Origin of the sequence: Enterococcus sp. DIV0774 (assembly GCF_050539095.1) — a bacterium.
GTDB lineage: Bacteria > Bacillota > Bacilli > Lactobacillales > Enterococcaceae > Enterococcus > Enterococcus faecalis.
Genome location: NZ_CP172923.1, coordinates 215001 through 272465, shown reverse-complemented (window position 1 = coordinate 272465; position 57465 = coordinate 215001). Strand labels below are relative to the sequence as shown.

The 57465-nt window shown below is 38.4% G+C and carries 54 protein-coding genes, 25 tRNA genes and 2 rRNA genes (2 of these 81 running past the window's edge); 15 read left to right on the top strand and 66 right to left on the bottom strand.

The window, feature by feature from the left end:
• From IGL86_RS01440 to IGL86_RS01420, 5 genes are all read right to left on the bottom strand, one after another.
• Positions 1–152, bottom strand: partial view of an amidohydrolase family protein gene (locus IGL86_RS01440; protein ID WP_033625315.1) — the beginning only. Its footprint begins 1060 nt before the window's first position; only the first 152 of its 1212 coding nucleotides appear in the window; the start codon lies at positions 150–152; its stop codon lies beyond the left edge, outside the window.
• A 51-nt stretch (positions 153–203) separates the two neighbouring features.
• On the bottom strand, positions 204–1007 hold the full coding sequence (locus IGL86_RS01435) for an ankyrin repeat domain-containing protein (protein ID WP_002373191.1): 804 nt from the start codon (positions 1005–1007) through the stop codon (positions 204–206).
• 173 nt (positions 1008–1180) lie between these two features.
• Complete coding sequence (locus IGL86_RS01430) at positions 1181–2227, bottom strand: DUF4822 domain-containing protein (RefSeq protein WP_016618113.1); 1047 nt, start codon at positions 2225–2227, stop codon at positions 1181–1183.
• Positions 2228–2446: 219 nt separating this feature from the next.
• Entirely contained in the window at positions 2447–3412 is a 966-nt protein-coding gene (locus tag IGL86_RS01425) for a DUF4822 domain-containing protein (RefSeq protein WP_033625316.1), read from the bottom strand.
• A gap of 184 nt (positions 3413–3596) precedes the next feature.
• Positions 3597–4574: a DUF4822 domain-containing protein gene (locus tag IGL86_RS01420; RefSeq protein WP_430605624.1), complete on the bottom strand. Its 978-nt coding sequence runs from the start codon at positions 4572–4574 to the stop codon at positions 3597–3599.
• Between the two features lie 324 nt (positions 4575–4898).
• On the opposite strand from IGL86_RS01420, the gene IGL86_RS01415 reads away from it, so the two are divergent.
• Both IGL86_RS01415 and IGL86_RS01410 read left to right on the top strand, forming a co-directional pair.
• Complete coding sequence (locus IGL86_RS01415) at positions 4899–6242, top strand: sensor histidine kinase (protein WP_025190482.1); 1344 nt, start codon at positions 4899–4901, stop codon at positions 6240–6242.
• Positions 6239–6931: a response regulator transcription factor gene (locus tag IGL86_RS01410; RefSeq protein ID WP_002355236.1), complete on the top strand. Its 693-nt coding sequence runs from the start codon at positions 6239–6241 to the stop codon at positions 6929–6931. Before IGL86_RS01415 ends, IGL86_RS01410 begins: the two co-directional genes overlap by 4 nt.
• A 51-nt stretch (positions 6932–6982) precedes the next feature.
• On the opposite strand, the gene IGL86_RS01405 is transcribed toward IGL86_RS01410, so the two are convergent.
• The 3 genes from IGL86_RS01405 to IGL86_RS01395 all read right to left on the bottom strand — a co-directional run bounded on the left by IGL86_RS01405 (position 6983) and on the right by IGL86_RS01395 (position 10862).
• A complete protein-coding gene (locus IGL86_RS01405) occupies positions 6983–8128 on the bottom strand; it encodes a cysteine desulfurase family protein (RefSeq protein ID WP_002355234.1) in 1146 nt (381 codons plus the stop codon).
• A gap of 125 nt (positions 8129–8253) precedes the next feature.
• Positions 8254–9990 (bottom strand): septation ring formation regulator EzrA, encoded by a 1737-nt coding sequence (ezrA, locus tag IGL86_RS01400; protein ID WP_002355233.1) that lies wholly within the window; start codon positions 9988–9990, stop codon positions 8254–8256.
• 185 nt (positions 9991–10175) lie between these two features.
• Complete coding sequence (locus IGL86_RS01395) at positions 10176–10862, bottom strand: HAD family hydrolase (RefSeq protein ID WP_002355232.1); 687 nt, start codon at positions 10860–10862, stop codon at positions 10176–10178.
• 186 nt (positions 10863–11048) lie between these two features.
• Between IGL86_RS01395 and IGL86_RS01390 the strand changes: the two genes are divergently transcribed.
• Entirely contained in the window at positions 11049–12401 is a 1353-nt protein-coding gene (locus IGL86_RS01390; protein WP_010707879.1) for an aspartate kinase, read from the top strand.
• A gap of 22 nt (positions 12402–12423) precedes the next feature.
• Here IGL86_RS01390 and IGL86_RS01385 read toward each other — a convergent pair whose 3' ends face one another.
• The 3 genes from IGL86_RS01385 to IGL86_RS01375 are packed head-to-tail and all read right to left on the bottom strand — an operon-like array spanning position 12424 to position 14594.
• Positions 12424–12960 (bottom strand): haloacid dehalogenase, encoded by a 537-nt coding sequence (locus IGL86_RS01385; RefSeq protein WP_002358362.1) that lies wholly within the window; start codon positions 12958–12960, stop codon positions 12424–12426.
• A 16-nt stretch (positions 12961–12976) separates the two neighbouring features.
• The gene (locus IGL86_RS01380) at positions 12977–13810 is read right to left on the bottom strand and encodes a DUF72 domain-containing protein (protein WP_002375779.1); all 834 of its coding nucleotides are present in this window, start codon (positions 13808–13810) and stop codon (positions 12977–12979) included.
• 49 nt (positions 13811–13859) lie between these two features.
• Positions 13860–14594 (bottom strand): acyl-ACP thioesterase domain-containing protein, encoded by a 735-nt coding sequence (locus tag IGL86_RS01375; protein WP_002355227.1) that lies wholly within the window; start codon positions 14592–14594, stop codon positions 13860–13862.
• Between the two features lie 275 nt (positions 14595–14869).
• On the opposite strand from IGL86_RS01375, the gene IGL86_RS01370 reads away from it, so the two are divergent.
• A complete protein-coding gene (locus IGL86_RS01370; protein WP_002355225.1) occupies positions 14870–15454 on the top strand; it encodes a lytic polysaccharide monooxygenase in 585 nt (194 codons plus the stop codon).
• A gap of 42 nt (positions 15455–15496) precedes the next feature.
• The gene (locus IGL86_RS01365) at positions 15497–16543 is read left to right on the top strand and encodes a chitinase (RefSeq protein WP_033625317.1); all 1047 of its coding nucleotides are present in this window, start codon (positions 15497–15499) and stop codon (positions 16541–16543) included.
• Positions 16544–16638: 95 nt separating this feature from the next.
• Here IGL86_RS01365 and IGL86_RS01360 read toward each other — a convergent pair whose 3' ends face one another.
• Both IGL86_RS01360 and IGL86_RS01355 read right to left on the bottom strand, forming a co-directional pair.
• Positions 16639–16950, bottom strand: coding sequence for a DMT family transporter (locus IGL86_RS01360; RefSeq protein WP_002355223.1), 312 nt, complete (start codon positions 16948–16950; stop codon positions 16639–16641).
• On the bottom strand, positions 16947–17303 hold the full coding sequence (locus tag IGL86_RS01355) for a DMT family transporter (protein ID WP_002386054.1): 357 nt from the start codon (positions 17301–17303) through the stop codon (positions 16947–16949). The genes IGL86_RS01360 and IGL86_RS01355 overlap by 4 nt, the downstream gene beginning before the upstream one ends.
• Positions 17304–17568: 265 nt before the next feature.
• On the opposite strand from IGL86_RS01355, the gene IGL86_RS01350 reads away from it, so the two are divergent.
• Both IGL86_RS01350 and IGL86_RS01345 read left to right on the top strand, forming a co-directional pair.
• A complete protein-coding gene (locus tag IGL86_RS01350; protein WP_002355221.1) occupies positions 17569–18543 on the top strand; it encodes a ring-cleaving dioxygenase in 975 nt (324 codons plus the stop codon).
• A 21-nt stretch (positions 18544–18564) separates the two neighbouring features.
• On the top strand, positions 18565–19185 hold the full coding sequence (locus IGL86_RS01345; protein ID WP_002395578.1) for a flavin reductase family protein: 621 nt from the start codon (positions 18565–18567) through the stop codon (positions 19183–19185).
• A gap of 42 nt (positions 19186–19227) precedes the next feature.
• On the opposite strand, the gene IGL86_RS01340 is transcribed toward IGL86_RS01345, so the two are convergent.
• The gene (locus IGL86_RS01340) at positions 19228–20556 is read right to left on the bottom strand and encodes an aminopeptidase C (RefSeq protein WP_002364984.1); all 1329 of its coding nucleotides are present in this window, start codon (positions 20554–20556) and stop codon (positions 19228–19230) included.
• Between the two features lie 149 nt (positions 20557–20705).
• On the opposite strand from IGL86_RS01340, the gene IGL86_RS01335 reads away from it, so the two are divergent.
• Both IGL86_RS01335 and IGL86_RS01330 read left to right on the top strand, forming a co-directional pair.
• A complete protein-coding gene (locus tag IGL86_RS01335; protein WP_002358356.1) occupies positions 20706–21095 on the top strand; it encodes a GntR family transcriptional regulator in 390 nt (129 codons plus the stop codon).
• Positions 21095–22465, top strand: coding sequence for a DUF5808 domain-containing protein (locus tag IGL86_RS01330; RefSeq protein ID WP_430605623.1), 1371 nt, complete (start codon positions 21095–21097; stop codon positions 22463–22465). The genes IGL86_RS01335 and IGL86_RS01330 overlap by 1 nt, the downstream gene beginning before the upstream one ends.
• A gap of 44 nt (positions 22466–22509) precedes the next feature.
• On the opposite strand, the gene IGL86_RS01325 is transcribed toward IGL86_RS01330, so the two are convergent.
• From IGL86_RS01325 to IGL86_RS01300, 6 genes are all read right to left on the bottom strand, one after another.
• Entirely contained in the window at positions 22510–22716 is a 207-nt protein-coding gene (locus IGL86_RS01325) for a heavy-metal-associated domain-containing protein (protein WP_002355215.1), read from the bottom strand.
• Between the two features lie 21 nt (positions 22717–22737).
• Positions 22738–25224, bottom strand: a complete 2487-nt coding sequence (locus IGL86_RS01320) for a heavy metal translocating P-type ATPase (protein ID WP_033625318.1) — start codon at positions 25222–25224, stop codon at positions 22738–22740.
• A 15-nt stretch (positions 25225–25239) separates the two neighbouring features.
• On the bottom strand, positions 25240–25680 hold the full coding sequence (locus IGL86_RS01315) for a CopY/TcrY family copper transport repressor (RefSeq protein ID WP_002379040.1): 441 nt from the start codon (positions 25678–25680) through the stop codon (positions 25240–25242).
• Positions 25681–25807: 127 nt separating this feature from the next.
• The gene (locus tag IGL86_RS01310) at positions 25808–26971 is read right to left on the bottom strand and encodes a cation:proton antiporter (protein ID WP_002355211.1); all 1164 of its coding nucleotides are present in this window, start codon (positions 26969–26971) and stop codon (positions 25808–25810) included.
• 20 nt (positions 26972–26991) lie between these two features.
• Positions 26992–28359 carry a TrkH family potassium uptake protein gene (locus IGL86_RS01305; RefSeq protein ID WP_002366061.1) on the bottom strand — a complete coding sequence of 456 codons (1368 nt, stop codon included), beginning with the start codon at positions 28357–28359 and terminating at the stop codon, positions 26992–26994.
• A 131-nt stretch (positions 28360–28490) separates the two neighbouring features.
• Positions 28491–29033, bottom strand: coding sequence for a dihydrofolate reductase family protein (locus IGL86_RS01300; RefSeq protein WP_010713603.1), 543 nt, complete (start codon positions 29031–29033; stop codon positions 28491–28493).
• Between the two features lie 246 nt (positions 29034–29279).
• Between IGL86_RS01300 and genR the strand changes: the two genes are divergently transcribed.
• The 3 genes from genR (at position 29280) to genA (ending at position 33006) form a co-directional block, all read left to right on the top strand.
• Entirely contained in the window at positions 29280–30041 is a 762-nt protein-coding gene (gene genR, locus IGL86_RS01295) for a MurR/RpiR family transcriptional regulator (RefSeq protein ID WP_002355208.1), read from the top strand.
• Positions 30042–30214: 173 nt separating this feature from the next.
• Positions 30215–31549, top strand: coding sequence for a PTS sugar transporter subunit IIC (genB, locus tag IGL86_RS01290; protein WP_016617428.1), 1335 nt, complete (start codon positions 30215–30217; stop codon positions 31547–31549).
• Between the two features lie 26 nt (positions 31550–31575).
• On the top strand, positions 31576–33006 hold the full coding sequence (gene genA, locus IGL86_RS01285) for a 6-phospho-beta-glucosidase GenA (RefSeq protein ID WP_033625319.1): 1431 nt from the start codon (positions 31576–31578) through the stop codon (positions 33004–33006).
• Between the two features lie 36 nt (positions 33007–33042).
• Here the strand turns inward: genA and IGL86_RS01280 are convergent, their stop codons facing one another.
• The 4 genes from IGL86_RS01280 to efp form a co-directional block, all read right to left on the bottom strand.
• Positions 33043–34179 (bottom strand): cystathionine gamma-synthase, encoded by a 1137-nt coding sequence (locus IGL86_RS01280; RefSeq protein WP_010823393.1) that lies wholly within the window; start codon positions 34177–34179, stop codon positions 33043–33045.
• A gap of 13 nt (positions 34180–34192) precedes the next feature.
• On the bottom strand, positions 34193–35110 hold the full coding sequence (locus tag IGL86_RS01275; protein WP_002361143.1) for a PLP-dependent cysteine synthase family protein: 918 nt from the start codon (positions 35108–35110) through the stop codon (positions 34193–34195).
• A gap of 89 nt (positions 35111–35199) precedes the next feature.
• Entirely contained in the window at positions 35200–35337 is a 138-nt protein-coding gene (locus IGL86_RS01270; protein WP_002366057.1) for a hypothetical protein, read from the bottom strand.
• A gap of 170 nt (positions 35338–35507) precedes the next feature.
• Entirely contained in the window at positions 35508–36068 is a 561-nt protein-coding gene (gene efp / locus IGL86_RS01265) for an elongation factor P (RefSeq protein WP_002355202.1), read from the bottom strand.
• Between the two features lie 354 nt (positions 36069–36422).
• Between efp and IGL86_RS01260 the strand changes: the two genes are divergently transcribed.
• A complete protein-coding gene (locus tag IGL86_RS01260) occupies positions 36423–37070 on the top strand; it encodes a FusB/FusC family EF-G-binding protein (RefSeq protein ID WP_002355200.1) in 648 nt (215 codons plus the stop codon).
• A 184-nt stretch (positions 37071–37254) separates the two neighbouring features.
• Here the strand turns inward: IGL86_RS01260 and IGL86_RS01255 are convergent, their stop codons facing one another.
• The 4 genes from IGL86_RS01255 to fabF form a co-directional block, all read right to left on the bottom strand.
• Positions 37255–38223, bottom strand: coding sequence for a dihydroorotate oxidase (locus IGL86_RS01255; RefSeq protein WP_002386045.1), 969 nt, complete (start codon positions 38221–38223; stop codon positions 37255–37257).
• Positions 38224–38300: 77 nt separating this feature from the next.
• The gene (locus IGL86_RS01250; RefSeq protein ID WP_033625557.1) at positions 38301–39188 is read right to left on the bottom strand and encodes a hypothetical protein; all 888 of its coding nucleotides are present in this window, start codon (positions 39186–39188) and stop codon (positions 38301–38303) included.
• 90 nt (positions 39189–39278) lie between these two features.
• The gene (gene fabZ, locus IGL86_RS01245) at positions 39279–39713 is read right to left on the bottom strand and encodes a 3-hydroxyacyl-ACP dehydratase FabZ (protein ID WP_002355197.1); all 435 of its coding nucleotides are present in this window, start codon (positions 39711–39713) and stop codon (positions 39279–39281) included.
• Position 39714: 1 nt separating this feature from the next.
• Positions 39715–40953, bottom strand: a complete 1239-nt coding sequence (fabF, locus tag IGL86_RS01240; RefSeq protein ID WP_002358339.1) for a beta-ketoacyl-ACP synthase II — start codon at positions 40951–40953, stop codon at positions 39715–39717.
• A gap of 297 nt (positions 40954–41250) precedes the next feature.
• On the opposite strand from fabF, the gene fabI reads away from it, so the two are divergent.
• Positions 41251–42003 (top strand): enoyl-ACP reductase FabI, encoded by a 753-nt coding sequence (gene fabI / locus IGL86_RS01235; protein WP_002358338.1) that lies wholly within the window; start codon positions 41251–41253, stop codon positions 42001–42003.
• Between the two features lie 98 nt (positions 42004–42101).
• Here the strand turns inward: fabI and IGL86_RS01230 are convergent, their stop codons facing one another.
• The 5 genes from IGL86_RS01230 to IGL86_RS01210 form a co-directional block, all read right to left on the bottom strand.
• Positions 42102–42515 (bottom strand): DUF4809 family protein, encoded by a 414-nt coding sequence (locus IGL86_RS01230; protein ID WP_002377895.1) that lies wholly within the window; start codon positions 42513–42515, stop codon positions 42102–42104.
• Between the two features lie 29 nt (positions 42516–42544).
• Positions 42545–43480 (bottom strand): cation diffusion facilitator family transporter, encoded by a 936-nt coding sequence (locus tag IGL86_RS01225; protein WP_002355191.1) that lies wholly within the window; start codon positions 43478–43480, stop codon positions 42545–42547.
• 142 nt (positions 43481–43622) lie between these two features.
• Positions 43623–44297 (bottom strand): HD domain-containing protein, encoded by a 675-nt coding sequence (locus IGL86_RS01220; protein ID WP_010713610.1) that lies wholly within the window; start codon positions 44295–44297, stop codon positions 43623–43625.
• Between the two features lie 12 nt (positions 44298–44309).
• Positions 44310–44822, bottom strand: a complete 513-nt coding sequence (locus IGL86_RS01215) for a DNA-3-methyladenine glycosylase I (protein WP_002355189.1) — start codon at positions 44820–44822, stop codon at positions 44310–44312.
• A 12-nt stretch (positions 44823–44834) separates the two neighbouring features.
• Positions 44835–45326 carry a methylated-DNA--[protein]-cysteine S-methyltransferase gene (locus tag IGL86_RS01210; RefSeq protein ID WP_033625558.1) on the bottom strand — a complete coding sequence of 164 codons (492 nt, stop codon included), beginning with the start codon at positions 45324–45326 and terminating at the stop codon, positions 44835–44837.
• Between the two features lie 111 nt (positions 45327–45437).
• Between IGL86_RS01210 and IGL86_RS01205 the strand changes: the two genes are divergently transcribed.
• Complete coding sequence (locus tag IGL86_RS01205) at positions 45438–46031, top strand: bifunctional transcriptional activator/DNA repair enzyme AdaA (RefSeq protein ID WP_016617431.1); 594 nt, start codon at positions 45438–45440, stop codon at positions 46029–46031.
• Positions 46032–46048: 17 nt separating this feature from the next.
• On the opposite strand, the gene IGL86_RS01200 is transcribed toward IGL86_RS01205, so the two are convergent.
• The 33 genes from IGL86_RS01200 to IGL86_RS01040 form a co-directional block, all read right to left on the bottom strand.
• Positions 46049–46792 (bottom strand): alpha/beta hydrolase, encoded by a 744-nt coding sequence (locus tag IGL86_RS01200; RefSeq protein WP_033625559.1) that lies wholly within the window; start codon positions 46790–46792, stop codon positions 46049–46051.
• Between the two features lie 1082 nt (positions 46793–47874).
• A complete protein-coding gene (locus IGL86_RS01195; protein ID WP_002355185.1) occupies positions 47875–48693 on the bottom strand; it encodes a histidine phosphatase family protein in 819 nt (272 codons plus the stop codon).
• Between the two features lie 20 nt (positions 48694–48713).
• On the bottom strand, positions 48714–50180 hold the full coding sequence (locus IGL86_RS01190; RefSeq protein ID WP_033625560.1) for a glycoside hydrolase family 1 protein: 1467 nt from the start codon (positions 50178–50180) through the stop codon (positions 48714–48716).
• Between the two features lie 122 nt (positions 50181–50302).
• Positions 50303–51733: a 6-phospho-beta-glucosidase gene (locus IGL86_RS01185; protein WP_002355183.1), complete on the bottom strand. Its 1431-nt coding sequence runs from the start codon at positions 51731–51733 to the stop codon at positions 50303–50305.
• 23 nt (positions 51734–51756) lie between these two features.
• The gene (locus IGL86_RS01180) at positions 51757–53655 is read right to left on the bottom strand and encodes a beta-glucoside-specific PTS transporter subunit IIABC (RefSeq protein ID WP_002373155.1); all 1899 of its coding nucleotides are present in this window, start codon (positions 53653–53655) and stop codon (positions 51757–51759) included.
• A 73-nt stretch (positions 53656–53728) separates the two neighbouring features.
• Positions 53729–54571 (bottom strand): BglG family transcription antiterminator LicT, encoded by an 843-nt coding sequence (gene licT / locus IGL86_RS01175; protein ID WP_002355181.1) that lies wholly within the window; start codon positions 54569–54571, stop codon positions 53729–53731.
• A 242-nt stretch (positions 54572–54813) separates the two neighbouring features.
• Positions 54814–54885, bottom strand: a tRNA-Glu gene (locus tag IGL86_RS01170).
• A 15-nt stretch (positions 54886–54900) separates the two neighbouring features.
• Positions 54901–54988 (bottom strand) — tRNA-Ser (locus IGL86_RS01165).
• A 10-nt stretch (positions 54989–54998) separates the two neighbouring features.
• Positions 54999–55072 (bottom strand) — tRNA-Ile (locus tag IGL86_RS01160).
• Between the two features lie 13 nt (positions 55073–55085).
• Positions 55086–55156: transfer RNA gene (locus IGL86_RS01155), tRNA-Gly, on the bottom strand.
• Positions 55157–55170: 14 nt separating this feature from the next.
• A tRNA-Phe gene (locus IGL86_RS01150) sits at positions 55171–55243 on the bottom strand.
• Positions 55244–55248: 5 nt separating this feature from the next.
• Positions 55249–55322: transfer RNA gene (locus IGL86_RS01145), tRNA-Asp, on the bottom strand.
• A 48-nt stretch (positions 55323–55370) separates the two neighbouring features.
• A tRNA-Met gene (locus IGL86_RS01140) sits at positions 55371–55444 on the bottom strand.
• 33 nt (positions 55445–55477) lie between these two features.
• A tRNA-Ser gene (locus IGL86_RS01135) sits at positions 55478–55567 on the bottom strand.
• Positions 55568–55579: 12 nt separating this feature from the next.
• Positions 55580–55651 (bottom strand) — tRNA-Glu (locus IGL86_RS01130).
• 14 nt (positions 55652–55665) lie between these two features.
• Positions 55666–55739, bottom strand: a tRNA-Ile gene (locus IGL86_RS01125).
• A gap of 9 nt (positions 55740–55748) precedes the next feature.
• Positions 55749–55819, bottom strand: a tRNA-Gly gene (locus tag IGL86_RS01120).
• A 1-nt stretch (position 55820) separates the two neighbouring features.
• Positions 55821–55897 (bottom strand) — tRNA-Asp (locus IGL86_RS01115).
• A gap of 38 nt (positions 55898–55935) precedes the next feature.
• Positions 55936–56009 (bottom strand) — tRNA-Met (locus tag IGL86_RS01110).
• 33 nt (positions 56010–56042) lie between these two features.
• A tRNA-Ser gene (locus IGL86_RS01105) sits at positions 56043–56132 on the bottom strand.
• Positions 56133–56165: 33 nt separating this feature from the next.
• Positions 56166–56239 (bottom strand) — tRNA-Ile (locus IGL86_RS01100).
• A gap of 20 nt (positions 56240–56259) precedes the next feature.
• A tRNA-Met gene (locus IGL86_RS01095) sits at positions 56260–56333 on the bottom strand.
• Between the two features lie 23 nt (positions 56334–56356).
• Positions 56357–56429, bottom strand: a tRNA-Ala gene (locus tag IGL86_RS01090).
• A gap of 13 nt (positions 56430–56442) precedes the next feature.
• Positions 56443–56516, bottom strand: a tRNA-Pro gene (locus IGL86_RS01085).
• A gap of 11 nt (positions 56517–56527) precedes the next feature.
• A tRNA-Arg gene (locus IGL86_RS01080) sits at positions 56528–56601 on the bottom strand.
• A 14-nt stretch (positions 56602–56615) separates the two neighbouring features.
• A tRNA-Leu gene (locus IGL86_RS01075) sits at positions 56616–56701 on the bottom strand.
• Positions 56702–56716: 15 nt separating this feature from the next.
• Positions 56717–56788: transfer RNA gene (locus tag IGL86_RS01070), tRNA-Gly, on the bottom strand.
• Between the two features lie 4 nt (positions 56789–56792).
• Positions 56793–56868, bottom strand: a tRNA-Thr gene (locus IGL86_RS01065).
• Between the two features lie 6 nt (positions 56869–56874).
• Positions 56875–56956: transfer RNA gene (locus IGL86_RS01060), tRNA-Leu, on the bottom strand.
• Positions 56957–56972: 16 nt separating this feature from the next.
• A tRNA-Lys gene (locus IGL86_RS01055) sits at positions 56973–57045 on the bottom strand.
• Positions 57046–57051: 6 nt separating this feature from the next.
• A tRNA-Val gene (locus tag IGL86_RS01050) sits at positions 57052–57124 on the bottom strand.
• A gap of 14 nt (positions 57125–57138) precedes the next feature.
• Positions 57139–57254, bottom strand: a 5S ribosomal RNA gene (gene rrf, locus IGL86_RS01045).
• A 96-nt stretch (positions 57255–57350) separates the two neighbouring features.
• Positions 57351–57465, bottom strand: a 23S ribosomal RNA gene (locus tag IGL86_RS01040); it runs 2798 nt beyond the window's last position.

The window sequence follows — 57465 nt, the reverse complement described above, 5'->3', positions numbered from 1 at the left end:
GGTTCTTCTACCAATTCTTCATTGGGGATGATTTTCGTAAATACTCCATCTGTTACTTCAATTGCCACTTCTTTGGTTACTGTCCCAGATAACCAGTCACCTTCTTTTTGATACCCTGTTTCAATTCGAACATTTTTTAACCAATAATTCATGCTTTCCTTCACTCCTACCTGTATTTATTCCTTCCCGAAAGGACACAATACTTAGTTGTACTGTGCTAAAATTTTACTAATTTCCGTATAACCTTTTTGATTGGCATAGTCCATTGCTGTTCGACCAGAATTGTCTTTAATGGATTGATCCGCACCATTTTCCATTAACAATTTTACAATATCTTGGTATAGTTGGTTCCCTTCACGTAACCCCACTGCCTCAATCAACGCGGTATAGCCAAAGTCATTTTGGAAATCTATGTCTTCTCGTCCATCTTCTAACAAGAGCTTCACATTGTCAATATGTCCTTTTTCAGCTGCCGGAATTAACGCATTGCCACCGTAACGGTTATGCTTATTTAAATCTGGTGTCGCATTTTTTAACATATATGCTAAAATCTCCGTACGTCCTTGCGCTCCCGCATAAAGATAGGGACTATCACTAATGCTATTTTGCAGATTAATATCGGCACCCCGATCAATCAACGCTTTTGCAATCTCAATGTCATTATTGTGCACAGCGATATTGAGCGGTGTGTTGCCTTCTGTGTCGACTTCATCCACTTGATAAGTAGTATCTTGTAAAATTTCCTTGACCTTCTTCGTATCTCGTTGATTGGCTGCTTCTAAAAGCGCACCCACTTCATAGGTCTTCATCGGTTCTTTCACTTCCTCTTTTGATGTTGTTTGAGCTACCGAACGGGTTGTACTGGTGCTTTCAGTTTTTGCACTACTTTGAGTAGTCACCGTTTGACTATTTTTTGACGCTGCGGAGGGTGTTTCTCCTCCTTGACACGCAGCAAGTAATGGAATGGTCACGACACTTAATAGCCCCATTAAAATTTTTTTGTTCATTGTGCTCAACTTCCTTTCCTCGAGAGAAATATGAGATTTTTCTCCAGTGGTTCTAATCTAACGAATCTTTTTTTATTTGTCGATTAAAACGCTTTCTCTGTTTTTCTATTTTAAAAAGAGAGAAACCAAAAGAAGTCGAAACTTTTTTTGGTTTCCATTCGTATGTTTTGTTCTTAAAAGGTAAATTCAGGATCAAAAGTTCCTTGGTATGGTTCATGTTCCACATAGACTTGGATATCGTTTCCTTCGTTATCTTTACCCATTCGTGTGTACGTAAAACGATTATCATTCAATTCTGTTAATTCTAAGACAGCGCCATAGCGATTGGTTCCAATGGACACATGGGCACGGAATTTATTTTGATTTCCTACTTTAAAGTAGCCATAGTCGCCACGGGTTTCACCCGTTTGTAAATTGAAAAATTCATATTTGCTGCTGTCTTGGTCAAATTTCGCTAAGCTAATGAAGTTTTGATTAGCCGATGTTACATCATTGCCATCTTTATCCACTACTTTCGTGCCGTTCCATAAGCGCTCAGGCGTACCATACAACCAAGATGTTTTTCCAAGAATCTCATCACCAGGTCGATTAATATCGATTGCCCCTGTTTGCTCTGTCATCGCACGTCGGCCATTCGTAAATTCCAGTGTTCTCGGACGATTATTTGGGAAAGGTTGCGGATATCCATAGACAGGACCAGAGGTTGCTTTATTTTCTACAAAAACTTCCACATCATTTCCTGCTTTGTCTTTCCCTGTTTGTGTATACGTAAAAGTATCTTGGTACAACATTCTTGACCGGTAAACACCTTGATAATTCTTTGTTTCAGAAATAATTACTAAGTAGCTCTTATCAGATAAGCCAGCGGTCATAAAGAAGGTCCCTTCATCACCTGTGGATTTCCCAGTTTCTTTGTCAAAAAACTCATAAAAACTAGTGGTTGCATCAAACTTAATTGCATGTAATAAATCCTGATTTTCAGCGGTTAAATCGGTCCCATTTTTATCATAGACACGTTGACCTGCCCAATCTTTTTCCGATAACATTTCATCTTGCCGAATACCAACCGAGCGTAAATACTCAGGTAAATTCCCTAAATTATTGGGATTGTCTACGCTTTGAGGAACGTATGCTTCTGCCGTCAAAGCCCCTCCTGCTCCACCAACTAATAACGCACTTAAAGCCAACAATGTAATTGTACCAACGATTTTTTTCTTCATAAGCTACTACTCCCTTTCCCTCTTGATAATTTAAGGATAGCAAGTAGTTATTAACTCCACCTGTCCATAATATGAACAAATTATTAAATAATAATTATTATAATTATCTTAATAATAATATTTAATTGTAACTAATAACAATTTATTTATAGAAGAAGAGAAAACAAAAGAACGTTGGGGGACGTTCTTTTGTTAAATGAGAGAGAAGACAAGAGACTTTTAGAAAGTAAAGGCTGGATGATATGTGCCTTGGTAAGATTCATGTTCTACAAACACTTGAATATCATTACCAGCATTATCTTTACCCATTCGAGTATACGTAAATCGATCATTGTTTAGTTCCGTTAATTCTAGCGCCGCACCGTAACGATTCGACCCAATAGATACATGGGCCCGAATCTTGTTATTGTCCACCACTTGGAAGTACCCAAAATCGCCGCGGGTTTCACCTGTTTGTAAATTGAAAAATTCATATTTACTTGTGTTTGGATCAAATTTCGCTAAACTAATGAAATTTTGATTGGCCGCTGTCACATCATTACCGTTTTTATCTACGACTTTTGTGCCATTCCACAAGGTTGTTCCTAAAATTTTATCCCCTGATTTATTTGTCACAATTTTGCCAGTTTGATTGGTTAATGCTTCACGTCCATTTGTAAAAGCTAATTTTTTCCCATGATAAGGGATGTGTTCCACGTAAACTTCAACATCATTCCCCAGTTTATCTTTCCCTAAACGCTTGTAAGTAAATTTGTCTTTACTCACTTCGGTTAAATCCACTACGGCTTGATAATTTTGTGTCCGCGAAATTAAAATTCGTTTTGTGCCATCACCTGTCACAAAAAATGTTCCTTCGTCACCACGGGTTTCCCCAGTGTTTTTGTCGAAAAACTCGTAAAACCCGGTTTCACCATCATATTTTGCTAACCCAATAAAATTAGCATTTTCTGCCGTTAAATCATTACCAGCAGCATCATAAACACGGGTTCCTTGCCAGTCCGTGCCAGATAAAATCTTAGTCGCCTTATCACCTCTTGTTTGGCCATTGTTTTGATGTTTGCCTAAATTTGCTGTAGCACTATTTGGATTGGTTGCATGACCTGCAAATGCTGGACTTGCATAACCTGCTATAAGTAACGTACTTAATGTTACTAAAGTAATCGAACTTAATACTTTCTTTTTCATAAAGCATCGCTCCTTTTCTTTGATAAACCAATCTTAACAAACGATTCTAAACTACCACTGTCAGAAAAATGAACAATTTATAAACGATTAAAAACAACTATAAACTATTTTTTTGTTAAAAATGAAGCGGTCAAAAGAATCCTTTACTTCCCTTTGACCGCTTCATCCACTCGTGATTGACTAATTAGAACGTGAAGTCTAGCGTAAAGTCGCCTTCATACGGTTCATGTTCCACAAAAACTTTAATTTCTTTGCCGTTATTGTCTTTACCCATTCGTGTATACGTAAAACGTTTATCATTTAATTCTGTTAATTCTAATGCAGCTCCATATTTATTGTCACCAATTGAAACGTGAGCACGGATTTTGTTATTATCAATTACTTGGAAGTAACCAAAATCTCCACGTGTTTTACCCGTTTCTAAATCAAAGAATTCATATTTACTTGTTTTATTATCAAATTTCGCTAAACTAATAAACATTTTATTTGCTTCAGTAACATCGTTACCGTCTTCATCTAAAACTTTCGTGCCATTCCATAATGTGGCCCCTAAAATGTCATCCCCAGGTTCATTGGTAACAATTTTGCCAGTTTCTGTTTCTAAATCTTTACGACCGTTCGTAAAGGTTAACTTTTTATCAGAATAAGGGACATGCTCTACAAAGACTTCTACATCTTTCCCATCTTTATCTTTCCCCATTCGCTTATAGGTAAATTTATCTTTCGTTACTTCCGTTAAATCAACCACTGCTTGATAGTTTTGTGTATCCGAAATTAAGATACGCTTTTCGCCATCATCTGTCACAAAGAATGTGCCTTCATCGCCACGGGTTTCACCTGTTTCTTTGTCGAAAAATTCATAAAAACCTGTTTCACCATCATATTTTGCTAAACCAATAAAATTAGCATTTTCTGCTGTTAAATCATTATTATTTTTGTCGTAAACTTTTGTGCCTTGCCAATCAGTACTGGATAAAATTTCTGTTAATTCTTGTCCTTTTGATTGCTCTTTAGCTGCTTCTGCTGAACTAGAGACTGCAGTGCTTGAGCTAGCTGCACTTGATTTATCTGTTGCAGAGTTGGCTCCGCCAGCACAGCCTGCGATCAACAACGTACTAAAGGTTAATAAGGTAATCGTACTAAAAACTTTTTTCTTTTTCATAGTTGGTAATCCCCTTTTTTCTTTTTGATATACCTAGAATAGCAAAGCCTTATAAACTCCTACTTGCCGAAAAATGAACAAATTATAAACAAATGAAAAAAAGTTAATAACAATACTAGCTTTTTTTTGTTTACTTGTAATACACTATAAGTAAGAAATAGATTAAAACCACTAGGAGGGACGCTTTTGACCATTAAACGCCGCTTTTTTATTTCTTATATTAGTGCCATCATTATTACTTTAGCCTCTGTTTTAGCTGTTTTATCCTTAGCTTCTTACATCACATTAGGAACTGTCCCCAGTTTGCCCCAAGCTTACCGAATGATGAATAAGCAACGACCATTGACCGCTAACGAAGAAGAAAGTTATTTAGCCTTAGATCAATTGTTAAAAAAGTCACCGAAATTACTAGATACGCCTTTAAGTAAAGAATTAAAGGAAACGATTCAAACAATTGAGGCAAAAGGATTAAGTGTGATTATTCGAAAGAATGCACGGTTTCCTTATTATTCGGATAATTTAGTAGAAAAATCTTTGTCTGTACATATTCCAAACTACGAAATGAATAATATTATGCCAACTGGCACACTGGATAATGCAGGGCGTCTATATCATTATGTCAAATCCGATTTTCATTATTTAGATGGTTCTAACGGGAGCTTTATTGTCTTGAAACGCGAAAGCAGCCTTTTTGAATTCTTCACACGCTGGATTATCTGGATGATTTTGTTAATTATCCTTGTAGCAATTGCGGCAGCTTGGCTCATTAATAAGCGCTTAACCAAAACCACTATCGAGCCATTAGAAGCATTAGAAAAAGCGACTAAAACATTGGGTAAGGATGCCCAAAAAGAAAATCCATTTACACCAACTAGCCACCAAACCGTCTCAACAGAAGTCAAACAGCTCCAACTTAGTTTTGAACAAATGTGGCAAGATTTAGAAGAAGCCAATGCGGAACGCGAAAAATATGAAGATAATCGAAAAGAATTAATTGCCAATATTTCTCATGACTTAAAAACACCAATTACTTCTATCATTGGTTACGTTGAAGGCTTGATGGATGGTGTTGCCAATACCGAAGAAAAAAAACAGCGCTATTTAACGGTCATTCATGAAAAAAGTTTAGGCCTCAATGATTTAATTGAAGAATTATTTTTGTATTCTAAATTAGACCTAGACCGTGCTGTCTTTACAATGGAAAAGACCAATTTCACTCGTTTTATTGCACATATTCTTGAAGAATACCGTTTGGAACAAGAACTCGTGATTACTTCTGTACTTCCCACCGAAGCTTTATACGTTCAAATGGATCCCACGCAGATGAATCGCGTGATTACCAATCTAATTCAAAATAGCATTAAATTTGCGGATCCCACTAAAGAACAACTAGCCTTTACGATTTCTTTAACGCATAATCAAACAGACTTAGTTTTAACCATTACAGATAACGGCATTGGTATCGATAAAAAAGAATTACCTTATTTATTCGAACGCTTCTATCGTGTAGACAAATCTCGAACCCCAACAGTTAAAGGAAGCGGCTTGGGATTAAGTATTGTCAAACAAATTATTGACTATCATCAGGGAACAATCACTGTCACAAGTAAAAAAGGAGACGGCACCAACGTGATAATTACGTTGCCGTTGTTGGAGGATGAAAAATGAAACCACATGTATTAATTATTGAAGATGATCCAAGCATTGCTGATTTGCAAAAAGATTATTTAGAAATTAACGATATGACTGTCACAATTGAACATGATGGAAAAAAAGGATTGGAAGCAGCTTTAAATGAGCCCTTTGATTTAATTATTTTAGATGTGATGCTGCCAACTATGGATGGTTTTGAAATCTGTCGTGCAATTCGGAAAAAAAAGCAAACGCCGATCATGATTGTTTCGGCTAAAAAAGAAGATATTGATAAAATTCGTGGGCTTGGCTTAGGTGCGGATGATTATATAATCAAGCCGTTTAGTCCCAATGAATTAGTCGCTCGAGCAAAAGCCCATATGAACCGTTATCAATTGTTAAGCAAAGCAGAACAACCACCACAATTACTAAAAATCAATGAAATCGCTGTCGACACTGCCGCCCACAAAGTGTTTGTTTTAGAAAATGAAGTTATTTTTACAAGCAAAGAATACAAATTGTTGGTTTTCTTGATGGAACATCCTAACCGTGTGTGGAATAAAGAAGAACTTTTTGAAAGTGTCTGGGGGTTTGATGCCTTAGATACTGAGGTTTCGACTGTCGTTGTTCACATTAAACGGATTCGGGAAAAATTAAAAAAAGCCAATCTTTCTGACTCTCCAATTGAAACACTCTGGGGAAGTGGCTACCGCTTCAATCGATAAAGAGAGCAAAAATAAGTCGGAGCCTATTTCTAGGCTCCGACTTATTTTTTATTAATTTACACGAGAAAATTTTTGATAAAGTTGGTTGAAAACAATCATAAATTGTTCAATTTCTGCCATTGTATTGCTTTCATCTAAACTAATGCGCACAGCGGAAGTCGCTAATTCCCCTGGCACATGCATGGCATACAAGGTGCTACTAGCCATTTTTTTTCGGCTAGAACAAGCACTCGTAGTCGAAATATAAATCTGTTTTTCTTCCAATGCATGGACTAGCACTTCGCCACGAATCCCTTTCAAAGCAAAACATAAAATGTGTGGCGCAAAATGTTCATTATCTTGTGAAAAAACAGTCACATTTTGAAATTCTTCTAGCGCCTTTAATAAATAACTCCGTAATGTCGCCACATGTTGCGGCCGTTGTTGTTCGTTCTCTAAATGCAAACGTAACGCTTTGGCCATTGCCACAATTGCTGGTACGTTTTCTGTCCCACTGCGTTGGTTGTTTTCTTGCCCGCCTCCTGTTAAAAGCGGCGCTAAACGTTTTCCTTGTTTCCAATACATAAAACCGATGCCTCGTGGTCCATGAAATTTATGTGCAGAAAACGTTGCAAAATCCACCCGATCCGTTAACCACTCTGAGTAATTAACTTTCCCAATTGCTTGAACCGCGTCTACATGAAAATGAATTTTAGGAAACTCCGCTAAAACCTCGCTGATTTCTTTAATTGGTTGAATCGTTCCCACTTCATTGTTGACTGCCATAACAGAAACCAAAATCGTTTCTTTTCTAATTAATTTCTGTAATTCCTCGACTTTCACACGACCTTCTTTATCCACTGGCGCATAAGAAAGTTCAAAACCTAGTTCGACTAATTGTTCCGCTGTTTCTGTAACTGCTGGATGTTCCACTGCAGAAATAATAATATGATTACCAAATTCTCGTTTTTCGATTGCCGTTCCTTTTAAAACCCAGTTATCTCCTTCAGTTCCGCCACTTGTAAAATAGATTTCATTTGCTGAAACATTGATTAGCTCCGCAATCTGCTTCCGTGCTTGTTGTAAGAGCCGATTGGCTTGGTTGCCTAAGTCATGCAGACTAGACGGATTGCCAATAATCCGCTGACTGGTTTTTACATATGTATCTAAAGCCTGGGGGTAAATCGGTGTAGTTGCACTATTATCAAAATAAATCATTTGTCACCCTTCTTTTTTAAAATTCTTTCCCATTATATACTTTCTAAAGTATCACTTCAAGTCACCCCCACGCCATAAAAACAGAGGCTTGTCTGTCGACAAACCTCTGTTTAGTGATTGTTTAATTAAATTGCTGTTAAATTAGGGTTATTGATATTTTTAAAATAAAAATCTTCGATTCGTTTGAACGCCCCTGGCTCAACAGCTTCCAATGCCGTTCCAATTTCATCTAATGCATCTTGATAACGGAATTCTGTCGAGAATAAATACATGCTTTTATCTAAAGCCGCTCGGATGTTCTCGTGAGTATGACGATAGCGGTTTGCATATTGCATCATTTGTTCTGTCAGAGCTGCTGCATTGACTAAATCTTTTGTTTTCTTATCTAATAACTCTAAATCATCTTCGCATAAGTCACACAAACGATTGATTTCATCCATGTTAATGCGCATTTTATTTAAGGCTCGGCTTAAATCTTCAATTCGATCCGTTGCCACATAGAAAAATTCTAAGTAATCAGCAGACAAACCTGGCAATCGTTGCTTTTCAACATACCGTTTGATACTCCGTAAACGGAATTCGTATTCGTCAACTTTTTCTTGGGCGACTTTTTCGCCTTTTCTTAGTTCTTTCAATGAAGCATCGATTTCTAATTGTTGATTTTCAATATCATCTAAAATCTTATAGCATTCTTTATAGAACGCTTGAATTTCAGAGTAAGGAACGGTATGTTCTTTCATTCGAGGTTCCAAGTCTTTTTGACGGCGGATAATTTCTTCAATTTCCGTTTGAAAACCACGACTACGTCCTAGCTCGTTGTTATTTAAGGTGTAGCTTTGTGATACATGGTCCAATTCAATCATTAATTGACGGTTATTTTTTAAGGAATGAGAAATATAATCGTCAATAATTTTTTGATTGGTCACGACATATTTCTTCGCTTCAATCTCACGTTCCATCACTTCATATAATGCATCAATCGCCGTTGCTGTGTCACGGTTCGCAACCTCTACTGCGGCAATCTCTGTTTTCTCTAAATCAGCCATTGAATTCTCGACACGTTTTTTCGCATGTTGAATTTCTTCAGCAAAGTTTTGTTCAGGGAACACGTAATCGTCAGCTAATAATTGGTTGTAGCCTTCTTCGATTTCTTTTAATTGATCTGGGAAAGTTTCATTTAATTCTTCATACATTGGTGGAATCCGTTTCATTAAGTCTTCCAATTCATACGTATGACGTTCCGCATCTTCTAGGACTTCTCGAGCCTCGATTGGGTCCCCCGATGTATTTAGTGTGACAAATTGTGTGAATTCAATTTCGACGTTTCTTAATTGTTTTTGGATTTCGGAGTATGCTGGACCAAAGCTAGCTTTATCATCTTTTAGTGATTTACTTAATTCTTCATAGACATCCAAAGCTTTTTGAACTTCTAATGAATTGCGCTCTTCACTTTCACGTAATTCTTTCAAGCCATTACGAATGACTTCCACTTCGGCTTCCATTTCGGTCATCGTTTCATTCGCTTCCACGACTGCTTTCTTCGCTTTCATGAAACGGAAAATTTCATTTTGATTTTCGACTTCATAAATTTGACTCTCTAGTTCGGCGAAAGAACGCGTTGATAGTTCTACCCAACGTTGATTCCATTCACGGAAACTATTTTGACTCTGTCCAACTAGATGCATTTTTTTAATGTCATCGATTTCTTCAAAGACTGGCAAGTCAAACAGGGCTTCTTTACGAACTTCTAATTCATCTAATTGTTCTTGATTTTTTTTGCGCATAAAATAACCAATTAAGTATAGCACCGCAGCAATAATAACGATTACTAGTACTAAAATGATAATCCAATTATTCTTCATTTTGGCTCCTCCGATAATTTTTCTATAATAAAAGAAAGGTTGTTTGTTCTCTTCACACGGTTATCTATTGTTCCTGACCCTTGAAAAAGGGCATTCTTGCAGAAATACCTATAGAAAATTATAGCACAAACTGTATATTCATTCACTAGTTATAACAAACTTTTTTAAGAAAACCCGCGATCTTCTTACGAAGGGGTTGATTCACTGCTTTCATCGATCCGATTTTCACTAATTTTTTTACAAATATCACTTAGTTGTGTTAAGAAGGCATCCGCTTGACTTTGATCCATCCCAAAGTGTTCATCGCGCATCGCCCAAACTTCTAGCCCAGCTTCTTTGGCAGAGGCAATGCCTTTTTCTGAATCTTCAATGGCTATACATTCCTGTGGCGCAACAGCTAATTCTTGTAACGTGTGCAGATAAATATCCGGCGCCGGTTTACTTTCTTCGAAATCTTCCCCACTCACGACCGCATCAAAATAACTACTTAATTGCCCCACTGTCAAAACCTCTTCAATTGCGTCTTTTGTGGAAGAAGAAGCTAATCCGATTTTATAGCCTTGTCTTTTTAAAAATTGTAAAACACGTTTCGCATTTTCATCAAGCACAGCTAAATAATCTATCGGATGCGCTTTTTTATAGGCTATGTATTGTTCATTTAAAAAAGCAATATCTAGCTCTTTTTTGTTGACTTGTTCAATCTTTTGCCATAATGAACGCATATCCGCACCGACTAATTCTGGCAAGGTTAGGCCCTCAATGGTCAAATCAAATTCCGCTAAAAATGCTTTACGTCGCTCATAATAATAAGCTTCGCTATCTACTAGGACACCGTCCATATCAAAAATAATGGCAGTTTTGGATTCTGTCATACTATTTAACTCCTTCGTTACGACTCATATCTTTACAGTTTAACAAAATTTTAAGGAAAAATGAAGAACAAATATTTTCATGATTTCCTAACTTTCTGAAAATAAGTGGTTGCTTTTCTAAATGTTTTTCGGTATCCTTTTACTAATCTACAAATGAGAAAATAATTAAAAACAGGAGTGATAAACGTGAACGTAGTTAAATTCGGCGGTAGCTCGCTAGCATCAGCACCACAGTTACAGAAAGTCTTACAAATCGTCAAGGAAGAGCCGCGCCGAACGTTTGTCGTTGTATCCGCTCCTGGAAAGCGAACCCCGCAAGATATTAAAGTGACTGATTTATTGATTCAATACTATCAGCGCTACTTAAATAATGAGGAAATTGAATCGACAATCTCTGCCATCATTCGTCGTTATGAAGATCTTTTTGATGAATTACACTTGGATAAAGCAGTTTTAGCTGATATTGCTATTTCGATTCGCCAATTAGCCACTTTACCAAAAGAAAACAATGCTTTTTTATTTGACTATTTTTTAGCTAGCGGCGAGGACAATAATGCAAAAGTTGTTGCCAGTTTTTTCAAGCAAAATGGCTTAGATGCTCGCTACATTAGTCCAAAAGAATTAGGTCTCCTAGTGACACCTGAGCCAGGCAATGCCCGCATTTTACCAAAAGCTTTAGAGAAAATTAGTGCCTATCGTGAGACTCAACAAATCTTGGTTATTCCAGGTTTCTTTGGTTATACAGAAGCCGGCGAAATTTGTACTTTTTCTCGTGGCGGTTCCGATATCACAGGGTCCATTGTTGCCGCAGGTGTTCAAGCAGATTTGTATGAAAACTTTACCGATGTGGACGGAATTTATGTCGCCCATCCTGGAATTATTGAACAGCCTCAAACGATTCAAGAATTGACCTACAGAGAAATGCGGGAGTTAGCTTATGCAGGATTTGCCGTCCTCCACGACGAAGCCTTAATGCCTGCCTATCGCGCAAATATTCCAGTCGTTATCAAAAATACTAACAACCCACATCATCCTGGCACCCTAATTACCACTTCTCGCAAAGTGAAGCATGCCCCTGTTGTAGGAATTGCTAGTGATCAAGGGTTCGCAAGTATTTACATTAGTAAGTATTTAATGAATAGAGAGTTAGGTTTTGGGCGACGGCTTTTAGAAGTACTAGAAAAATTAGCCTTAAGCTATGAGCATATGCCCTCAGGAATTGATGACATCACGATTGTTTTAAGAGAAGACCAGTTAACAACTGAAATTGAAAATCGACTGATGGCCCAACTCCAAGAAGTTTTAGCGCCTGATGAGTTACGCATCACGCATCACCTTTCCATGATTATGATTGTTGGCGAAGGCATGCGCCAACGAATTGGGGTTACTGCTGAAAGTACAATGGCGTTAGCCAAAGAAAAAATCAACTTAGAAATGATTAACCAAGGATCTTCGGAAGTAAGCATTATGTTTGGTATCAAAAAAGAACAAGAGGAAAAAGCCATCAAAGCCTTATATCGGACGTTCTTCCATGATTAATAAAAAAGACGAATGAGTTTTCTCATTCGTCTTTTTCATTGGTCTCAGTAATTTTCAATTGGCGTTGAATTTCCGCTTTAATTTTAGCTTCTGGCGCAAAATCTTGTTCCCAATTTTCAGGTTTTAATACTTTATTTGTTTCCGGATCATAATGTGGCTGCCCATCTGGAAATAATTTCCCCATATTGGCTTGATGAACGATTTCAATAATTTTTGTTGGATTGACGCCCATTAAGCAAAACGAACCATAAGTAAAATACAATAAATCGACTAGTGCATCCACTTCCTCCACTAAAGGATCAGATACTGGTTTGCCTTTCGCCAAGACTTTCTGCTCTGCTTTATCGACAGATTTTTTTAATCCGTCGACCAATTGTTGAAAAAGCACTTGGTCATTATTAGCAGCACTATATAAAAATTCCACAAGTTCTTCGACTTTAAACTCTGCTCGTCGACTGGCTAGCTCTGGCGAAAAAGCAGTTGGTTGCTCTGGTTGTTGTGGATTAAAAACCTCGTGGAAGGCACAAGCCATTTCATAAGGGGATTGCTTTTCAGACATTCAGCTACCTTCTTTCTCAAAATAAATCTAATTGTTTTGGATTCAAATCATCGTAACTCAAATTCAAGACTTTTTGCATCTGTAGAGCGTTTTCTGCGGCATCGCCGCCAGAATTATTATTAAAAATCACGCCCACTTCTTTAGCTTCTTGCGACATTTTTAAAACAGCTTCGCTTAAATCAACGATTTCCTGCGTATTATAATGATAGAGGGTTCTTTTTTTACGCCACTCTGCATCATTGGCTAACCAGCCAGCCGCATTACGTCCGTGAAACCGGAAGAGCACGAGATTAGGATTCGTTACATACGGATAAAAGGGCACTGGATTCGTAGGAATCTGCGGTTCATCTACAATCACAAGTGAAAATTGATTTTCTTTCATAAATTGCAACATTTGTTTTACAAAGTTTGGTTGATACCATGAATTATTTCGTAATTCAATGGCGATGGGTAGGTCTTTAAACCAGTGACGAATTTTTTGCAAGTAAGCGACATTTTCTTTCGTACAACCAAATGTTCCTGAAAATTGTACCAGAAAGGCAAATAATTTTTTACTTTCAATTAATGGGGCCATACTTTCTAAAAAAGCGGTGATCATTTCTTCTTCACTTGCATAATAGGTCTGCCACTCACCTTGACAACTGATTCCACTATAAACTTTCATGACAAAGCGAAAGTTTTCGGGAACTGCTTTGACCCATTCAGCTACTCGTTCTTTGGGAGGAATCCCGTAATACGCCGTGTCCATTTCAACTAGCGGTAAATGACTGGCATATTCATAAAGCGTGGCCCGTTTTTTTCCAGTTAAATAGTCGTGTTCACTAAAAGATGTTAATCCTAAGCGAATCATGTCCTTCCTCCTCTGCGCAACTTTTTATTTTCTAAATCGTCATCTTAACTTAATTTGTCCAATCGATATTCGCTTCACAATAGGTTTGACCATCAATCCGAATCTCATGGCGCGTTTTCAACTGATTTTCTTGTTCGACAATTTCGTAATGACTTTCGACTTCTTGGCCATATTCTACTTCTTTGTCAAATTTCACAAGAATTTTTTTCGGTTGATGCGTTGTTAAAAAGTCATACCCTAACACATCCAATAACCAATTAAAGTAAATCGCATTATTAACATGTTGATTGCCATCAATATCAAAAAAACGCACACGATAAGGTAAAAAGTTCCCCTCTGTGACTTTTTCAATTTTTTCATGGCGATAAATTTTAGTGATTTTTTCAGAATCAAAAGGTGCAATAATTTCTGGTAGCACACTACTGATTTTCCGATTTTTTTGATCCATTAAGACAAAGGTTGATTTCACAAAGACACATTCATTGCCTTCTTCATCATGAACCCAAAAGTTACGATAACAAAAATATTTGTTATAACTCATAGCTTGCGTTGTAATTGCTACTTTTTCACCAACTTTTGGTAAGCGGTGAATCTCTATTTCATAGTTGGTGATGACCCAGCCTAGGCCAAATTGGGCGACATAAGCTGCATCTCTTCCTAGTAATTCTGTTTGTTCTTCTGATACTTTAATGACAACCGCTAACAAAGCCGGTATCTTCATTGCACCAGTAAAATCGCCGTCATAGTAGGCAACTTCATAAGAGGATGTATGTTTTTTTCCCACGAAATAATCTCCTTTTTCCAATGGCTACTTTCGTGTCATTGTTTCTTCTTAAAAGTATACCACGTGATTTCTTCAATTGCGATTCCGAATGAAAAATTAACAAAACTTTGAAAAACACTATTATTTATATTATTTAAAAGCATTCTTAATATTACTTAAAAAATATTGTTTTATTTTTAAAAATAACATTTCTTATTATTTGTATCCGAAAGATTATTATGTTATATTCCTATCTGTAAGCGCATACAAAATAATTTTTTAGGAGGTTTTTTTTCGTGAAAAAGAGTTTATTAACAATCGTCCTGGCTTTTAGTTTTGTTTTAGGTGGCGCTGCATTGGCCCCTACTGTTTCGGAGGCTCACGGTTACGTAGCAAGTCCTGGAAGTCGTGCTTTCTTTGGTAGTTCTGCTGGTGGTAACTTAAATACAAATGTTGGTCGTGCACAATGGGAACCTCAAAGTATCGAAGCGCCCAAAAATACGTTTATTACTGGTAAATTAGCCAGTGCAGGTGTCTCAGGTTTTGAACCTTTGGATGAACAAACAGCTACTCGTTGGCACAAAACAAACATTACCACAGGTCCCCTTGACATCACTTGGAACTTAACTGCCCAACATAGAACTGCTTCTTGGGATTACTATATTACTAAAAATGGCTGGAATCCCAATCAACCATTAGACATTAAAAACTTCGACAAAATTGCTTCAATTGACGGCAAACAAGAAGTTCCTAATAAAGTTGTTAAACAAACAATTAATATTCCGACAGACCGCAAAGGTTATCATGTCATTTACGCTGTCTGGGGCATTGGTGATACGGTGAACGCCTTTTACCAAGCGATTGATGTGAACATTCAGTAAAAATACTCACATCTTAAACTACATTAAAGGAGTTCTCAAAAAATGAAGCTAAAAAAAATAATTCCTGCTTTTCTCCTTCTTTCAACCGTAGCAGTTGGCTTGTGGTTAACGCCTACTCAAGCTTCTGCAGATGCTGCGGATACGATGGTAGATATCTCTGGCAAAAAAGTGTTGGTTGGATATTGGCATAACTGGGCCTCAAAAGAACGCGATGGTTACAAACAAGGAACATCAGCATCGCTGAACCTTTCAGAAGTAAATCAAGCCTACAATGTCGTACCGGTTTCCTTCATGAAAAGCGATGGTACGACACGGATTCCTACGTTCAAGCCTTATAACCGAACGGACACTGCCTTCCGACAAGAAGTCGCACAATTAAATAGTCAAGGTCGCGCAGTTTTATTGGCACTTGGTGGAGCAGATGCACATATCCAATTAGTCAAAGGCGATGAACAAGCCTTTGCGAATGAAATCATTCGTCAAGTGGAAACATACGGCTTTGATGGTTTAGACATTGACTTAGAGCAATTGGCGATTACTGCTGGCGACAACCAAACCGTCATCCCTGCTGCATTGAAAATAGTCAAAGACCATTATCGAGCACAAGGAAAAAATTTCATCATTACTATGGCGCCAGAATTCCCTTATTTAAAACCTGGTGCCGCTTATGAAACATACATTACTTCCCTAAATGGTTATTATGATTACATTGCCCCACAATTATATAACCAAGGCGGCGACGGTGTCTGGGTTGATGAAATTATGACTTGGGTTGCTCAAAGCAACGATGCTCTAAAATACGAGTTCCTCTATTATATGTCTGATTCATTAATCCATGGCACACGCGGCTATCTACAGATACCAAACGATAAATTAGTCCTTGGTTTACCAGCAAATCGGGATGCTGCTGGTAGTGGCTATGTTGTTGAGTCTACCCCTGTAGCCAAAACTTTTGATCAGTTAGCAAAAGACGGTAATCCTATCCGTGGCTTAATGACTTGGTCTGCAAATTGGGACGTTGGTCAAGATGTCAACGGCAAGTCCTACAACAATGAATTTGCGACACGTTATAGTAACCTCGTAAAATAAAAGCTATTTTGAGACAGAACACCGCATTTGGTTCTGTCTCTTTTTAAATTTTACTCACCGGTCTTTCAATAATCCAAACAATGTTCTCTCGCTTTCTAACCAATTAATTTTAAACCAATCACAGAAACAATGATTAAAAAAATAAAAAATATCCGGCGTAGGTCTTTTGATTCACCTAAGAGCATTCCTAAAATAGCGCCTCCTGCTGTACCAATTCCTGTCCAAACTGCATAAGAAACGCCCATCGGCAATTGTCTCATCCCTAAATATAAGAATAAGAAACTACCACTAAACGCTAGAATTAAAATTAACAATGAACGTAAGTCTTTTTTTGTTGTAAATAATTTAATTGAACCTACGCCAAAGATTTCAAAACAGCCTGCAATGACTAAGTATAACCAACTCATCTTGTTTCCTCCTCTTTATTTCCAGTTACCATTTTTAAGCCAATTACACCTATTAATAACAGCAACAGAAAAAGAACTTTTCCTATGCCCAATGGTGTGTGGAATAAAAAATGATCTGTTACAATAGTTCCAGCACTACCTAAGCCGACAAATACAGCATAGGCTGTGCCGACTGGCAATTCCTCTCCTGCTTTAATCAGCGCATAAAAACTGATAAAGATTGCGATTACTGTCCCTAAAATCTCCCACCATGTTGTACTATGCTTCATGCCAATGACCCAAATCACTTCACAAAAAGCGCCAAAAATAACTTTTAACCAAGCTTTACTCATCTTGTTTTCCTTCCCTTCCAAACAAAAAAAGTGCCAACAAACAGTTCAGCTATGGCCTAAGAACTGTTCATTAACACTTTAGTCGCAAGCATCCGGCGATGTTTACGAAAGTTTATGTATTAAAATATCTCAGGCTATTATATTCTTATTTTTTTAAAAAATCAACTAAAAAATAATAGTTCGAATTCGAGACATTTCTTTTGCATTTTTAGGACTAATCATTTAAACTTACTTTTAGTAAGTTAATTAATCAAAAAATTATTTTTCTTTTAGGAGGATTTTTATTATGAATACACAAATTTTAGGTTTACACCACGTCACTGCCATGACTTCAAGTGCCGAAAAAATTTATCACTTTTTCACCGATATTTTAGGTCTACGTTTAATTAAAAAGACTGTTAACCAAGACGATATTGAAACATATCATTTATTTTTTGCTGATGATGCCGGCTCTCCCGGAACAGATATGACTTTCTTTGACTTTCCAGGCTTACCTAAAGGAACCAAAGGAACCAATACAATTTCTCGTACTTCCTTCCGTGTAAAAGATGATGCTGCTTTGGACTACTGGGTATCTCGCTTTAATGAATATGCAATTGATCATGGAGAAATTCAAGAGCGTTTTGGTAAAAAGTATTTAGAATTTGAAGATTTTGACAATCAACGTTACCAACTTATTTCTGATGAAAAGAACCAAGGTGTTGCAGCTGGCACGCCTTGGAAAAAATCTAACGTTCCTAGTGAACATGCTTTAATCGGCTTAGGTCCAGCCTTTGTAACTGTCGAAAATTACGAACATCTGCAACTAGTTTTAACTGAAGTTTTAGGGTTCAAATTGATTGATGCTGAAGGTAGTTTCCATTTATTTGAAGTTGGCGAAGGTGGGAATGGTGCCAGCATTATCGTAGAGCATCGAGAAGATTTGCCAGCGGCCCAAGAAGGCTACGGCAATGTCCATCACTTAGCCTTGCGCGTTGCCGATGAGGAAGCACTACGTTTCTGGATTGAAAAAATTAATCGTTTGGAATTTCCTAATTCTGGCTTTGTGGAACGTTTTTACTTTAAATCTGAATATTTCTTGGCAGCAACACATGTTTTATTTGAACTGGCAACCGATGGTCCTGGATTTTTAGAGGATGAAACCTATGAACACGCTGGTGAAAAATTATCATTACCGCCATTTTTAGAACCAAAACGGGCAGGGATTGAAGAATTTGTGCGTCCTTTCGATACTTCAGATGCGAATGTTCAAAGAAATTAGTATTTTTTCTAGGAGGCTCCTATGATTCATTACAATAGTAACGAGTTATCTGCAAAAACAGCGTATAAATTTTTATCAGGAAGTATTATTCCTCGGCCAATCGCTTGGGTTACAACACAAGATACAGCTACAGGTGTCGTCAACGCTGCTCCCTTTAGTTTCTTTAATGCGGCGGCAGCTGAAATTCCTTTAGCAACGTTGTCCATTTTACGACCAGACAAAGAGCCTAAAGATACGGCACGAAACATCTTGGCTACTAAAGAACTTGTCATCCATTTCGTTAACGAAGACGTTCTTACTCAAATGAATCAGACTTCGGCACCTTTAGCAGCAGAGATCAGTGAAATTGACACATTCGGTATTGAAACCATTGCCAGCCAGACTGTTGCTGTTCCAGCAATCAAAGCCGCGCCGATTCGGATGGAAGCTCGCTTACATCAATATGTACCTATTGCTAACCATGAAGGTCAAATTATTACGGATTTATTCATTGTAGAAATTACCGATTTCTATTTTGATTCAGCCGTTTTCGATGAAGAACATCAGTACATTTTACCTGAAAAACTCCAACCGATTGCTCGTTTAGCAGGCAATGATTATACAACATTGGGCGAAATCCGTGAAGTTCGCCGCCCAACGTAAAAAGAAGGCCCCGCCATGACGGCGGGGCCTTCTTTTTCTGTTTTATGCTAATGCTCCCATTGGATCCCAAGGTGCCAAAACAGTTGGCGCTTGTTCCCAAGCTTTTTTCTGTTCATCAGTTAATAAATCTTTGTGCACAACGATTTGATAAGTGTATTCGTCCATCCACGCATCGCTCATAACGAAGAAGCCATTTTCACCGACTTTTTCGCCCCAGCTATTTTCCACTTTCCATTTTGTTGTTTGACCATCAACGATATCAACACCTGTTAAAACCATGGCGTGTGTCATTAAGCTTTCACCAAAGTCTAAACGTTCTGCTTTAGTCATCGTAAAATCAATATCAAAAAGATCGTTCATATCGTAAACGTCTAATGCCATAATTCCTGTGTCACGTGTTGAAGATTGTCCGACATCACAACCAAACCAAACAGATTCGCCTTTTTCCAATTGTGCAGCAGCTAATTTTTTGAAAGCAGCCATTTCTACATTTAAATATTTAACTTCTTTGCCGCCGACAACATTCCCTAACATTTCAACAGTGTATGTTTTGTTGAAGGGTTTATCTTCTGTAGGAGCATTAATAATACTTACATAATCATGTAAATTAACGCCAACGTATTTTTCAAAGAATGTTTGCGGTGTTAGATTTTGATCCAAATGATAATTTTTTTCTTCGTCACGGTATTCAAAATCAAAGGTTTCTGGCGGTGTTCCTAAAGAGATTGCTAAGAAATTATAAATTTCTTGTAACATTGCTTCTTTGTTTTTTTGGACTTCTTCAGCAGAAGCGCCTTTTTCAATTAAACTACGTAAAATTGTTGCATCTTTGCGTAATTTTTTATTTAAATAGTTGTTTAAATCACGTGAATTGGAGCTGTTGCTGCTTTCAGGCATTGCCGTTTTAGGCACTACGCCATATTTATCAAAAATTGAAACGATCATATCCCATTGCCCACCATCTTGTTGTGGTGTCGCTAATAAAAAGGCCACTTTACGACTAGTCAACGGTTGATCGGCTGTTGCAATAATATTTTCATAGAAATAGTTTGATTTTTCATATTTATCCCAGAAAAATGTATAGTTTTGTGATAATTCAAAATCTTTTAATTGAAACGCATTTAACATTCTATGTCTAAATGTATTTAATGCCGCAAACATCCAGCAGCGACCGCTTTGTTTTTGATTGGCCACTTTTCCAGTAGCTAAGTCGACTGAAAAGACGGGTACGTTATTCACGGCTCCTTGTACAGATTCACCTGAAGCGCTGATACCATTTTTTACTACACTACGTTGTAAGGCATTTTGTTTATTATTGTTCAAGAAATCTTGATGGAATTTCTCTGTTAATTTTGGTTCAATTGCTGTCATATTTTCATCGTCCTTTCATTTTACGTTCTTCTTCATTATATGCTTCTCTTTAAACAGAAACAACCATTTACTCTAAATTCCTTGCTTTCCAACTCTTTTTGTATTAGTATATATAATACAGATAGCACAAATAAGACAGGAGTGATTCGATGCTTTTAGAAATAGATGAACAAAGCGAACAGCCCATCTATCAGCAACTCATTGATCAAATCATTGTAGGCATTGCCAAAGGTGAACTGGTTCCCAATGAAAGTTTGCCTTCTATCCGACAATTGGCGGACGAAATCGGGGTCAATATGATGACTGTTTCAAAAGCTTATAATAAGTTAAAGCAATCAGGTTATATTGTGACTGACCGTCGTAACGGCACCAAAATTGCCGCAAAGTTACCTGCTACCGCTGTTTGGCAACAGCAATTGCATGAGCGTTTAGAACTTCTGTTGGCTGAAAGTTTTTTACATCAGCAATCCGAAGCAGAAATCCAAGCACTTATTCAGAAAATTTATCAAAATTTTGATTCGAAAGGGCGTGCACTATAATGGCGGTATTCTTTTATTTCATCCTAGTTTCTGTCGCTTTTTTTATGGCATTTACTATGGGGATTTATGCAAATCCTCACAAAAATATTATTTTGGAAAACACTTTACCAGAAGATAAACTACAAGATCCCAGCGTTCAAGCAATCCGAAAACGTTATAAAAAACGCTTGGTTCAACTAGCAGCCGTTTTTAGTGTTCTTAGTTTACCTTTGTTATTTATTCCTTATGATTCGATTTTGTTGTTTCTTTTTCTGTTACTTTTATTTAGTTTTATTGGCAGTGGCTACTATCTGCAAATCGTTTATATTCGCAAAATGGCCGCTTTAAAAATGCAAAACGGCTGGTTGCTACCTAAGCGTCCTCTCTTAATCGATACGCAATTAGTTTTAAATAAAAACCAGAAACTTATTTCATTTTGGTGGTTTTTACCTGCAATTATTCTTACTTTTGCTGGGGGCTTTTATTCCTTGCAAACGGCGATTGGTTCCTGGATTCTTTTCTTAATTACTGTTTTGATGTTAAGTTTGTTCATTGGTGGCTATTATTTTATTGCGCGCTTACCTGTCAAACCGCTAACTAGTGACTCAAAAATTAATCAGCAAATCAATGATTTATTTCGGCATCATTGGTCTGTTTTAATGGTTTTATCCGCCTTAGTTTTTGCACCGCTAACCATTTTGCCAACTTTCACAATTGTAATTGATTATACGGTTGCGATGGCTCTTACATTTTGTTACTTTATTCTTTTGTTTGTTTATGTAGGCTTTCTCTTCTACTACCTATTTTCAATGCGCAAAAAACAAGATCAATTCGTTTTACAGGCTGGCGATTATCGCTATGGGGATGATGATCAATATTGGCGGTATGGGATTTATATCAATCCAAAGGACCCCAAAATCATGGTTCCTGATCGCATTGGTATGAATTTATCTATTAACCTAGGACGGCCTGCTGGGAAAATTATTCTAGCCGCTACTGGTATTTTAACGATTGCGGTGCTGTTCTTTGCCACAGTGCCGATGTTTATAAATGATTTTTCTAGTCATGCCTTTCAAGCAACTATTGAAAATAAACAAATTGAGTTATCTGCCCCATTAGCAAAAACAAGGTCAATTCCTTTTAACCAAATCACAGCTGTTTCTTTGATTGATGACTTACCTCAAGAACGCATCCGCACAATGGGTGCTGCGACAGATAGTTACTTAACAGGAGAATTTAAAGTCGCTGGAAAACCTGCTTATTTACTAATTTATACAAAAAGTCATCCGATTCTGAAAATAGAAACGCGGGAAAAAGTTTATTATTATACTGCGCGTGAGGGTCAAGAAACGACTAAGATTTATAAGGAAATCAAAGCAAAGCTTCCTTAACAAAAAAACAGGGCCTACTCATGATGGTAGGCCCTGTTTTTTTGTTATTCGCTGACAACCTTGAATTTTGTATCTGCCAACGTGGTATTCAGTTCATCCTGGCTTACTTCACGATCTGCTGTCACAACGGCTGTTTGATCTGCCAAGTGAACCGCAACATTCGTTACGCCGTCAATTCCACTAAATTTTTCAGTGACCGCTTGAACACAGCCATCACATTTCATCCCATCAATTTTTACTGTTTTTTCCATTTCACTTCATCCTTTTCAATTTTATTTTTGACTTCCACTAGTTTTTTTCACCGTCGAAGGTTTAAATCCTTTTAAGCGTAAGGCGTTTAGTAAGACAGAGACTGAACTAAAACTCATAGCTGCTGCTGCAATCATCGGACTTAACAAAGGTCCACCAAATAAGTGTAACACACCCATAGCCACTGGAATACCTAATGTATTATAGGCAAATGCCCAGAAAAGATTTTCTTTGATGTTTTTGATGGTCGCTTTACTTAATTCAACTGCTGTAGGCACATCCATTAAATCACTACGCATTAGCACAATGTCGGCCGATTCCATTGCAACATCTGTGCCTGAACCAATAGCAATCCCCACATCTGCTTGGGCAAGTGCTGGTGCATCATTAATACCGTCACCCACCATCGCAACTTTTTTGCCTTCTGCTTGTAGTTTTTTCACTTCTAACGCTTTATCTTCTGGTAAAACTTCACTTAAGACACGATCGATACCTACTTGTTTTGCAATCGCCTCGGCAGTACGCTTGTTGTCTCCCGTAATCATCACGGCTTCGATCCCCATTTTATGCAAACGTGCAATGGCTGTTTGACTGCTATCCTCCACAGTATCTGCTACCGCAATGATACCCGCAAACGAACCATCTTTTGCCACAAACATTGGGGTTTTCCCTTCTTCTGCCAAACGATCCGCTTGTTGAACAAACGTCGATAGCTCGATGGCTTCTTCTTTCATTAATTTTATATTGCCCAAAAGTAGGACTCGTTCGTTGATTGTCACACGGATGCCGTGACCTGGAATCGCTGAAAAATCGCTTCCTTCTACTAATGGCAATTGACGTTCTTTAGCCGCTCCCACAATTGCTTCACCTAGAGGATGTTCTGATCCTTGTTCTGCAGAAGCTGCTAATGTTAGTAACTCAGCTTCTGAAAGTGCTGAATCAGCAACTAAAATATCCGTAACCACCGGTTTGCCTTCTGTAATAGTTCCTGTTTTATCAAACACGATTGTTTGAATTTTGTGAGTGGTTTCTAAAGCATCCCCACTTTTAATTAAAACGCCATTTTCAGCGCCCTTACCTGTTCCCACCATAATCGCAGTCGGCGTTGCCAAGCCGAGCGCACAAGGACAAGCAATCACTAACACAGAAATGGTAATTGTCAAAGCGAAAATCCATGACTCTTGTCCTAAAAAGAACCAAGCCAAGCCAGAAAGAACAGCCAAACCAATAACGATTGGGACAAAAACACCCGAAATTTTATCAGCTAATTGTGCAATCGGCGCTTTTGAGCCTTGCGCATCTTCCACTAATTGAATGATTTGGGCAAGGGCCGTCTCTTTTCCCACTTTTGTCGCCTTGAATTGAAAGCTGCCATTTTTATTGATGCTAGCACCAATTACTGCATCACCGACTTTCTTTTCAACAGGCAAACTTTCGCCCGTTAACATGGCTTCATCCACAGAACTACTGCCTGAAACAATCACTCCATCAACAGGGATTTTATCTCCTGGGCGAACAATCACAATGTCATCCAACTGAACAGCATCAACTGGCACTTCAATTTCTGCGCCATCACGTAAAATATGAGCAGTTTTCGGCGCCAAACCCATTAATTTTTTTATCGCATCTGAGGTTTTCCCTTTTGAAACAGCTTCGAAATATTTTCCTAATGTAATTAAAGTTAAAATAACACCCGCTGATTCATAATAAAGAGCCATTGTAAAACTTGTATCTCCTAAGAATATCATGACTGTGCCATATAAACTATACACAAAAGCAGCACTGGTTCCTAAAGCCACCAAAGAAAACATATTCGGATGCCCTTTAAATAATGCTTTAAAACCAACTGTGAAAAATTCTCTGCCGACATATAGAACGGGTAACGTCAAAATCAATTGAACCATTGCAAAGGTCGTCGCATGTGTCATTGGATTCAAAAAATCCGGCAATGGTAAGCCTACCATATGTCCCATCGCAATATAAAGAAGGGGTACTGTAAACACCGCTGAGATCCAAAAACGTTGCCACATCTCAGCAATATGTTTTTGTTTCTTTTCACGATCTTGGTCCGCTGTTGCACCTGCAGCGACTTCTTCTGTCGCTTGATAACCTGCATCCGTAACTGCTTTGATAATTTCAGCACTCGTTACTTGATGATCGTCATAACTAACCACCAGTTTTTCCGTGGCTAAATTAACAATCGCTTGTTGAACACCAGATAATTGGTTCACAGCTTTTTCAATCGTTTGGGCACAGGAAGCACAACTCATTCCTTCAATCGCAAACGTTCGTTGCTGGGCTGGGCTAATCGCCTTGTAGCCAGCATCTGACACAGCTTCCTTAATTTCTTCTTCTGTGACTTCCGTCTGATCATACGTGACACTTAATTTTTCCGTAGCTAAATTGACACTTGCCTTTGCCATCCCAGGTAACTTCGCCGTAGCCTTTTCAATCGTTTGGGCACAGGAAGCACAGCTCATCCCTTCAATATCAAACGTTTTACTTTCCATTTTTTTCACTCCTTTTTAAATTAAATGACATTGGCATTGACCAGGAATACAGTTACAAGGGACAGATTCAACCGCCGTCTTGCGCTTCTCTTTTAAGAGTTCCTCTAATCGATCCAAATCGTCATAACTCAACTGACTCTCTGTTAAAATTGTTTCTACCACGGAACCAACTTTACGGCTGCACACTTTGGCTAAAAGTTCATCTGCCACCGTTTCAACGCTCTGACGTTCTTCTACTAGCGGATAATAAATATATTTATTGCCTGCTTTCTCCGTCCCAACTAACCCTTTATCTGTTAAACGACTTAGTAACGTCTTGACGGTCGTTGATTTCCATTCTTTCTTCTCATTTAAAAGTGTATGCACTTCACGACTCGTGGTCTTGCCTTGGGTCCAAATAACCCGCATGACTTCCCACTCTGCATCAGTAATTGTCGCTAATTTATCTTTTGCCATACTCGTTAAATTCCTCCTTCATCAATAAAAAAGAGTTCAAGGTTATCGACTACAAATGTAGTCGTTTGTCTTGAACTCATCATATAGCTATTTTATTTTTTTGTCAACAACTTCTGCTCATCTTTTTTTATTGCAACGCAGACTCTTGTTTTTTAACAAAGTATTTCAATAAGAACGGTGCAACTAAGGTCGTTAAGATAATTACCACAATCATGCTCGTATAATACGCTTCTGAAAGTAATTTAGATTGGTAGCCAATTTGCGCAATGATTAATGCCATTTCCCCACGCGAAACCATCCCAGCACCGACCATTAAAGAACTTGTATTGGAGAAACCAACCATTTTCGCTCCCCAGGCACCGCCCAGTAATTTCGTTAAAATCGCCATAATCGTCATTACCAAAATAAAAGGTAAATCTTTTCCTAACGTGTTAAATGTCACTGATAAGCCAATGCTGGCAAAGAAGACGGGAATAAACACGGCATAGCCAATAGCTTCAATATTGAAATCAATTTCTGTTTTTGCATCCGTTTGTCCCACAGCAATCCCTGCAAAAAAGGCACCTACGACAGAACTTAAACCAACTAAATCAGCCAAATAAGCCATGCCCAAACAGATAATCAATGACATGATAATAACAGACGACCCAATGTTCATTTTTTGACTTAAACGTAGTAAATAGGGAGCGATAAAGCGGACCAAAAAGAAAATCCCAATAAAGAATAAGCCTTGTTCAATTAACTTAACAATAAAGCTGACTTCTGTATTGCCGCCTGTACTTGCACCAATCATGCCGACAGCGACACTTAAAATAATCACGACCACGATATCGTCAACGACGGAAGCCCCAAGAATCGTTGCACCTTCTTTACTACTTAAAACATTCAACTCTCTTAATACTTCTACTGAAATGCTGACCGACGTTGCTGCTAAAACTAACCCAAGGAAAAAAGCTTCTTTCCAAGAAAAAGCAAACAGCTGACCAATCAACATAGTAAAACCAACCGGTAAAACGATGCCCAAAATAGCGACCATGACACTAGGTTTCGCATATTTTTTCAATAATTCCAATTCACATTCCATTCCAGCAATAAACATCAGCATAATGACACCAATTTCTGAAAAGTCATGCACAAACACATCTTGATGCACAATATTTAACATCGCTGGACCTAACACAATCCCTACTAGCAATTGCCCAATTACTGCAGGAATTCCTACTCTTTTACAAGCAACACCTGCTAAAGTCGTTGTAATTAAAATCAAACATAAAATACCTAAAAATTCCATTCTATTTCCCTCTTTCTCTATTAACCAATCATCACTGATTCTTTTGGATATTGAACTTTCGACTGACTTTCCAAGCCTTTCTTAATTAATGACAATAACACCGTGTACACACCCACACGACCGACGAACATTAGAAAAATAATCACTAGTTTACCAAAAACAGTTAAATCTGGTGTTAACCCCATTGTTAAACCGACCGTTCCAAATGCAGAAATCACTTCAAAAACGATATACTCAATCCCGTTTTTTAAAGGTAATGTTTCTGTAAACGAGAGAATAACTGAAGCAGTTACACATAAAAAAGTTGCCAAGAAGAACAAAGTAAACGCTTGGAGCACTACTCGCTCAGGAATTGTGCGTTCATGGAATTCCACTCGCTGTTTCCCTTTAAAAATTGCACGAAATTGTAAAAATAACACACCAAACGTAGTGGTTTTCAAGCCGCCAGCGGTTGATCCTGAAGTGCCACCAATAAACATCCACAAAATCGTGACAATCAGGCCTGGATTACTCATTTTCAAATAATCAACTGAATAAAAGCCAGCCGTTCTTGGTGTAACCGACAAGAACCAACTGTTGACAAGACGCTGCCAAAAAGACATGTCAGCTGGAAAATGGCGATATTCTGAAATGTAAAAAATAACGGTCCCTAAGACTAAAAAGGTGGCGGTCACCGTTAAAGCAAGGCGTGTATGAATACTAACACGGTGCTTAATTTTATTTTTATAGCCTTTAATCATTGCAAAAATATCGCGCCACACAATAAATCCTAAACCGCCAGCTATAATTAAAAAGCTAATGACTAGTAAAAGATAAGGCGAATTTTGATAAGGAACCATACTATCCCCTAGCAAATCAAAGCCAGCATTACAAAATGCCGAAACGGCATGGAAGAGACTAAAAAACAACCCTTTTTTCCACCCAAATGTTGGCACAAATTGAAAGGACAACAAGAAGGCTCCAAGTAATTGAATAATGGCCGCAAACTTCATAATATATTTCATTAAACGAAAAACTCCGGAAACTTCACTAACATTTAACGCTTCTTGATACAACATCCGTACACTTAGTGACGCTTTTTTCCGCAGCAAACTAAAGAAAATCGTGGCAACGGTTAAAAAGCCTAAGCCGCCTAATTCAATCAAAATCATAATAATAACTTGCCCGATAGGACTCCAATGCTCCGCCGTATTCAAAGGCGAAAGCCCTGTAACACAGACGGCGGAAGTTGCCACGAAAAAAGCATCAATCCATTGCGTTTTTTGTCCAGCTTGTGCAGAAAAAGGCATCATTAATAAGATTGTGCCTACAACAATTAATAAAAAAAAGCCTAAGACAATTGTTTGAACCGGTGAAATATACAACCTTTTTTTGATCTGATGTTTCATTTTTTTCTCCTCTACCATTTCTTTGTCAATCAAAAACAACACAAACGGCTAGACAACTGTTGCTTTGTTCCTCTCGCCCTATGAGAAACTCAAAACCTTGAAAGCAACTTGCCCAACCGAATAATTATTTTTTAATTTTTGTTTTCACGTTGATAAATCGAATAAACCAACTCATTTTTTTGATAAACCTGTTTTAAACGAACTGGGATTGATTGAGCCATTGTCTCGTATAGAGCAATGCCCTCACCCAGAAACAGTGGTATTGTCGTCAAAATGAAGGTATCAATTAAATCAGCTGCCAAAAGCGGTTGAACCACTTTTGGGCCTCCAACAATCCAAATTCCCGCGCCGTCTTCTTCTTTGAGACGACGAATTAATGTGACGGGATCTTCCTTGGTAAAAGTTCTTGAAGCAGTTGATGTTTCTGGATGAGAGGTAATGATATAAGAATGCTTGTCTTCATAAAAATACACATCTGGGGACAATTCTTGTGTCACTTGATCATAAGTAGTCCGCCCCATTACCACAGTGTCTATTTTTTCATACATTTCATCGTAACTACGATCTTCTTCATCGCCACGAATATTCTCTTCTAACCAAGCAACACCGCCCGCTTTGTCCGCAATGAAACCATCAATACTCGCTGCAATAAATAAAATTACTTCCCGTGCCACATCAACGCCTCCTTTTCTCTTCTTATCTATTTTAGCTTGTTTTCACAAAAAACTCTAGGGGTGCGCATTGTTATTTTTAAAAGAAAAAAGAGAAAAACTAGGATAATTGGGCTACTTTTTGTAAAATAGGAAATAAGAAACTTTTTATTGAGTTATTTTACATTTTTTTCAAGAAAAATAAGAATTGGTTTATTTGATTTACACAAAAAAATAACATATTCAGTTTTTATATAAAGGAGGATTACTTTGTTTGATTTAGAGAAGGTTCAGACCTTGAATGAATTAGAAATGCTCGTTTACCATTATGTATTGGAACACCTGCACCAAATCCCTCAACAGACCATTCGCCAACTGGCTACTTCCTGTCATGTCTCCACCTCAACGATTCTACGATTTTGTAACAAAATGGGCTATGCTGGTTTTTCCGAATTAAAATATGCAGTGAAAGAAGAAGCCAAACAAACACAAACGTTTGAAAATTTTTATGATGCCACGGTTCACGTCGATGCTTTTTTAAAAAAATTAAACCAAGAAACCTATTACGAAATGCTTCGTCCAGCAATTCAAATGATTGTTCAAGCACGTCACGTTGCCTTTACTGGCATTGGTACTAGCGGAATTTTAGGTAGTTATGGCAGTCGTTATTTTGCCAACTTAAATATCAATTCTTACAGTATTGCTGATCCCTTTACGCCTATCCCCAAGCGCGGATTTGAAAATACATTAGCCTTGATTCTGTCTGTATCTGGGGAAACCAATGAAATGATTAAACAAATGACCGATTTTAAAACAGCTGGTGCCAAAGTGCTAAGCATTACCAACAATCAACATTCAACTATTGCCCGCTTGGCTGACTACAACATCTCCTATTATATGCCCGACGAACGTTCTCCATTTGCAGATAAGTCAGTCAATACAACCACTCAAATCCCTGTCATTGCTTTAATTGAACTCCTAGCTCATCAAGCAAGTCAACTTTTAAAGGAACTAGATGAAACACCTTTCTAGTTGTTTTTCACAAAAGCTCATGCTGTTTTAGACAGCATGAGCTTTTTTGTTTTTTTTCTTGGTACATGTTTCTCATTCAAGCAAAAGTCTATTTTTTCTTCAAATAAGCTTATATAGTAAATGTGTAAACGGATACATTTGCATTTATATTATTCTTCAAAGGAGAGATTTTTATGAACGAATGGATTAACGAGAAATTATTACCTCCAGTACTAAAATTCGTCAATACCAAAGCAATTACTGCCTTACGGAACGGGATGCTTTACACGATGCCTTTTACCATTGTTGGTTCCGTGTTTCTTCTATTAGCGAATTTCCCAGTTACAGCTATTTCTGAATGGGTTAACGCAAGCGGTCTGGCTGTTTATTTCAATCAAGCATATGGGGCATCTTTTGCGATTATGTCGTTATTTGCGGTCATCGGTATTGCCTACTCATATGTAAAAAGCGAGGGATTTGAAGGCCTCCCAGCGGGCATGATTGCCATGGTAGTTTTCATTTTGTTTATGTCATCTGAAGTCAAAGATGCGGTTTCTGGCGCAGTAATTGGCAATGTCATCAACAAAGATTGGACAGCTGGCAAAGGGATGATTACAGCTATTATTGTTGGTTTGTTAGTCGGCGTTGTATATAGTTGGTTTTTACGTCATGATATTCGTATCAAATTACCAGAAGCTGTACCAGAAAATGTGGCCAATTCCTTTACTGCGTTAATTCCTGCCAGCGTCATTGTAACTGGTGCAATGCTAATTTTCATTCTTCTAGATAAAGTCTTCAATACGACATTCTTTGACTTTATTTACGAAGTGCTACAATCACCACTTCAAGGAGTCACAGATTCACTAGGTGGCGCATTACTATTAGGTTTTGTCATTCCGCTCTTTTGGTTTTTCGGTGTTCACGGGTCAACAATCGTTGGCGGTATCATGGGGCCTATTTTACAAGCAAACTCTTTAGAAAACACCGAAATTTTGAAATCTGGAAAAGACTTAACACTGGCTAATGGTGGCCATATTGTTACACAACAATTTTTAGATCAATTTTTAACGGTCACTGGTGCGGGCATGACAATCGGGTTAGTCGTGTTCATGGTTTTCTTTGCCAAATCAGCTCAGTTTAAGCAATTAGGTCGGCTTTCAATTGGGCCAGCTGTTTTCAATATTAACGAGCCAATTGTCTTTGCTACACCTATCGTGATGAACCCAATCATGGCTGTGCCATTCATTATCACACCGATTGTTTCTTCTGTTGTGACATATTTTGCCTTGTACACAGGACTGGTTCCTCTCTTTACTGCGGTACAAGTTCCCTGGACTACTCCTCCAATCATTTCTGGACTTTTAGTTGGTGGTTGGCAAGCAGCGTTGCTTCAAGTAGTGGTACTAACGATGAGTTTCTTTATCTATTTACCGTTTGCTAAAAAAATGGATGCACTTAATTACGCAGAAGAAACCAATCAACCAATTACTGAAGAAACCCTTGAAAAAGTCGAAGCACAAAACGTATAAAAATTTGAACAAAGGACTGAAACGATATGTCAATTTTGAAAAATGATTTTCTTTGGGGCGGCGCTGTCGCTGCTCATCAATTAGAAGGAGGCTGGGACCAAGGCGGTAAAGGGGTGAGCGTGGCGGATGTAATGACTGCTGGTGCACATGGCGTTCCTCGTAAAATTACCGCAGGCGTTTTACCAGATGAACACTATCCTAACCATGAAGCGATTGATTTTTACCATCGCTATCAAGAAGATATTCAACTATTCAAAGAACTTGGTTTAAATTGTTTCCGAACCTCTATTGCTTGGACACGAATTTTTCCTAACGGAGATGAAGAAACGCCCAATGAAGAAGGCCTTCGTTTTTATGATGCACTTTTTGACGAGTGTTTGAAAAATGGCATTGAGCCAGTCGTGACACTGTCTCACTTTGAAATGCCTTATCATTTAGTCACAAAATATGGCGGCTTTCGCAATCGCCAGGTCATTGATTTTTTTGTCAAATTTGCTGAAGTCTGTTTCACTCGTTACCAGAAAAAAGTCAAATATTGGATGACCTTTAACGAAATTAACAACCAAGCCAATTATGAAGAAGATTTTGCACCTTTTACTAACTCTGGTATTGCTTACCAGGAAGGAGAAGACCGCGAAGCAATTATGTATCAGGCTGCTCATTATGAACTAGTCGCTAGCGCACGTGCAGTGAAAATTGGCCACGCTATCAATCCCGACTTCCAAATTGGCTGTATGATTGCGATGGTGCCTATTTATCCTTATTCTTGTAATCCTGAGGATATGATGATGAGTGTTAGCGCAATGCAAAAACGTTATTGGTTTACCGATGTTCATGTCCGCGGTCATTATCCAAGTACAATTCAATGCTATTTGAAACGAAAAAACATTTCATTAGATGTCACAGAAGAAGATTTAACTGATTTGGCTAATGGCTGTGTTGATTATATTGGCTTTAGCTATTACATGTCGTTTGCTGTGAAAGGTGCAGAAAAGGCCCCTACTTTTGACTACAATGAAGCAAAAGACTTGGTGCGAAATCCTTATGTAGCAACATCTGATTGGGGTTGGCAAATCGATCCTATGGGCTTACGCTATGCAATGAATTGGTTCAATGATCGGTATGAATTACCACTCTTTATTGTTGAAAATGGCTTTGGTGCTATTGATGAGCTAGAACCAGACGGAACGATTAACGACACTTACCGAATCGCTTATTTACGTGAACATATCGAGATGATGAAAGAAGCCGTTGCGTATGACGGCATTGATTTGATGGGCTATACACCTTGGGGATTCATCGATTTAGTGAGCGCTAGTACAGGCGAAATGAAGAAACGGTATGGCTTCATTTATGTAGATAAGGACAACGATGGTCACGGAACGTTGGAACGGCGAAAGAAAAAATCGTTTGCTTGGTATCAACAAGTGATTGCTACGAATGGAGAAGAATTATAAACAAAAGGCCTTCGTCTAAAGACGAGGGCCTTTTGTTTATGCTTGTAATCCCTTTTCTAAATCAGCCAATAAATCTTCGACTGCTTCAATTCCTACAGATAAACGAATGAGTCCATCTTTAATTCCCACAGCTTCACGATTTTCTTTGGGAATAGATGCGTGAGTCATAATGGCAGGTACTTCAATTAAACTTTCTACGCCACCTAAACTTTCCGCTAAAGTAAAAATTTCCAACGTTTCTACGAAAGGAACGACTTGCTCATCCTTGGCTAATTCAAAAGAAATCATACCACTAAACCCCGACATCTGTTTTTGCGCAATTTCGTGACCAGGATGACTCGCTAGTCCTGGATAATACACCGTTGCTACAGCTGGATGCGCTTCTAAAAATTCTGCGATTTTTTGAGCATTTTGGGCATGCGCTGCCATCCGGACGCCTAATGTTTTTAAACTACGTTGGACCAACCAACTATCATGTGGTCCTAAAACAGCACCAATCGCATTTTGTAAAAAGGCAATCTTTTCTGCGCTTTCTGGATGATTCGTTACGACTAAACCAGAGACTACATCACTATGGCCCCCTAAATATTTTGTCCCGCTGTGAACCACAATATCAGCACCTAACGCTAACGGCCGTTGAAAATAAGGCGTCGCAAATGTATTATCGACAATAGTTAACAACTGATGTTTTTTAGCAAGCTTAGCCGCCGCTTCAATATCTGTAATTTTTAACAGTGGATTACTTGGTGTTTCCAAAAACAAGGCTTTTGTATTTGGCTGAATTGCGGCTTCAATTGTTGATAAGTCACTGGCGTTTACAATCGTGTAGCTTAACCCATTTGCCACAAATACTTTATCCAATAAACGGAAACTGCCCCCATAGACATCGTCACCTAATAAAATATGATCTTCGGGTCCAAACATAGAAATGATTGCATGGATACCAGCTAAGCCTGAACTAAACGCAAAGCCATGGCTCCCACCTTCTAACTCAGCAATTAAGGTTTCTAACGCGTGACGTGTGGGATTACCTGAACGAGAATATTCATATTCTTTGGGCTGGCCCACGCCGTTTTGTTCAAAGGTTGACGTTTGATAAATAGGAACACTCACTGCACCTGTTGTTGCGTCTTTGCTAATGCCGCCATGAATTAATTTGGTATTGAATTTCATAAAAGTTTTCCTCCTAAGAATAAATATTTTTTGATAAATAACGGTCACTACCGTCAGGAAAAATAGTTACAATTGTGCTGCCTGCTGGTAAGCGGCGCGCCTCTCTTAATGCCGCCGCAAACGCTGCGCCGCTGGAGCTTCCCACCAGCAAAGCGCTTTTCTTGGCTAATTGTTTGACCCAGAAAAAACCATCCTCGTCTGAAATGGTATAAAAGCCGTCCACAGGAATCTGTTTAAGAAAAGGCGGCACGAACTCCACGCCAATACCTTCGATTTCATGTCCGTGTGCAGGTCCGCCATTTAAAATCGAACCTTCTGGCTCCACGCCCCATAGTTGCGTCTTACTATTTTGTTCTTTGAGATATCTGCCAACACCTGCAAACGTTCCACCACTGCCTAAACCTGCGACAAAGCTAGTAATCTTCCCGCCTAGGTCTTGAACAATTTCAGGTCCTAATCCTTCGTAGTAAGCAGCAGGATTATCCGGATTTTCAAATTGTAACGGCACGTAACTATTAGGAATTTCCTTGGCTAAGTCTTGGGCACTAGTTATCGCTCCGACAATCCCTTGCTCTGTTGGCGAAGGGACAATTTTAGCACCTAACGCTTGCATCAGCTGTTGTTTTTCCTGACTAAATTTTTCTGGCACAACAAAGATTGTCTTGAGGCCCAGTTGACTGGCAGCTAATGCAAGTCCAATACCTGTATTCCCCGCTGTCGGTTCAATAATTGTTGTGGCTTGATTTATCTTTCCCGTTTTCATTGCTTCTTTGAGAAGATGCACACCAAGCCGATCTTTGACGCTGCCACCTGGATTCAAATATTCTAGTTTCGCATAAATTTTAGTGCCTTCTGGCATAGGATATTGTTCACTTGTAAATTCAAATAATGGTGTTGCTCCGATTGTGTCTAAAATTGACTGAACAATCATAGCGAATTCCTCCTTCTAATACATGTACATAAAACAAAAAGGTGCTGATCGCATCAGCACCTTTTTTGTTTATTTCTGGTTGTCTAGATTCAGAGAGGAATCGTGTTAGGCAATTTTTCAGAAATAACGGAGGTTTTCCCCATCACAAAAGAGTATGCTGCACTATTTTGCACCATACAACAACAGCTTTCCGTTTCCAAAAAAAGGCTAGCTTGTTTTTTCGTCATGGTTGATTTCCTCCTTCGTCATGTGTTGACCAAACTATACCATTTCCCATTTTCTAGTGTCAACGATTCTAACGATTGCTATTTCCTATCACACCAATGGTTTTCTTATAGGTAAAAGAATTAATAGACCAAAAAAAACAGAAGGCTAGCCTTCTGTTTTTTTTTGGTACTTATTTAGCACGTTTTAAATACGTACCTTCCGCAGTATTGATTTCTAATAATTCGTCTGCTTCAACAAAATCTGGAACGTTAACAACTAATCCTGTTTCCATTGTAGCGGGTTTACCAGAACCAGTTACTGTTGCGCCTTTGATTGAAGGTTGTGTTTCAGCAACACGTAAGATTACCGTTGTTGGTAAAGTTAAACCAATGACTTCTTCACCATAAAATTGAATTTTTACTTCCATATTTTCTAATAAATATTTTAGTTCTTCTTCAATTAAAGCAGTTGGTACTTCATATTGTTCATATGTTTCTAAATCCATGAAAATAGCCATATCATCTTGGCTGTATAAATATTGAACCGGTTTTGTATCGATGTGCGCTTTTTTCACTTTTTCATCTGGGCGCATTGTTGTATCTGTTGTTGAACCCGTACGAACATCTTTTAATTTCATACGCATAACCGTGTTACCTTTACCTGGTTTGTGGTGGCTAGCTTCCATTACTTTAATTAATTTGCCGTCTTGCTCAAAAGTCATACCGGCTTTTAAATCGCTTGCTGCAATCATTGTAATTTCTCCTTTTCTCTGGTTAATTCTTCATTATTGTAGCAAATAACCTAGGATTAATCTAGGAAATCACGTATCTTTTTTAGAAGTTTATCACTCCCCAGACATTGAATTGGGAAATAAAACGAGTTTAACTTGCCTTTTTTCTTGAATTGCGTTAGAATTACCAAGCTTTCATCAATTATTTTCACTTTTTACATAGAAAAAATCAATCATTAAAGGGGGTGATGATATGATACGTCAAACGCTATCTTTATCAAAAACACATGAGGTTGTCTGTCACTAAACATACGTTGGTGAGACAAATTGCCTTTCAGCGTATGTACTCGGTCTATTTGAAAGGAATTTAAAATCATGAACCCAACTATTCAACCTTACCAATTTAACATAATTAAAGAACAAGTCGCTGTGTTACTAAATACCTATACGTCTGTTAACGATGCTACGACTGTCAAAACTGTCCAGGCCCTATGTGCCGAAAAAATCAATGGGTTATTTCCAGAAGAACACCCTGCTGTTACGATTTTGTTGGACAAAGTGATGGATCGTCGTTTAACACGCGCACGTGCTGAAAAATATTTAGATGAATTAAAAGAAACCGTGTTGCCCTTTAAAGAACCTTCAACACCACAAGTCACGAAAGTCTTTCGCAAAGTGAAAAAGTTAAAGATTCCTGAGTGGGAAAACATGGATTTACGGAACAATACCTATGTCGGTTGGAACGACGCTGGGACTCAGAAAAAATTTATCTTAGCTTATCGAGAAAATAAATTAATCGGCGTCCACGGCACCCTTTCACCCACCATTGTTAAAGGTGTTTGCTCCATCTGTCAAACAATCACGAATGTGTCTATGTTCCTAGCTACCACCAAATCAGGCGGCGACGGAACCTACACGAAAAAAGGCAATTACATTTGCCATGATAGCGACACCTGTAACCAACAATTAACACAACCTGAATATTTGGAAGCCTTTATGGAAAATGTTAAGGCTGTGAAATAACAAAAAAGAGCGTGGGACAAAAATCACTTTGGATTTTTGCTCCACGCTCAAAAACTGATAAACGGCGGGAACAGAACCAACTCCTTCGGAAATAAGCCGAAATTCTCCAAAAATTAAAGAGCAATTTTCGGAAATTTCTTCTTATTTCTCGGAGCTAAACGGTTCTGTCCCGACCTCTTTTTTGTTACATCTCTTTCAATTTCCCACGAAATTCTTCAATACTTTCATAACCTTTTGCTGCCATGATTTCTTGTAATTCTTTGGCTAGACGCTCAAAAACTTGTGGACCTTCTTGATGCAATTGTGTGCCGACTTGTACTAATGTCGCACCACATAAAAGATGCTCAAAAACATCTTTTCCGCATGTAATACCGCCCGTTCCAATAATTTTGATTTCTGGTTTCAAACGTTGCGCAAACGCACGAACATTGGCTAACGCTGTTGGTTTGACATATTCGCCGCCCAGTCCACCGAAGCCTCCTTTTGGTTTAATGACCACTTCTTCCTTGTCACTGTCAATATATAAACCATTACCGATGCTATTAATACTATTCACGTATACTAAAGGGAATTTATTTAAAATTTCAGCCATTGCGTCAAAATGTGCAATATCAAAAAATGGGGGTAATTTTACACCTAATGGTTTAGTAAAAAATTGGAAAACTTCTGTTAAAAGCTTTTCTGTTAATTCAAAATCATAAGCAATTTGCGGTTTACCAGGCAAATTGGGACAAGACAAATTAAATTCTGTCACTCCTGTGTATTCACTTTCTTGCACTTTTTTTAAAATAGCGATATTTTCCTCATAATTCATACCAGATACAGATAAAAAGCGTAACTCCTCAGGAAATTCCTTTTGACGTGCAATCTGATAATCTAAATAATAATCAATCCCTAAATTAGGCAAGCCCATTGAGTTAATACTTCCTAATGGTGTATCAAAATACCGTGGTTCCTCATTGCCCTGACGAGGATTAGGTGTTGCCGTCTTAGCGACAAAAGCACCTGCTTGAGAAGCCGCTAACTCATCCATTTCCTTAATTGTCATACAATGAATGCCTGATGCGTTCATTAACACATTCGCCAATTTATGTCCCGAAAACTCTACTGAAATATCCAAAAGAAAAACCCTCCTGTAAATTGTTTTACTCATAAGCTTACCACCTTCACGTAAGCTTTTTATGATTATAGCATGTTATTTAAAAAGGAGCATGGATTTTGATGAATTTGTTATTTGTATTTGCGGCGTGCTTTTTTTTGGATTTTAAACTTTTTATTTTGTAGTTCAAAATCCTTCTCATCTTTTCGAGCAATTTCCTTATAGCTAGTTATTACTTTTTTTAATGGCGTTACTTTAGCTATAAAAATCAATACTAATGTACTTATAAATACAATAACTAATCGCAATATTCCTCTAGCCAAACATATACTATAACTTGCTAAAGCATTTTTTCCATAAAAATAATGAGAGATGTTTATTACCCATCCTTTAGTTTCTAACATGTCTGAGGTAACAAACGAAAGGTATAAAATCATCGAATAAAGAATAAGAAGATATCTTAAATAAATCCATTTTTTCTGCAAATTATATGGTATATCGACCTTACTAATTTCTTTTTTAGAGAAAATATATATTATTTCTTTAGAACAAGCCAAAAAGATTACCGCAGTAACTAACGGAATAATTGACCACCAAGAACTTTTAAACATCCCCAAAAAGTAGGCAAGCAAAGTTAGTGTTAATGAACCTTTTAAAGTAGTGTTAAAATCGTCTTTAAGATTTCTAATTATAAATACTAAGGCAAGTACTAAAAAATAAATAGCTAGTATGTAACCAATTATCCTACCATTGATATTTAAATAATAAAGGATAACCATTATTCCAAACATTCCTGAAATAGTTAAAATCCATACAGCTAAATCTTTTTTATTCCCAGAGACACTCTTTCTATTTTTCAAACACAGAAAAATATAGGTAAACGACAAAACACCGAAAACTATGCGATTGAGTCCTTTAGGAGTACTCTCAAAAAAATAGTTCAGCGTTCCCAAAAAAACAAACAACAAACCATATACGACTGTTTGTTTATAGAATGGGGGTTGTAGCTTTTTTATCATACTTATACCTCCAACACCTTTTAACTAATTTTATCACATTCACACAAAAAAAGAGCAAGCCTTCACCGCTTGCTCTTTCTAATTATCTTTTTATCGTCCCACAATAAACGTCAATTCACATTCGCAGACCTTTTTATCTTCCACGTAAGCAGTCGCTTTGCCGATGCCGACAAAGTCACGTAATTTGACGATTTCAAAATGTAATTTCAAGACATCACCAGGGACCACTTTTTGACGGAATTTGGCCTTGTTGATACCGCCAATATAGGCCGTTTCACCTTCAAATTGATCCATTTTTAAGATTAAAATCGAACCTACTTGTGCCAATGCTTCAATAATCAAAACGCCTGGCATTGTTGGATTTCCAGGGAAATGTCCTTGGAAAAATTCTTCGTTAATTGTCACATTTTTTGTTGCAATAATCTTTTCATTTGGAATAATTTCATCCACATAATCAATATAACAAATCGGATAGCGATTAGGAATCATTTCCATAATTTCTGTTGCAGTCATTACTTTTTTCATACTAGTTTTCCTCCCATTTCTTCAAGCAAATTACACCATTATGGCCACCAAAGCCAAACGAATTACTAATTGTATAGTCCGCTGTAATGTCACGTGCACCTTCTGTGACATAATCTAAATCACAATCTGGATCAGCTACTTGGTAGCCTACTGTCGGATGAGCTTTTCCTTCTTGCAATGTTTGCACACAAGCGATCGCTTCGATACCGCCAGCCGCGCCCAATAAATGTCCAGTCATACTCTTTGTACTTGAAATTGGAATTTGCGATGCTCGCTCACCAAAGACACGCTTGATGGCCGTTGTTTCCGCAGCATCATTCGCTGGGGTTGACGTACCATGAGCATTGATATACCCAATTTGTTCCGGTGTAATCCCTGCTTCTGCAATCGCCATTTCCATCGCAGCCGCCGCGCCACTACCGTCTTTTAAAGGAGCGGTCATGTGGCTAGCATCACAGTTGCTGCCATATCCAACAATTTCGCCGTAGATAGTTGCGCCACGTTTCTGTGCATGCTCGAGTTCTTCTAAAACCAGCATTCCTGCGCCTTCACCCATCACAAAACCTTTTCGTTCTTTATCAAAAGGAATCGAAGCCCGAGTCGCATCTTCTGTTGTATTTAAAGCATTCAATGCTGCAAAACCTGCAATCCCAATTTCACATACTGTAGCTTCTGTCCCACCAGTTACCATCATGTCAGCTAAACCATATTTAATCGTGCGAAAAGCTTCACCAATCGCATTCGTCGCAGAAGCACAAGCAGTCACGATAGTTTGAGAAGGTCCTTTTGCACCTAAACGAATCGAAATATTTCCCGCTGCCATATTAGCAATTACCATAGGCACGAAAAATGGTGTTACGCGTTTTGCGCCTTTTTTATCCATTACCCGTACTTGGTCTTGTAAGGTAGTCATCCCGCCGATCCCACTACCGACAATCACACCTAAACGAGTCGGGTCAATCGTTGCTTCTGTTAAACCACTCATTTCCCACGCTTCTAAAGCAGCCACCAAGCCATATTGAGAAAATAAGTCCATTCTTTTTTGCTCTTTGCGTTCTAAAACAGCACTTGGGTCAAACTCTTTCACTTCGCCAGCCAAAGCTACCCCAGTATCTTCAGAATCAAATTTAGTAATTTTGCCAATTCCTAGCTTGCCATCCACTAGATTATGCCAAAATTCTTTTACGGTATTGCCTAATGGTGTTACGGCTCCCATGCCGGTTATGACCACTCTTTTCATACTGTACCTCCGAGTTTATTTTGATTATCAAACTATTATTTCATGCGGTTTCCAGCACTTTTTCTTAAAAAATAAGAAAAATAGTTTGACTTTCAAAGTATTTTGGTTAATAATTCAGACATCAGGAAAAATGTCTGTTTTTTTCAAGATTAGAAAATTGAGAAGATTTTGTTATCATTCTCACACAGATAATACCAGTTGAAATTTTATTCGTCAACTCAATAAATGTAACTTTTACATTTTGATGAAGAAAAGCCTATTCTATCAACAAAAATTTTTTATTAAAGGAGATTTTATATGTTTTTACAAAATAAGAATGTCGTCGTAATGGGTGTTGCCAACAAAAAAAGTATTGCTTGGGGCTGTGCAAAAGCATTAAAAGATCAAGGGGCCAATGTTATTTATACGTATCAAAACGAACGCATGAAAAAGCAAGTGGTTAAATTAGCAGATGAAAATGATTTGTTGGTGGAATGCGATGTTGCTTCTGATGCATCCATTCAAGCAGCCTTTGAAACAATTAAAAATGAAGTGGGTACAATCGATGGACTAGTCCATGCGATTGCTTTTGCCAAAAAAGAAGAATTGTCTGGAAACGTTAGTGACATCACTCGTGATGGTTTCCTATTAGCACAAGATATTAGTAGCTACTCTCTTTTAGCAGTCACTCATTATGCGAAACCTTTGTTAAATCCTGGTTCAGGAATTGTCACATTGACGTATTTAGGTTCCGAACGTGCGATTCCTAACTACAATATGATGGGGATTGCTAAAGCTTCTTTAGAAACTGCCGTGAAATATTTAGCTTTTGAATTAGCTGCAGATAAAATTCGTGTCAACGGAATCTCCGCAGGAGCGATTAAAACATTGGCTGTGACTGGTGTAAAAGACTACGATCAATTGATTAGTATTTCTAATGAGCGGACACCAGATAAAACAGGCGTAACCATTGAAGAAGTCGGAAACACTTGTGCCTTTTTAGTCAGTGAACTAGCTAGTGGTGTGGTCGGTGACATCATTTATGTCGATAAAGGCGTTCACTTAACTTAATCATTTTTTGTCTTTATTTTCTATTTATACATTAAAAAACAGAGATTGGACAATCTCTTTCACTCATTGATTGTCCAATTTCTGTTCTATTTTGTACTTTATTCTATAATAAAATTGACAGTTCCAATTCCAAAAACAGTTGTTAGGATTTGATTGACTTGTTCAAAAAGTTTTGGTAAATCTTCCAGTTTATTTTTAGATTGGATTTTTTCAGAACCGTTATCGTAGCTTAAATGATTGTACGTTTCTTTAAAGGTTACTGCTGTGTCTTCTTTTCGATAAAGGATATATTCGTCATCTAGCATATCCATTTGTAGCTCCTGTTTAAATCCATTTCTGGCAACAACAGCAGAAACTAGATGAGCAACAGTCAAGCCATCTAACGGAATGTCCACTCCATTCATTGCTAATGTGTAGACGGTATCTTCCACTAAGCCACAGGCGTTGCAACCACCACTGGTTAAATCTACTGTACTTGTTATAATTGCCTCTTGCATCGTTTCTTCCCCCATATTGTTTTTTAAAGTTATTCTTTCATTTGTTATTTACGAACGTAATTCACATCATAATCGTCAACTTCAATATAGATATAGATTTTTTTATCAGGCATTTTACTGCGAATGTCTCGTTCAATCGCATTCACAACATCAGGTGCATCTTCTTCCATTGGTTCTACCACATCAATTTTTGCCGCTACTAAAATTTCAGTTGGGCCTAAATGAACGGTCTTTACATCAATTAGTTTTTCAACATCCGCCCGATCAAATGCGGTTTTAATTTTTGCTAAATCTGTAGCGGTCACACTTTCACCAATAATCAAACTATAAAATTCTTTCGCTAAGAAAATGGCTGCACACATTAATAGTAAACCAATCAGTAAACCACTGATAGCATCAAATGCAGCAATCCCAGTTACCATTGTTAAAAGGGTTCCCACCAAAGCTAAACACAAACCAATAACCGCACAAAAGTCTTCCGTAAAAATAATTAAAATTTCACTGTGACGACTTTCTCGCAAAAATTTTAAGAGCGATAACTTCTCTGTATTCAATTCTTTGATTTCTTTCATCGCTACACGCAAAGAGCTACCTTCCACAAGCAAACCAAAAATTAAAATACCAATGACAATAGCCACATTTTCTACTTCGTGAGAGGGATGCAGTAACTTCTGAATAGCCTCCATTACGCCTAACGCACCCCCACCAAAAAAGAGCATCGTTGCAACAATTGTACTAAAAAAGTATTTTGCACGGCCTTCTCCAAATTGATGTAACGCACTTTGTCCACGAGAAGCGCGCTTATTCCCAAAAAGTAATAATACCTGATTACTACAGTCCACGACACTGTGGATACTTTCATTCATCATAGCGGTACTACCACTTAAAGCAAAACCAACAAATTTACTAATCGCTACTAAAATATTCGCAATCAGTGCGGCAATAACTGCAAACATGCCACTCGATTTTTTTGTCTCCATAATTACCTCCTATATGTAACGTAAAACTAAGATAAACCACCCGTTTATTCATCCATCATTTTACCACTTCTGAGGTATTTGTAAAAAAGAGTTCTCTTAAAATTCAAAAAGAAATGTACTGACTGTTTTAGTTGGCCCTCATTTATCGGTGTCCATCCCACTCTTGATAAAATTCCTCCAGATAAAGTTCCATAAATTGATGACGCTTTTCCGCCAATAAGCGACCATAATTTGTATTCATTTGTTCCTTTAACTTTAAAAGTTTCTCATAAAAATGCATAATAGCAGTATCTTCCCCATTCCGGTATTCTTCTTGGGTTAACTGTTCACGAGGTTGTTTGTGAGGATCGTGAATTAAACGGCCTTTATTTCCCGAATAAGCCATCACCCGTGCAATTCCAATTGCGCCGATGGCATCTAGTCGATCCGCATCCTGGACCACTTTTCCTTCTAATGTAGTAACTGTTTTCCCAGTATTTCCTCCTTTAAAGGACATATTAGCAATAATGGAAAGGATGTGATTCGTTTGCCCTGTTGATACGTTATTTGCTTCCAACCATTGTTGCACCTTTAGCAAGCCAGCCTCTTCACTTTCGTTAAATTTTTCATCGCCAATATCATGTAACAATGCTGTTAATATACATAAAAATAAATTTGCTTGTTCTTTCTCTGCAATTGTTTTTGCTAATTGTGTCACTCGATAAATATGCCACCAGTCATGGCCACTTGCTTCGTTGGCTAATTCTTGTTGAACATAACGCTCTGCTGCTTGAATAATTGTTTGTTCTTCAAAACTAAGAGATTCATTTTCAAACATCCTAACACTCCTTTATTCTGGATTTAAAATTTCCACCTGGATAATCCCGCTAGCTTTCAGAAACATATTGGTGACAATCGGACCTACAAAAGAAAATCCTCTTTTTTTTAAGTCTTTTGCTACGTTATCTGACAAAAGCTGTGTGCGCGGGACTTGGTATGCTTCTTCATAAATAGATAAAACGGGGACGTTTTTTACAAATTGCCATAGATAATTGGCAAAACTGCCAAATTCTTCTTGTACTTTTAAAATTGCTTGCGCATTTTTAATGGTTGCTTCAATTTTGCGCCGATTGCGAATCATATCTGGATCAGCTACTATTCGATCGACTTCGTCAGGCAACAGCGCGGCAACTTTTTCCGGCTTCATTTGGCAAAAATTTTTCATGAATGCTACTTTTTTCCCTGCGGCTGCTTTCCAACTTAAACCAACTTGAAAAACACCCACCGTCAACAATAAAAACAGCAAATCATCCTCTCTTGTCGGTTTTCCCCATTGTTCTGTATACCATTGATAGTTGTTCATCGCCGCCTCCTTTTAAGACTGTTCAAATGTTAATAATGCTTGTTTCATTGCTAAACCACCACGGTAACCGGTTAATTGTCCCTTGCTGCCGATGACTCGATGGCAAGGAATGACCATTAATAAAGGATTTTTCCCAATCGCTGTGCCAACTGCTCGAACCGCACGTGGACGCCCAATTTTTTCTGAAATTTCTTGATAGGTCATTGTCTCACCATAAGGTATTTCTTGCAACGCCTGCCAAACTTCTTTTTGAAAGGGCGTTCCTTCGATGTCTATGGGGCAAGCAAACGTTGTCAAATGTTGGTTAAGATAACTTATTAATGCTTCTTTATAAGGCGCAGTTTTCTTTTCAGAAGCTTCTAATTGTGCTTGAGGATACCAGTTTTTCAGCTCTTCTATCGATTGATTGGCTGAACCTACAAAAGCTAGTCCAGCGTCTGTCACACCAAGATAATAGTGATCGTTCTGCCATTCTTGTTGCGCATAATAAATCTTTTTTACCATATTTCTACACTTCTTTCTCGTGTTTTTCTTATCTTCATTATAATTCTTTTGGCTTTCAAAATCTTGCGCTCCTATCACTTTTTACTTGTTTTTATTAGGGATTCTTTTACAATGAAGAAAACGGGAGGTGTGTTTACAATGAAAACAACGTATCGACTTACTCAGAAACGTTGGGAAGCCATTCAAAATAATAATACGCAATTTGATGGTGATTTTTTTTATGGTGTGACCACAACTAAAATTTTTTGTCGTCCTTCGTGCCCTTCCCGTGTGCCCAACAAGAACCACGTTCTGATCTTCAAAACGGCTCAGGAAGCTTTAACACTTGGTTTTCGTCCATGTAAAAGATGTCAACCAACCGGGCAAGTCGTTCCTAACGAGGAATGGGTTGCTCAAATTAAGCAATTTATTGATCGGCATTCAGCGGAACCATTAAGTTTAGACTATTTAGCGCAAGCCTGCCACGGTAGTCCCTTTCATTTGCAGCGAACCTTTAAGGAACAGACAAAACAAACCCCGTCAGCTTATTTAACAAGCGTCCGAATTAGGCAAGCCCAAGAATTGCTTCTCCATTCACCCCTTACGATTCAACAAATCGCGAAAAAAGTTGGCTTCCAAACCGCAGCATATTTTGCCACCACTTTTAAAAAAGAAACAGGCGTAACCCCCTCTGTTTATCGCAGTAAAAATGAGCCGAAAAAATAACATTTCGGCTCATCGGATTATTTATTGGAGCGTGATTGTAGCCATGCTACAATCAATTGACTGATTTCTGTTTGCTGTTGCTCGTTAGAAATTGTCGCTTTGTTGTCTCCTTTTTGGACACCGTAATTACCAAACCCTGCATGGTTACCACCTTTGATAGATGCATACTGCGTATCTTTTGGCAAAAACTGTTTGGCTTTTTGGTAGCTAGTCCAATTTAAAACACCATCGTTTGTGGCTGTTATTGACAGAACCGGCAGATCTTGCTTGTTTAGTGCACCTTTTTCGTCAGGATAGCTGGCTAAATAAATCACGCCTTTGATTCGTTGCTCATTTTCCGCTACAAAACGACTAGCCATCACACCACCCAGAGAATGCCCAGCCAAAACGAAGTTTTGTTGTGGATGATCCTTTATAATTTGTTCTGCAGCATTTGGTGCAAGCACCGCTAAATTCAAAGGAAAATGAACAATATAGACATCATAACCTTTCGTAGCAACTTCTTGCGCCCATTCACTATAACTAGCGGGCGCAACCAATGCACCTGGATAAAAAATCAGTGCTGTATCATTTTTTTGCCCGTTTGTGTAATAATCATAATTTTTTTCTTGCGTGGCACTTTGACTTATTTTTAAGGCCGAATCGGTTGCTTGATACGTACTATTTTTAATAAAAATAGTCAAACCGATGACTAATACCGCTAAAAAAAGCCCGATTCCTAGGACAATTTTTTTCCAACGTGATTTTGTTCTATTTTTCATCTCATTTCCTCCCAATGAAAAAATTCTTCTTTCTGATTCTACCCTTAATAAAAAAAGAACACAACAATAGGAGTTGGTGAAGCAATACTTCTGTTGCTCCACCAACTCCTAAATAGACTGTTTCTCGACGCCAGGGATTATTTTGTCTCTTTTTCGCCTGCTTCTAAGTAGCTGATAATAACCGTCTCAAATCATCATTTATTTTTCCTACACTTCCCTTATTAAAATAACAATGAAGCTGAAAGCAGAAATATCAACACCGAACAGATCAATAAAGCCCTGTTATTTGATAAAGTATAGTCTAAATAGATATACTCGCCAATGAAAAATACTATCAGAGCTAACGAAGCCCTCAATAAACCAACATTTTCAAAAATATATTCTTTGAAAATGAAGGAAAGGACTCCCAAAATAAGGAATGATAGTAACATTGACTTAACAATAAACCATTGCTTCCTCGCCATTCTACCACTTCTCTCTAATGAAATTAATTATATCGCTTCACTTGAAACCATCAATACACTTTCTTAAACTTTTTCATTAATATATAAATTATTTTTCAACAAACAGTCTTACTTTCATAAATTTGTCTGTTGTAAAAAATAGTAGCATACACTATTTTAAATAGACATAGCTATTATTCTATTTTATAGGGACACATTACTAATATAAGCAAGCATAGTAACAGCCTTATACAATTTAGATAATAAATAACAACCTATTTCATTAACTAAAACAACAATAGTCATAAAAAGGACTGGTTTTTAACAGATACATGTCACAATGTTTTCATGCTATTTATTTAATAGTTGATTCACTAATTAAAAAAATAATTTCTAATTTTCGCTTAATATAAATGTAAAAATACCCCATCAGAACATGCTTTTATTCAGTTAGTAAAAAAAACGGTCCAAAATCTAGTCAGCATAGTTATGCGATAAATCATTTTTGAGCTCGAACCACTTCTATTTAAAAATGTGATGAGGTAAGCCTTCACTTTAATAAAAAACAATAGGAGTTGGTGAAGCAACCCTTTTCTTGCTCCACCAACTCCTAACTAGACCGTTTCTCGATGCCTTAGATTATTTTGATTCTTTTTCGCCTGCTTCTAAGTAGCTGACATCATTGACTTTATCCAAAGTATACTCGCCATTTTTGTAATGAATCGTTGTAACACTAGCATTCTTCAAACCGCCTTCTGGGACTTTAAAATCATCAAATAAAGTTGCTAACAACGCTGAAATACTCAAGCCATGAGAGACCACTAAAACATTGCCATTCCCAGAATTGGCTGATTCTGTGGCAACAATTTTATCTAAGCCTTTTTTCAAACGTTTGGTAATTGTAGCATAGTCTTCTGCAGGCCAGTTATTCTTGCTTTCCTCGCGCTGTTGATCCAGTTTAGCTACACTGTTGGCAAAGGATTCAGGGGTCATGTTTTTCATAAATTCTTCTAAGGAAACACCTTGATCATCAGCAATATCCTGCCACATTGTCTTGTTTAAATCCCCTTCATAGCTACCAAAATTAAATTCACGTAAATCTGGGTCACGCACGACTTCAAGGTCTTTGCCTGCTTTATTTTGATCTAAAATAAGTTGAGCAGTTTGCAAGGCGCGGCCACTATCACTACTATATGCATTTTGAAAGGCAACATCTTTCAGGCCAATCCCAGTTGCGGTCACAACTTTTTCACCTTCTGGTGTTAAGACCGCATCTGACCATCCTTGTACGCGGTCCGTCGTATTTAACATAGTTTTTCCATGGCGCACAATGTAAAGAGTTAGTTCTTCAGGTTTTGTCTCTTTTTCTTTTGTCGTTGCTTGCTGATTTTTACCACAACCAACCATTACTAAAATGGCCAGAAAAAGCATCCCCACAATCGTCAATCGTTTTTTCATTTTTTATTTCCCCTCATTTTCTACTCAGTTGTTAAGTTTTCACCATTACTAGCGATAACTTGTTTGTACCAATTAAATGATTTTTTCTTAGTTCGTTTCAAGGTTCCCTGACCTTCGTCATCCATGTCTACATAGATAAAGCCGTAACGTTTTTTCATTTCGCCAGTCCCTGCTGAAACTAAGTCAATACAACCCCATGGCGTATAACCAATTAAGTTAACCCCGTCTTCTTCTACTGCGGTTCTCATGGCTTCAATATGTTGTTTAAAATAATCAATGCGGTAATCGTCGACAATCGAGCCATCCTCTTGCAATGTGTCCACCGCGCCAAACCCGTTTTCAACCACAAACAATGGCATATTGTAACGATCTGACAACTGACACAATGAAATTCTTAACCCTAAAGGATCGACAGCCCAGCCCCATTCAGATTCTTGCAAATAAGGATTTTTAACCGCAGGCATTTGGTTGCCTCCGACATATTTTACTTCTTCGGGATAAGCAGTCGAAACAGTCGACATATAATAACTAAACCCGATATAATCAACTGTTCCTTTTTGAATAATCGCTAAATCCTCTGACTCCATTTGAATTGTCATTCCTTCACGCTCAAATTCTTTGAGCTTATGCGCTGGATAATAGCCCTTAGTCTGGACATCCATATAAAATTCTTGCTCTCGGTTAAATTGAACAGCTGCCATCACGTCCTCAGGTTTGCAGGACAAAGGATAACTCGGTATATAAGCCACCATCATACCAATCTGGAAATCTGGATTGATGGAATGTCCCAATTCAACTGCTTTCGCACTTGCTACAAATAGATGATGCGCTGCTTGATATTTACTTTGTTTATCATTATTGTGAATCCCAATTTGCGTCCAACTTCTTAAAAAATTAATTTCATTAAAAGTCATCCAATACTTCACTTTATCCTGATAACGCGTAAAAATGGTTTCGCAAAAGAAAACAAAGAAATCAATCACTTCACGATTTTTCCAACCATCATATTCATCGGCCAAATACATCGGAATATCAAAATGGTTAATCGTCACAACGGGCTCAATTCCATGGCGCAGCAAAGCATCAAAAACTTTATCATAAAAGGCTAAGCCTTCTTCATTAATCTCTTTTGTTCCATTTGGGCAAATCCGGCTCCAGGCGATAGACAGCCGAAAACATTTGAAACCCATTTCTGCAAATAAGGCGATATCTTCTTCGTAATGATGGTAAAAGTCCGTCGCTACATGACTAGGATAGTATAACTCTTCATCGATATAGCCAATCGCTCCTTCTGGTAATGCTTGATCGCGCGTACACGAAGCTTTTTGGCCCTCTTTAGTTAAATACGTAATCCGTCGCGGTTCTGTTTGACTACCACCAGTAATTGCATCTAATGTACTCAGACCTTTGCCTCCTGAAAGGTAGCCACCTTCATATTGGTTAGCAGCTGTTGCACCGCCCCATAAAAAATTTTCTGGAAATCCCATAAAATCCCTCTTTCCCTCTGTTTTTAGGCATCACAAAGAAACCATCAAGGGAATTGACGCTGGCAGAAGAGTCCTTGTTTTTTCTACCAACGTCAAACGCCCTTTAATAGTTGCTAATTTTATTAATTACTTAAATCTTCACCATTTGTTGCGATTACTTTTTTGTACCAATCAAACGATTTCTTCTTGCTTCGTTTTAACGTACCATTTCCTTCGTTATCGCGATCCACATAGATAAAGCCATAGCGTTTTTTCATTTCACCTGTTCCAGCTGATACTAAATCAATACAGCCCCAAGTCGTATAGCCTAACAAGTCGACACCATCTTGTTCAACGGCATCTTTCATCGCTTGAATATGCGCCGCCAAATAATCGATACGATAATCATCGACTACATAACCATTTTCGTCTGGTGTGTCTACCGCTCCTAAGCCATTTTCAACAATGAATAGTGGTTTTTGATAACGATCATATAAGTCATTCATCGTAATTCTCAAACCAAGTGGATCAATTTGCCAACCCCATTCACTGGCTTTTAGATAAGGATTTTTCACAGAGGCAAAGATGTTACCAGCTGTTTGTTCATTAATTTCTGGATCTGTTGATGTGACACGAGAAGAATAATAAGAGAACGAAATGAAGTCCACCGTATGTTCTTTTAAAAGTTCTTCGTCGCCTTCTTCCATTTCAATTTGAATACCTTTACGGGCCATTTCTTTTAAAGCATACGCAGGGTATTCCCCACGTGATTGGACATCAATAAAGAAATAATTTTCACGATCTGCTTGTCGAGCAGCGAAAACATCTTCTGGTTTACAAGTATAAGCGTAGTTGGAACCAGCCGCTAACATACAACCTACTTGGTTTTCAGGATCTACCTCATGAGCAATTTTTGTCGCAATTGCACTTGCTAGTAGTTCATGATGGGCCGCTTGGTATTTCACTTGTTCTTTGTTTTCGCCTTCTTCAAAGTATAGACCTGCTCCCATAAATGGTGCATGTAAAATCATATTAATTTCGTTAAATGTTAACCAATATTTGACTAATCCTTTATATCGGTTGAAAATTACACGGCAAAGATTTTCATAGAAACCTACTAACTTACGACTACGCCAAGCGCCATATTCTTCCACTAAGTGCATTGGGCAGTCAAAGTGTGTAATCGTTACTAGTGGCTCAATCCCATATTTATGACATTCTTTGAATAAGTCTTCATAGAACTTCAAGCCTTCTTCATTCGGCTCTGTTTCATCTCCCATTGGAAAAATTCGACTCCAAGCAATGGATAAACGGTATGTTTTAAAACCCATTTCACCAAATAAGGCGATATCTTCTTTATAGCGATGATACATATCAATTGCCTCTTGTGCAGGATAGAAATGTTCTTCATCAAAGTTAAACATTTTCTTTTCACCAGTGATTACTGGAAAACGATCTGGACCCGTTGGCGCTAAATCGACGTTTGCCAAACCGCGTCCGCCTTCGTTATAGCCACCTTCACATTGATTGGCTGCTGTTGCGCCACCCCATAAAAAGTCTTTTCTAAATGCCATAAATTCTCTTCCTCCACATCTTTTTATATTAAAGCGGTCAGCAAATCATCACTTGTTGAAACTTCATTACTGCCGACTTCCAAAATATCTAAATAATCCGCTGTATTCGTCACAACGATTGGAATTTGTGTACTAAACCCAGCTTTTTTAATTCCTTCTAAATCAAAGGTTACTAATGTTTGACCTTTTTTCACGCGGTCACCTTGTTTTACAAAAGCTTCAAAGCCTTCGCCTTCTAATTGAACTGTATCAATCCCAATATGAATCAATAATTCTGTGCCGTTATCTGAAATCAAACCTAATGCATGTTTTGTTGGGAATAGTGTGACAATCGTTCCATCAAAGGGTGCAACCACTTTGCCTTCCGTTGGTTCAATCACGACCCCATTTCCTAATGCTCCATTTGCAAAAGCAGGATCCTCTGCATTTTTTAAAGATAACACTCGTCCTTTGACTGGACTTGTAATATTTTCTTTTTTAATCGTTGTTTTATCAATAATCACTTCTTCTTCCTCAACTGTATCGTCTTTCCAGAAGAAGAATGTTAGACCAAAACCAACGACCGCTGCAATGGCAATTGCAATAAAGGACTGAATCATCCCACTTGCATCATCACCATTGATAAAGTTTAGCACACCGAAAATTCCTAAACCACCCATTGTATAAGCTGTCACATTGTTGATCATCAAATATAAACCACCGACAGCGCCACCAATCATTGAATAAATAAATGGCCATTTTTTTGGTAAAGTGATTCCATAAATTGCTGGCTCTGTTACACCAAAAATACCAGAGATAATTGCTGGCGGACACAAAGCTTTTAACTTTTTATCTTTCAATTTGAAGAACATCGCTAAAACAACCGCTGTTTGCGCAAAACTAGCTGCAAATGATCCCGTTAATACTTGGCTTGAACCTTCTTGTGTCACTTGCATAATAGCTAATGGCACAACGCTCCAATGTAAACCAAAAATAACTAAGACTTGCCAGAAGAAACCAAGAATCAAACCATACAAAGCTGGTGAGAAACTCATTAATGCTGTAAAGCCAGCGCTTAATAAATCTGTTAGCATGCTAACGATTGGCCCAATTACTAAGAAACCAATTGGTAAGGCAATCAACAAGACGAAAAACGGTACTAAGAACGTTTGAACAACTTCTGGAATAATACGTTTAAACACTTTTTGAACTTGTGCCGCAAAAGCAATAATGAAGATGATTGGTACGACACTACTTGTATAGTTCGCACCGACCCAAGGAATCCCCATAAATGTATCATAGGCAGGTAAGCCGAATAAATTATACGGCGCTGCGGCTCCCGCACCCGCTGTTGTTTCAAAGGCCGTTTGTAATGCACTTCCTTGAATCGTTGGGTAACATAGAGCTGCGCCAATCACGATCCCTACCATTGGATGCAACCGGAATTTTTTAGCTGCTGTATAACCTAAAATAACTGGCATAAAGTAGAAAATTGCATCGCCAATCCCATTTAACATGGTATAAGTCCCTGACGTAGCCGTATAGAGCTTTAAGAAAACCAATAAGGCATTTAACCCTTTGACCATCCCAGCCGCTGCTAACGCCCCTAAAAAGGGTTGGAAACAACCACTTAAAATATCTATTAAGCGATCAAATAAATTCCCACTGGAAGCTTCTTCTTCACGTTCTCCTGACAAGCCTGCAATACTAACTACTTCTTCGTAAACGGCTGGAACATGGTTCCCAATAACGACTTGGTATTGTCCACCGCTTTTCATAACAGTTACCACACCGTCCATATTTTTTAAGACATCATCATTCGCTTGACTCTCATCTTTTAATTTGAAGCGAAGACGTGTGATACAATGTGTCAAACTATTAATATTCTCTTGCCCACCGACATTTTTTACAATTTTTTCTGCTAGTTCATGATATTTTCCCATCTTTTTTTCCTCCAAAAATTTATTTTCATTTGAAGGTTTAGCCAACTGAATGTCACTATCCAAAGTGGTGCGTTTATTGTTCCGTTGTTTGTACAATTCGTGCAATGTGAATCGTTAGGTACAAGCGTTCTTCATTTGAAACTTGATAGTCATAGTTCTCATTTAAATACAAGCTGATCTTTTCCACGCAACGATAGGCGTTGAGATATTTCTTTTTAATTACCGCATACAGTTCTTCATCATCATTTTCGACAACTTCACGTTGGTGTAATAAGCGATAACAGAAAAATTTTAAATGTGTGCTAAATCGATAAAAGTAGACAGAGTCTTCATCAAAACTTACCTTAAAATAGTATTTGACGATATTTGTAATCTCTTGCATCAACTTTGTCAATTCGTAAATATTACCGACTTCTTCCTCCATCTCCGCATTTACCAAGTGCAATGCGATAAAACCTGCCTCATCCGTTGACAATTCCATTCCTACGCGCTTTTGTACCATTTTTAAAGCATTTACTCCTACTTCGTACTCTTCAGGAAAAAAACGTTTAATATCCCATAATAATAAATTCTTAATTGCAATTCCTTGTTTTTTTCTTTCTAAAGCTGTGTACAAATGATCCGTCAGAGAAATATAAATGGTATCATTCAAACTCTTTTTCAACGTTGATTTTGCATAAACAATAATGTCATCCGAGAGTTTCATCATCTCTAAAGGAATATTTCCTAACAATTCTTGAAACTTAAGTGATGTTTCTTGATTGGCTAAATAAAAAACTTGATCGATACTTTCATCAGGAACCCAATCCCCAATGCGTTTCTTAAAAGCAATTCCTTTGCCCATAACAATTTGCTCTCGTTTATCATCATCTAATGTAATAACCACATTATTGTTTAAAATTTTGTGAATAATCAATGCCCCACCTCCTTTGTGTTTCGTTGAAAAAAGAAAAACCCAATTTCTTCAAAAAGAACGACACACCTGTCGCTTCATGAAAAAATTAGGTTTAGCTTGTCTTTAAACAATCACTATCCATCTATTTACTTATCCCTACATTCAAAGAATAACATATTTACAACAAATGTCAACGCTTTCAACGACATTTTTTTGTAATAAAAATAAAAAAAGCATACAAACAATGTTTGTATGCTTCACTATGACCCGTACGGGACTCGAACCCGTGTTACCGCCGTGAAAGGGCGGTGTCTTAACCGCTTGACCAACGGGCCATTAAAAAGAAAAAACGGAGAAGGAGGGATTTGAACCCTCGCGCCGGTTTCCCGACCTACACCCTTAGCAGGGGCGCCTCTTCAGCCACTTGAGTACTTCCCCAAGAAATAAATGGGCCTAAATGGACTCGAACCATCGACCTCACGCTTATCAGGCGTGCGCTCTAACCAGCTGAGCTATAGGCCCCAAATAAGAAAAAAGCGGGTGACGAGAATCGAACTCGCGACAACAGCTTGGAAGGCTGTGGTTTTACCACTAAACTACACCCGCAAATTTTTCTTGGATGGCGCGGGACAGAATCGAACTGCCGACACATGGAGCTTCAATCCATTGCTCTACCAACTGAGCTACCGAGCCAAAAACGGTCTGGACGGGACTCGAACCCGCGACCTCCTGCGTGACAGGCAGGCATTCTAACCAACTGAACTACCAAACCAATTCGTTTTTGCTTTATGCAAATGTATGCTTTAAAAAATAAAAGCAATTGCGGGGGCAGGATTTGAACCTACGACCTTCGGGTTATGAGCCCGACGAGCTACCTGACTGCTCCACCCCGCGATAATTAGACCAAGGAAACTTAATTCCTAAGAAAGGAGGATAAGGGATTCGAACCCTTGCACGGTTTTACCCGCCTGACGGTTTTCAAGACCGTTCCCTTCAGCCGGACTTGGGTAATCCTCCGTAACAAAACTATGACCCGTACGGGACTCGAACCCGTGTTACCGCCGTGAAAGGGCGGTGTCTTAACCGCTTGACCAACGGGCCATTTTATAAAATTATGGGCCTAAATGGACTCGAACCATCGACCTCACGCTTATCAGGCGTGCGCTCTAACCAGCTGAGCTATAGGCCCAAAAAGAAAAGCGGGTGACGAGAATCGAACTCGCGACAACAGCTTGGAAGGCTGTGGTTTTACCACTAAACTACACCCGCATGGCGGTCTGGACGGGACTCGAACCCGCGACCTCCTGCGTGACAGGCAGGCATTCTAACCAGCTGAACTACCAAACCATACTTTTCTTTTTATGTGCTTTTGAAATCAAAAGCAATTGCGGGGGCAGGATTTGAACCTACGACCTTCGGGTTATGAGCCCGACGAGCTACCTGACTGCTCCACCCCGCGATAATTAGACCAAGGAAACTTAATTCCTAAGAAAGGAGGATAAGGGATTCGAACCCTTGCACGGTTTTACCCGCCTGACGGTTTTCAAGACCGTTCCCTTCAGCCGGACTTGGGTAATCCTCCATGATAAAAATAAAACTATAAACAACGTCACAATGGACCTTGTAGGACTCGAACCTACGACCGGACGGTTATGAGCCGTCTGCTCTAACCAACTGAGCTAAAGGTCCAGGCTCTTCCAAATGTATAATCGCGGCGGAGGGGATCGAACCCCCGACCTCCCGGGTATGAACCGGACGCTCTAGCCAGCTGAGCTACACCGCGAAACTCTTATATTAAAATAAGAATGGAGCCTAGCGGGATCGAACCGCTGACCTCCTGCGTGCAAAGCAGGCGCTCTCCCAGCTGAGCTAAGGCCCCATGAAAATTATTATCGGGAAGACAGGATTCGAACCTGCGACCCCTTGGTCCCAAACCAAGTGCTCTACCAAGCTGAGCTACTTCCCGTATATAACTAATGCACCCAAAGGGAGTCGAACCCCTAACCTTTTGATTCGTAGTCAAACACTCTATCCAGTTGAGCTATGGGTGCTAAATATAAAGCAATGCCGAGGACCGGAATCGAACCGGTACGGTGATCACTCACCGCAGGATTTTAAGTCCTGTGCGTCTGCCAGTTCCGCCACCCCGGCGTAATGAATTGGCTAAGCGGAAAACGGGGTTCGAACCCGCGACCCCCACCTTGGCAAGGTGGTGCTCTACCACTGAGCTATTTCCGCAAAATGGTGCCGGCTAAAGGACTTGAACCCTCGACCCTCTGATTACAAATCAGATGCTCTACCAACTGAGCTAAGCCGGCTAAATATGCGGGTGAAGGGACTTGAACCCCCACGCCTTGCGGCGCTAGATCCTAAATCTAGTGCGTCTGCCAATTCCGCCACACCCGCAAATGAAATATGAATATGAGCCGTACAGGGCTCGAACCTGTGACCCTCTGATTAAAAGTCAGATGCTCTACCAACTGAGCTAACGGCTCAAAAAATGGAGGTTAACGGGATCGAACCGCTGACCCCCTGCTTGTAAGGCAGGTGCTCTCCCAGCTGAGCTAAACCTCCAAAAACAACAATTCGCGTGGCGACGTCCTACTCTCACAAAGGGAAACCCTTCACTACAATCGGCGCTAAGAAGCTTAACTTCTGTGTTCGGCATGGGAACAGGTGTATCCTTCTCGCTATCGCCACCACACTGGGTGTTGTTTCTTATTGAGTTGAATCTTCATTCACTCAAAACTGGATTGAAGTTTGAATCAAAATAACCAAGTTGCTTTTACTTATCCATTCTTTGGTTAAGTCCTCGACCGATTAGTATTGGTCCGCTCCAACTATCACTAGCCTTCCACTTCCAACCTATCTACCTGATCATCTCTCAGGGGTCTTACTTTCTTAAAGAAATGGGA

Excerpts from the sequence above, each read along its gene's own strand:
- IGL86_RS01435 (WP_002373191.1), bottom strand. The coding sequence starts at position 1,007 with ATGAACAAAAAAATTTTAATGGGGCTATTAAGTGTCGTGACCATTCCA.
- IGL86_RS01430 (WP_016618113.1), bottom strand. The coding sequence starts at position 2,227 with ATGAAGAAAAAAATCGTTGGTACAATTACATTGTTGGCTTTAAGTGCG.
- IGL86_RS01425 (WP_033625316.1), bottom strand. The coding sequence starts at position 3,412 with ATGAAAAAGAAAGTATTAAGTTCGATTACTTTAGTAACATTAAGTACG.
- IGL86_RS01420 (WP_430605624.1), bottom strand. The coding sequence starts at position 4,574 with ATGAAAAAGAAAAAAGTTTTTAGTACGATTACCTTATTAACCTTTAGT.
- IGL86_RS01415 (WP_025190482.1), top strand. The coding sequence starts at position 4,899 with ATGAATAAGCAACGACCATTGACCGCTAACGAAGAAGAAAGTTATTTA.
- IGL86_RS01410 (WP_002355236.1), top strand. The coding sequence starts at position 6,239 with ATGAAACCACATGTATTAATTATTGAAGATGATCCAAGCATTGCTGAT.
- IGL86_RS01405 (WP_002355234.1), bottom strand. The coding sequence starts at position 8,128 with ATGATTTATTTTGATAATAGTGCAACTACACCGATTTACCCCCAGGCT.
- ezrA (WP_002355233.1), bottom strand. The coding sequence starts at position 9,990 with ATGAAGAATAATTGGATTATCATTTTAGTACTAGTAATCGTTATTATT.
- IGL86_RS01395 (WP_002355232.1), bottom strand. The coding sequence starts at position 10,862 with ATGACAGAATCCAAAACTGCCATTATTTTTGATATGGACGGTGTCCTA.
- IGL86_RS01385 (WP_002358362.1), bottom strand. The coding sequence starts at position 12,960 with ATGTCTGAAAAGCAATCCCCTTATGAAATGGCTTGTGCCTTCCACGAG.
- IGL86_RS01380 (WP_002375779.1), bottom strand. The coding sequence starts at position 13,810 with ATGATTCGCTTAGGATTAACATCTTTTAGTGAACACGACTATTTAACT.
- IGL86_RS01365 (WP_033625317.1), top strand. The coding sequence starts at position 15,497 with ATGAAGCTAAAAAAAATAATTCCTGCTTTTCTCCTTCTTTCAACCGTA.
- IGL86_RS01360 (WP_002355223.1), bottom strand. The coding sequence starts at position 16,950 with ATGAGTTGGTTATACTTAGTCATTGCAGGCTGTTTTGAAATCTTTGGC.
- IGL86_RS01350 (WP_002355221.1), top strand. The coding sequence starts at position 17,569 with ATGAATACACAAATTTTAGGTTTACACCACGTCACTGCCATGACTTCA.
- IGL86_RS01345 (WP_002395578.1), top strand. The coding sequence starts at position 18,565 with ATGATTCATTACAATAGTAACGAGTTATCTGCAAAAACAGCGTATAAA.
- IGL86_RS01340 (WP_002364984.1), bottom strand. The coding sequence starts at position 20,556 with ATGACAGCAATTGAACCAAAATTAACAGAGAAATTCCATCAAGATTTC.
- IGL86_RS01335 (WP_002358356.1), top strand. The coding sequence starts at position 20,706 with ATGCTTTTAGAAATAGATGAACAAAGCGAACAGCCCATCTATCAGCAA.
- IGL86_RS01330 (WP_430605623.1), top strand. The coding sequence starts at position 21,095 with ATGGCGGTATTCTTTTATTTCATCCTAGTTTCTGTCGCTTTTTTTATG.
- IGL86_RS01325 (WP_002355215.1), bottom strand. The coding sequence starts at position 22,716 with ATGGAAAAAACAGTAAAAATTGATGGGATGAAATGTGATGGCTGTGTT.
- IGL86_RS01320 (WP_033625318.1), bottom strand. The coding sequence starts at position 25,224 with ATGGAAAGTAAAACGTTTGATATTGAAGGGATGAGCTGTGCTTCCTGT.
- IGL86_RS01315 (WP_002379040.1), bottom strand. The coding sequence starts at position 25,680 with ATGGCAAAAGATAAATTAGCGACAATTACTGATGCAGAGTGGGAAGTC.
- IGL86_RS01310 (WP_002355211.1), bottom strand. The coding sequence starts at position 26,971 with ATGGAATTTTTAGGTATTTTATGTTTGATTTTAATTACAACGACTTTA.
- IGL86_RS01305 (WP_002366061.1), bottom strand. The coding sequence starts at position 28,359 with ATGAAACATCAGATCAAAAAAAGGTTGTATATTTCACCGGTTCAAACA.
- genB (WP_016617428.1), top strand. The coding sequence starts at position 30,215 with ATGAACGAATGGATTAACGAGAAATTATTACCTCCAGTACTAAAATTC.
- genA (WP_033625319.1), top strand. The coding sequence starts at position 31,576 with ATGTCAATTTTGAAAAATGATTTTCTTTGGGGCGGCGCTGTCGCTGCT.
- IGL86_RS01280 (WP_010823393.1), bottom strand. The coding sequence starts at position 34,179 with ATGAAATTCAATACCAAATTAATTCATGGCGGCATTAGCAAAGACGCA.
- IGL86_RS01275 (WP_002361143.1), bottom strand. The coding sequence starts at position 35,110 with ATGATTGTTCAGTCAATTTTAGACACAATCGGAGCAACACCATTATTT.
- IGL86_RS01270 (WP_002366057.1), bottom strand. The coding sequence starts at position 35,337 with ATGACGAAAAAACAAGCTAGCCTTTTTTTGGAAACGGAAAGCTGTTGT.
- efp (WP_002355202.1), bottom strand. The coding sequence starts at position 36,068 with ATGATTGCAGCAAGCGATTTAAAAGCCGGTATGACTTTTGAGCAAGAC.
- IGL86_RS01260 (WP_002355200.1), top strand. The coding sequence starts at position 36,423 with ATGAACCCAACTATTCAACCTTACCAATTTAACATAATTAAAGAACAA.
- IGL86_RS01255 (WP_002386045.1), bottom strand. The coding sequence starts at position 38,223 with ATGAGTAAAACAATTTACAGGAGGGTTTTTCTTTTGGATATTTCAGTA.
- IGL86_RS01250 (WP_033625557.1), bottom strand. The coding sequence starts at position 39,188 with ATGATAAAAAAGCTACAACCCCCATTCTATAAACAAACAGTCGTATAT.
- fabZ (WP_002355197.1), bottom strand. The coding sequence starts at position 39,713 with ATGAAAAAAGTAATGACTGCAACAGAAATTATGGAAATGATTCCTAAT.
- fabF (WP_002358339.1), bottom strand. The coding sequence starts at position 40,953 with ATGAAAAGAGTGGTCATAACCGGCATGGGAGCCGTAACACCATTAGGC.
- fabI (WP_002358338.1), top strand. The coding sequence starts at position 41,251 with ATGTTTTTACAAAATAAGAATGTCGTCGTAATGGGTGTTGCCAACAAA.
- IGL86_RS01230 (WP_002377895.1), bottom strand. The coding sequence starts at position 42,515 with ATGGGGGAAGAAACGATGCAAGAGGCAATTATAACAAGTACAGTAGAT.
- IGL86_RS01225 (WP_002355191.1), bottom strand. The coding sequence starts at position 43,480 with ATGGAGACAAAAAAATCGAGTGGCATGTTTGCAGTTATTGCCGCACTG.
- IGL86_RS01220 (WP_010713610.1), bottom strand. The coding sequence starts at position 44,297 with ATGTTTGAAAATGAATCTCTTAGTTTTGAAGAACAAACAATTATTCAA.
- IGL86_RS01215 (WP_002355189.1), bottom strand. The coding sequence starts at position 44,822 with ATGAACAACTATCAATGGTATACAGAACAATGGGGAAAACCGACAAGA.
- IGL86_RS01210 (WP_033625558.1), bottom strand. The coding sequence starts at position 45,326 with ATGGTAAAAAAGATTTATTATGCGCAACAAGAATGGCAGAACGATCAC.
- IGL86_RS01205 (WP_016617431.1), top strand. The coding sequence starts at position 45,438 with ATGAAGAAAACGGGAGGTGTGTTTACAATGAAAACAACGTATCGACTT.
- IGL86_RS01200 (WP_033625559.1), bottom strand. The coding sequence starts at position 46,792 with ATGAAAAATAGAACAAAATCACGTTGGAAAAAAATTGTCCTAGGAATC.
- IGL86_RS01195 (WP_002355185.1), bottom strand. The coding sequence starts at position 48,693 with ATGAAAAAACGATTGACGATTGTGGGGATGCTTTTTCTGGCCATTTTA.
- IGL86_RS01190 (WP_033625560.1), bottom strand. The coding sequence starts at position 50,180 with ATGGGATTTCCAGAAAATTTTTTATGGGGCGGTGCAACAGCTGCTAAC.
- IGL86_RS01185 (WP_002355183.1), bottom strand. The coding sequence starts at position 51,733 with ATGGCATTTAGAAAAGACTTTTTATGGGGTGGCGCAACAGCAGCCAAT.
- IGL86_RS01180 (WP_002373155.1), bottom strand. The coding sequence starts at position 53,655 with ATGGGAAAATATCATGAACTAGCAGAAAAAATTGTAAAAAATGTCGGT.